This window comes from Gottfriedia sp. NPDC057991, from assembly GCF_042886615.1.
GTDB lineage: Bacteria > Bacillota > Bacilli > Bacillales > Bacillaceae_G > Gottfriedia.
Window position 1 is genome coordinate 1,877 of the sequence record NZ_JBHVQN010000007.1, and the last position, 57,671, is coordinate 59,547.

Genomic DNA, 57,671 nt, shown 5'->3' on the forward strand with positions numbered 1-57,671 from the left:
GCCTGTTGCTCCTGCTGGACCTGTTGCTCCGTCTGCTCCTGCTGCTCCCGCTGGGCCTGTTGCTCCTGCTGGACCTGTTGCTCCGTCTGCTCCTGCTGGGCCTGTTGCTCCCGCTGGGCCTGTTGGGCCTAAAACAATTACAGTTGGTGCTGTTGGTCCCATCGGTCCCATAGGCCCCATTGGTCCCATTGGCCCCATTGGTCCCATCGGTCCCATATGACCTCGCTTACCTCTCTCTCCGTCGTCTCCGTCTTTACCTCTTTTTCCTCTATCCCCTTTTGGTCCAGTTGCGCCTGTTGCTCCTGTTGGACCAGTTGAGCCCATTGGGCCAATCGGGCCAATCGGGCCAATAATAGACTCTGTTTGCATAGATTGTTGAGAAGAATCGGAATTTGTTGGATCTATATTTTGTGTAGTATCCGGTTGATTTGGTTCTTCTGATGGTTCTGTGTTTTGTGTAGTATCTGGTTGATTTGGTTCTTCTGATGGTTGTTGTGATATTGGTGGAATTGGTGGTAGTGGCAAAAAAATACACCTCTCATAAAATTTTAATTGTACATTTTATTGTATAAAAAAAGGACAAATTGGTTCATTATTATCAAAAAAATGAGTCAAAAAACATGTACAAATTAATCATTATTTCAATATAATAATTTTCCTTTCAAAAAATAAAGTGCTTTTTTACAAGCCAGAATAAATGAATTTATATTGAAACAATTTTTTATTTATATAATATTTTTCAAAAATAATTTATATTCGCCCAAACGCCTCAATGGCTTGTCTCATAAAATAACAAGAGTACTAGAAGGTGGTGAAATTATTGAGTAAAGAAAATAAATGCAAGAAATGTGATCACGACCATGATGATTGTAAATGTAAATGCAGGAAATGCAAACATAAAAATTGCAAATGCAGAAAATGTGATCACCATCACGATGATTGCAGATGCCGTGATAAATGCAAGAAATGTAATCACGACCATGATGATTGCAGATGTGATGATGATAGATGTAATGATTGTGGAAAAAGAAATTGCGGATGCAACGTAAAGCAAAATGTAAACGTTTGTGTAAATGTAGAAAATAATGGTGCTACAGGAACCGGACCGGCGGGAGCTACCGGCGCTACTGGTGCTACTGGTACTACTGGTACTACTGGTGCTACTGGTACTACTGGTCCAACTGGCGCTACTGGTGCTACTGGTGCTACTGGCGCTACTGGCGCTACCGGTGCTACTGGTGAACGTGGTGCTACTGGTGCTACTGGCGCTACTGGCGCTACTGGTGAACGTGGTGCTACTGGTGCTACTGGTGCTACTGGCGCTACTGGTGCTACTGGTGCTACTGGTGCTACTGGTGCTACTGGTGCTACTGGCGCTACTGGTGCTACTGGTGCTACTGGTGCTACTGGTGCTACTGGTGCTACTGGTGAAAGAGGTGCTACTGGCGCTACTGGTGCTACTGGTGCTACTGGCGCTACCGGTGCTACTGGTGCTACTGGTGAACGTGGTGCTACTGGTGCTACTGGTGCTACTGGTGCTACTGGTGAACGTGGTGTTACTGGTGCTACTGGCGCTACTGGTGAACGTGGTGCTACTGGTGCTACCGGTGCTACTGGCGCTACTGGCGCTACTGGCGCTACTGGTGCTACTGGTGCTACTGGTGCTACTGGTGCTACTGGTGCTACTGGTGAACGTGGTGCTACTGGTGCTACTGGTGCTACTGGTACTACTGGTGCTACTGGGCCGACAGGCGTATGTGAATGTACTCCTATGTATGCAAGTTTTTACAATACTAATTCTCAAGGTAATATACCAACAAATACACCAGTATCTTTTAATAATGTGGGACTTAATTCTGGAGATTTCGCCCTTATTGGAGGAGATACAATTACAGTAATGAGCACCGGAGATTATTTAATTAACTACAGTGTGATTTTTAGAAATATGGGTGGTACAGGCTCACAACCAATTGAAGGAGCTTATGCAATATTCAGTGGCTTAACTCCAATATTTACCATGGTACAAGGCAGCGAATTTGGAACTGGAGTAGATCTCCCTAATAGTCCAATGACAAATTTACAAATTAATGGCGAGGTAATGATACATTTCACAGCTGGTCAACAATTCCAGCTTAGAAATATTGGTGCTACCCCAGACCATTTAGCAAACAGTGTTGATGGTGCAAGTGTAAATAGTGCTGCACTAAACATCGTTAGACTAGATATTTAGTGATTCAATAAGAGTATTATTATTGATATTAACTTATTTATCTGATTAAAAACTCTTCGATAGTAGACAGTAAAAAGCTATACCAGTCTACTTTGAAGGGTTTTTTATTTATTTATTTATTTATTTATTTATTTTTTTGAAAAGATAACCTTACTGCTTCACCTGCACCTAAATTTTGAACAGTTGTATAAAAATAGGCAAATCCTGGTATACCTGCACCAGTAAACCCAGTAGCTCCTGCGGCACAAAAAAAACCAAGTCCTCAAAAAAAGAACTTGGTTTTTATCATTTTCAATTATTATACTACATTAATTATTTACCCACGTAACTGAGCATTATGTGTTTCCTCTACTGCTTTTAATACTTTTGAATGAGCTTTAGTTACTTCTTCATCCGTCAAAGTACGTTCTGGATCGAAATATGTTAATGAGAAGGCAACTGATTTTTTACCAGCTTCCATCTTATCACCTTCGTATAAATCAAAGATTGTAGCATCCTTTAGAAGTCTTCCACCAGTTGAACGAATTGTAGATAAAATATCACCAGCAAATACTTTCGAATCAACTACTAATGCCATATCTCGGTTCATTGATGGGAAACGAGGAATTGCATTGTATAAAATATCATCAAATTCAGTATTTAATAGCTTTTCAAGAGTTAATTGGAATACATACGTTTCTTTCAGATCCCACTCTTTTTGAGTAACGGGATGAACTTGACCGATAAAACCAATTTCTTCTCCGTTTAATAAAATACTTGCAGTACGTCCTGGGTGTAATTCTTCTTTCTTAGCAGCAAGATAAGTTATTTTATTTGATAAACCTAATTCATTAAATAAACCGTCTAAAATACCTTTTACAACATAGAAATCCACAGCTTTTTTCTCGCCTTGCCATGCATGTTGCAACCATAAACCAGTTAATGCTCCTGCTAAATATTCTTCTTCATGTGGAAGATCGTTCTTTTCCTTTGTTAAGAATACAGAGCCTGTTTCAAATAATTGAACGTTTTCTTCTTTACGTGCAACATTATATGCAATAGCATCTAATAAATGTGGTACTAAACTGAAACGTAGCTCACTGCGTTCTTCACTCATAGGTAATGCTAAACGTACAGGTTCTGCATCTACTGTTTCTAGTGCAAAGCGTTTTACTTTATTATTGCTTGTTAAAGAGTACGTAACAGCTTCGTAAAGACCTGCATGCTGTAAATACTGACGAATTTTTCTACGTTTTGCTTGATATGGTGTTAATTGTCCACGACTAGCAACACCCGTTGGTAATGTAGCAGGAATATGATCATAACCATATAGTCTTCCTACTTCTTCAACTAAATCTTCTTCTATTGAAAGATCACCACGACGACTTGGAACAGTAACTGTAAATACTTCATCATTCCCGGTAGCTTCTAATCTTAAGCGACGGAAAATATCTTTTACTGTCTCAGCATCAATTGATGTACCAAGAACACCATTAATCTTACTTACAGAAACTGAAACTTTTTTAGCATCTTCAACTAAATTGTCGGCAATTACAGTGCCTTCTACAATTGTTCCACCAGCTAGTTCAGCCATTAACTGAGCAGCACGTTCAGAAGCAGGGAATGTACGAGATGCATCAATACCTTTTTCAAAACGAGCACTTGAATCGCTACGTAAGCCTAGGTCTTTTGAAGTTTGGCGAACACTTTGACCTCTGAAAACAGCTGATTCAATTAAAACATCCACAGTTTCCGTATCAACCTCAGTACTTTGACCGCCCATTACACCTGCAACTGCTACTGCTTCTTTCTCAGTTGCGATCACTAAATTATGTGGCTGTAATGTGCGCTCTTCACCATCAAGCGTAACGATTTTTTCGTTTTCTTTCGCATGACGAACGATTATTTGATTACTATTTAATTTATTAAAATCAAACGCGTGTAAAGGTTGACCATACTCAATTAAAATATAGTTCGTAATATCAACTACATTATTAATTGGACGAATACCAGCACTCATTAAACGAGCTTGCATCCATAATGGAGAAGGACCAATTTTTACGCCTTTAACTAATTTAGCACTATAATATGGTGCATCTTCTTTTGATTCAATTGAAACTGAAACATAATCAGCAGTTGTAGCTGATTGAGCGCTAATCGATGGAAGTTTCACGTCACGATCTAAAATCGCAGCTACCTCATAAGCAACACCAATCATATTTAAGCAATCAGCACGATTTGGTGTTAATCCAAGTTCTAATACTGCATCATCACGATATAGTACGTCTAATGCATCTGCCCCTACTTCCGCATCACTTGGTAAAACGAAAATTCCATTTGAGAATTCTTTTGCAACTACTTTGCCTTCAATTCCTAATTCTTGAAGAGAGCAAATCATTCCTTCAGAAACTTCACCACGTAATTTTGCTTTTTTAATTTTAAAATTCCCCGGTAAAACAGCGCCTACCTTTGCCACGATCACTTTTTGACCTTTAGCAATATTTGGTGCGCCACAAATAATTTGTACTGGTTGCTCTTCACCAACATCAACAGTACATTTTGATAATTTATCTGCCTCTGGATGTTGTTCACGTTCCATTACATAACCAACAACAACATTTTTAATTCCTTCTGAAAGATGATTAACACCTTCAACTTCAATACCTGCTTTTGTTATTAATTTTGCAAGTTCGTCTGGTGTAACACCACTTAAATCAACGTATTCTTGTAACCATTTTGTTGATACAAACATGTTTTGTCCCCTCCTACCTTACATTTGTTGGAATTGCTTTAAGAATCTTATATCGTTCGTATAGAAATGACGAATATCATCAATACCATATTTTAATAATGCAATACGTTCTGGACCCATACCGAAAGCAAATCCTTGAACTTCTTTTGGATTATATCCAGCCATCTCAAGTACGTTAGGATGTACCATTCCTGCACCTAAAATTTCAATCCATCCAGTGTGCTTACACATGTTACAGCCTTTTCCTCCACATTTCATACAAGAAATATCCATTTCTACTGAAGGCTCAGTGAATGGGAAGAAGCTTGGGCGTAAACGAATTTCACGATCTTCACCAAACATTTTTTTCGCAAAAAGTTGTAAAGTTCCTTTTAAATCACTCATTGAAATGTTTTCACCAATTACAAGACCTTCGATTTGCATAAATTGATGAGAATGTGTAGCATCATCGTCATCACGGCGATAAACTTTACCTGGACAAATTATTTTAATTGGTCCTTTTTCCACGTTTGCTTCCATTGTTCTAGCTTGAACAGGTGAAGTATGAGTTCTCATTAATGTTTCTTCAGAAATATAGAATGAATCCTGCATATCACGAGCTGGATGACCTTTTGGTAAATTTAATGCTTCGAAATTATAATAGTCCTTTTCTACTTCTGGACCTTCTGCAATTTCATATCCCATTCCAATAAATAAATCTTCAATTTCTTGAATAACCGCTCTTAACGGATGAGCTCCACCTGCATGCACTGGTCTTCCCGGAAGTGTTACGTCAATTGATTCACTTTCTAATTTTTCATTAATTGCATTATGTTCTAATACAACTTGTTTTGCTTCAAGTTTTTCTTGGATTGCCGCACGTACTTCATTCGCAACAGCTCCCATTTTTGGACGCTCTTCAGGAGATAAATCCTTCATTGCTTTCATTGCTTCAGTAATCGGACCTTTTTTCCCTAGATAGGCAATTCTTATTTCATTTAATGCTTTTAAATCTTTTGCTTCTTCTATTTGCTTAATCGCTTCTGCTTGTAAAGAAACTAAACGCTCTTGCATGAATAATCCTCCTATTCAATTTCAAATTCATAAATTTAAACATAAAAAAACCTCGCTCCCAAAAAAGGGACGAGGATTGATCGCGGTACCACCCTAATTAACAGTTGTTATTTTACGCAAAATTAACTGCTCACTTCATTCATATAACGATCTACTTAGATAGACCGAGTCGCCTTTACATTAAAAAATGGTCCCGGCGCTAGCTCAAGAGGTGAATTCAATTTGGTCTACTATAAAAGTGCTTACAGTCTACGGCACCTTTTCCCTAAAATAGAGATTCCAATTTACTACTCTCTGTCAAAGCTTTTTATGTATTAAATTTTCTTAATTAATTATATTGATTTTTTTCAATTAATGCAACTGCTCAACATAATTATTTACTAAATGATTTGAATCATTTTTACTGACCTAGAAAGCTAAAATGGCTTCTATCATTTTCTATGCCTCACAGGCTATACATCAGAATACCTGCTGCAATTCCAACATTTAATGATTCAGCTTTACCATAAATCGGTATATATAAATTTTCATCAGTTAATGAAAGTAATGTTGAATTCACACCTTTACCTTCATTTCCTACAATAATGGCAAAACGATTTGAAGTTTTTACTTCATTAAATGGTTTTGCATTTTGAAGAGAAGTTCCATAAACAGTTATTCCCTTTTCTTTTAAATTTGAAACTGCTTCGGCTAAATCTCCTCGTAAAATTGGTAAATGGAATATTGATCCTTGCGTAGATCGAATTGTTTTAGCATTATATAGGTCACTCGTACCTGAACCTAAAATAACTCCATCAAAACCAGCAGCATCCGCTGTTCGAATCATTGTTCCAACATTACCTGGATCTTGAACCTCATCAATTAATAATAATTTTGACACTTTCCCAAAATCGATTCTTACATAAGAAAATTCGATAATTGCAAAAATGCCTTGCGTCGTTTCTGTTTCACTTAATTCCTTACTAACCTCTTTAGATATATAAGTAATCTCCAATGACCCTATTGAAAAATTAGAAGGCAGATCGATTTCTTCACTGATTAATAAATGAAGGATCGGTGCATCATGCTTAATTGCCTCCTCCACTAAATGAAAACCTTCTACAATATATTGTTTAGCTTTATCTCTTCCTTTTTTTGTATGTAGCTTTTTCCAAGCCTTTACAGAATTATTTTGTATGGAATCAATTTGTTTCATAAGTTTCCTTTACCTTTCATCGTATATCATATCGTTTATCATACATAAAATCGTTTCCGTTTACAAATACTACATAAAGCTTAATATGAAAGGAGAATTCAAAATGAATTTTAATATTCGCGGTGCAGTTCTTCACAATATTTCAGGTAATAAAAGTGATCAATTAGAAGCAACAATTGTAGATGCTATTCAAAGTGGTGAGGAAAAAGTATTACCAGGTTTAGGTGTACTTCTCGAAGTTTTTTGGAGTCACGCTACTGAAGATCAAAAGCATGAACTACTTACAGTATTAGAAGATGGAGTAAGTCAGTAATCTAATGTTAAAACATAGAAAAGGACTAACTAAAGTAATTAACTTTTCGTTAGTCCTTTTATTTTGGCTATTTCGTTTTACCTTTCAAATCATCGATCGAATTAATCTTCATATATTCTGGTACGACTAAGCCTAATTTTGTCCCTTTTAAATTCGGTCCAAGATCAACCAATTGTTTTTTGTACTCATTCATGTAATCTTGATGAGTTGTCGGAAGCCAAGCTGCGACCATTGCATCTGCACTTCCATCTGAGATACCAGCAAACATCGGTCCTGCCTCAACTTGTTTTAATGTAACGTCATAGCCTTGGTTTTTAAGTACTTTTCCAATCACATTTGTACTGGCAACTTCAGATTCCCATGAAACATAAACGAGACTAATTTTTTCGCCCTTTCCTTTTGAAGCATCTTTCGTCCAATTATTTACTTGATCTTGATGCTTTTTGATCCATTTTGCCGCTGCATTCTCAGGTTTCGCACCTTCTTGAATATCACTCATAACTTCTTCCATATCAGAAGGTTTCCATGAAAAGTTATCTAAAATCTTGTACGCACCAGGAGCGTCTTCTTTTAATCCTTTTCTAACCACTGTATGAATTTCTTCATCCTTACCAAATGACCCTTTTGGATCTTCTAAATACTTTAATTTATATTTTGAAAACATCCAGTGGGGTGTCCATCCTGTAACGATTATAGGTTCTTTATTTTCATACGCTTTTTTTAATTCAGCAGTCATCGCTGCAGAAGAACCTTCTTTTAAAGTCCAATCCTTTAAATCGTAATCCTTCATCGCTTTTTCAGTTGCTTTCATTAATCCTGCCCCTGGATCGATTCCGGTAATCTCAAAATTAACTTGAGAACCTATTTTATTTGAAGCTGTTTTTTGATCCTTGCCACCTGCAAAAGCAACTGAAATGGCCGAAATACAAAAGATTAATACAGTAAATCCATAAACATATTTTTTTGCAATTTTTTTCCCATAAGCAGGTTGACGAAGATTTTGAGAAATTCGATCCAGAATAATAGCAACGATAACAATTGATATTCCTGCCTCGAAACCCTCACCTACTTTAATCTGAGTTACAGCACGATAAACTTCTGCACCTAAACCTGGCGCGCCTACTAGTGATGAAATAACTACCATCGATAATGCAAGCATAATACTCTGATTTATACCAGCTAAAATTGTAGGTGCTGCTAATGGTAGCTGCACTTTAAAGAGTCTTTGCCATGTTGTTGATCCAAAAGCATTTGATGCCTCTATTAAATCATTTGGAACCTCACGTATACCTAAATTCGTTAATCGTATTGTTGGTGGTATAGCAAAAATGACAGAAGCTAAAATACCAGGAACTACGCCAATTCCGAAAAAGAGAATTGCTGGTATTAAATAGACAAATGCTGGCATTGTTTGCATAAAGTCGAGTATTGGTGTAATCACTTGTTTCACTCGATCATTTTGCGACGTCCAAATCCCTAAAGGAATTCCAATTACAACCGTAATAACGATTGATGATAAGATCAATGCTAACGAATCAACTGTAGCATCCCAAAGTCCTAGATTATCTATTAATAACAAGCCAAGTAACGTAAACAAACCAACTGTCCACCTACTTGTATAAAAAGCAAGTAATGAAATTAATATTATTAGAATAATTGATGGGCCAAGTCCTAAAACTTTAACAAGGTTATTTAAAAGGGTTTCTGTGATGTTGGTTATTGCGCCAAATAGAGGATGGAAAGTTTTAATGATCAAATCGACAATTTTATCAATCCAATCTGCTAACGGAATTTTTGGAATACCCATATATTTAACCTCCCTTTATATTTAAATCGTCTGTTTTACCCGCTAAAGCACCGATAACTGCTCCACGGATAATAACGCCTTTTAATCGATTATTTTCATCTACAACAGCTAATGGAAGAGCAGAAGTTGCAAGTGCTCCAATTACATCCGTTAATAAAGTATCTTCACTAACAGACACAATGTCCTTTTGCATAACTTCCTCTACCGATTTATTTTTAATAAGAGCATTTGAAGCGTCATCAGCATTAATGGCTCCAAGTAGCTTTTGTCTACGATCGACTACAAATATACTAGAATACCCTTGATCTCTCATTATTTGTAAAGCTACACGTGGTCCACGGTCAGGCGTAATTCTTTCAGCACGCTTCTGAACATGAGCTGCAGTTAATACTTTTGATAAGTCTACATCTTCTACAAATCGTTCAACATACTCATTGGCTGGATTTACCATAATCTCTTCTGGCGTACCAATTTGCATGATGTTACCATCCTTCATTAGAGCAATTCTGTCTCCAATTCGCAAAGCCTCATCGAGGTCATGCGTAATAAAGATAATTGTCTTTTTCATCGTCTCTTGCAGTTCTAATAATTCGTCCTGCATATCTTTACGAATTAATGGATCGAGCGCGCTAAACGCTTCATCCATTAATAAAATATCCGTGTCACTTGTTAGTGCCCTTGCAAGACCAACACGTTGTTGCATACCACCACTTAATTGTGATGGGAATTGATGCTCATATCCTTTTAAGCCAACTATTTCTAATGACTTCATAGCTTTTTCTGTTCTTTCTTCTTGTGAAATATTTTGTATTTCTAAACCATATTCTGTATTTTCAAGAATTGTCTTGTGCGGGAACAGAGCAAAATTTTGAAAAACCATACTAATTTTTTTACGACGAACATCTCTTAACTGTTGAGGATTCATTTTTACAATATCTTCATCGTCTATCAAGATTTGTCCTGTAGTTGGTTCAATTAATCGATTGAGCATTCTAATCAAGGTCGATTTACCACTACCTGACAGTCCCATTACAACAAAAATTTCACCTGGGAATATTTCAAAGCTTGCATTATTTACCCCGATTGTTGAGTTAGTCTGCTCTAATATTTGCTTTTTTGAATATCCCTTCTCTAGTAACTTTATGGCGTTCTTTGGAGACTTACCGAAAACCTTTGTTACGTTTTTCACTTTAACTTTCGCTTTCATTAACTCACCTCAAAACTTTATATTTATTTTGCTTTTCCATATTTTAAATAAGGTTTCCCTTATAAAAAAAAATCAGCCAAGTACTAATTAAGTCTTGGCTCCTTAAGAAACTCCATTTACAAAATTGGAGTCTAAATTTTATTAATTAGCTTTAAAAATTCCCTAAGAAACCATTTTTCCAATTCTATTCCCGAGTAACCTTATTTGAAAAGCGTGCATTCATGATAACAATAAGATATGACAAAACTATTTCAAACTAGTTATAGGAATAATACAATTTGTTTCAGTTTGATAACGTTAAAGACGGAAAAAGTGGAAAAATCAGGTTGGGCAGGTAGGTAGAAGAAGCAAAAAACCATCTATAAATCAGGGTTTTTTCACGCTGTTGAAATCAATCATGTCAATTATTTACCAAATTTTCGTAAAAGGAGATTAGTGAGGTTGATTTCCACTACAGGGTGCTCGCTTTCCATCAGGCGAGACCTGAGCCTCCTTGGGAAGCCTGTGGGGTCTTTAGCCTTCCCGCTTATCCTATAGGAGTCGATCACTATCCGCTCCAATCAACTTATTCATCAAATAATGGTTACACTAAAAAACTAAATTAATATCCTTTACTAGAAGTAACATAAAAGCTTAATAAATTTGTAGGACATTTATGACCGAACATCAACTGGTTCATGAGGTACTATAACGGCTAAATCCTGGTATTTTGTTACTCATAAGGGGTTACATAAAAATGCAAAGATGTAGGCAATTCAATTTAAAACTACAAAAAAATCCCTCAATAAATGAGGGATTGATTTTTCTTAGTTATATGTTAAACGCTCTACTGTATCGCGGTCTAATCGTTTGATTACTTCTACGATTAATTTAACTGTGTTTTCATAGTCATCACGATGAAGGATACCAGAATGAGAATGAATATATCTCGTTGGAATTGTAATTGCTAATGCTGGAACACCTCTCATTGTAATATGCATTGAACCAGCGTCAGTTCCTCCGCCAGGCATTGATTCATATTGATATGGAATTCCAATTTCATCTGCTACATTTACTACAAATTCACGTAAATCTTTATGAGACACCATTGATGCATCATATAAAACGATTTGAGGGCCTTTGCCTAATTTGCCTTGTGCTTCTCTTTCAGATACACCTGGCATGTCACCTGCAACACCGACATCTAATGCAAAACCGATATCTGGTTCAATTTTATATGTAGATGTTTTCGCACCACGAAGTCCTACTTCTTCTTGTACTGTTCCAACTCCAAATACAATATTTGGATGTGCCTGACCTTGTAATTGTTCTAAAACGTCAATTGCAATAGCACAACCGATACGATTATCCCATGCTTTTGCTAATAATAATTTTTCGTTTTTCATCGTCTGGAATTCAAAATATGGAACAACTTGGTCTCCAGGACGAATGCCAAATTCTAATGCCTCTTCTTTACTTGAAGCACCGATATCAATAAACATATCTTTAATGTCTACAACTTTTCTTCTAGCTTCTGCACTCATTATATGAGGCGGCTTCGAACCAATAATACCTGTAATATTACCTTCTTTTGTTGAAATGGTAACACGCTGAGCAAGCATTACTTGTGACCACCAGCCACCAATTGTTTGAAAACGTAAAAATCCTTTGTCATCAATTTGAGTAACCATAAATCCAACTTCATCAAGATGTCCAGCAACTTCAATTCTTGGACCATTTGGGTCTCCGGTTTTAACTGCTATTAAGCTTCCTAAATTATCAGTTACAACCTCATCAGCAAGTGGGGTAATATATTTTCTCATTACTTCACGTGGTTCATGTTCAAATCCAGCTACGCCGTTTGCATCAGTTAGTTCTTTTAACATTTGTAACTTTGCATCTAAAGTAGACAAACTCATCCATCCTTTTTTTAATTAAGATTATGTACATATAACATTATACAATTTGGGATTCCCTTTGACAAAATTTTTAGATATTTCCTCAACCCTCGAATTAAAACATATAAATTTTATATTAATTTTCTCCAAATTATTTGTGGGGTATAATAATGAAGCTTACAAATTACTATTAGATTTTTAAATTAACCATCTGGAGATTAATATGATAACAACTTCCGCTTTATATAAAGAAGCATTTTCATTTATATCACAATGCTATAAGGAACTCGATAAATCCGATCAAATAGAAAAACGATTAAAAAATATCGAAGCCGAGATTCGAAATACCGGTTATTACACTCATACTTATGAGGAATTAGAGCACGGTGCGAAAATGGCATGGCGCAATAGTAACCGCTGTATCGGTAGACTATTTTGGGATAAGCTTCATGTTTTAGATGCTCGCCATATTAACGATGGTAAAAGTATAGAGCACGAAATATTGCATCATATAAAATATGCTACAAATTCAGGTAAGATTCTCCCTACAATTACAATTTTCAAACCAAATCTAGGAACAAATAATTCTCTTAAAATCCATAATCACCAGCTTATACGATATGCTGGCTATGAAACAGAAAATGGAATAATTGGGGATCCGAAATCGATCGAGTTTACTAAGGAATGTGAGAATCTTGGTTGGAAAGGAAATGGTACTAACTTCGATATTTTGCCCATAGTTTATTCCTTAGACAATCATGAACCAAACTATTTTACGATTCCAAATGAAATCGTACTCGAAGTACCAATCGAACATCCTGAATATGATTTTTCCTCTCTAAATACTAAATGGTATGCTGTCCCGATGATATCAGATATGATTCTAGAGATTGGTGGTATATCTTATAGTGCTGCACCATTTAATGGATGGTATATGGGAACTGAAATCGGTGCTCGAAATTTTGCTGATGAAAATCGTTTTAATCTGTTGCCTAAAGTAGCAAAAATTATCGGCCAAGATACAAAAAGAAACAGTACACTTTGGAAAGATCGTGCACTAGTTGAATTAAATATTGCCGTTTTATATTCATATAAAAAAAATGGTGTTAGTATTGTTGATCATCATTCTGCTGCACAGCAATTTCTTCAATTTGAAAAACAAGAAGAATCAAGTTGCCGTGAGTTAACAGGTAATTGGAAGTGGTTAATTCCTCCTATGTCGCCTGCTACTACTCATGTATTTCATAAGCGATATGCTGATACGATCATTACGCCAAATTTCTTTCCAAGATAATCATTGATATAGCTTAAACCTTATTGAACTGACACATTTGTAGTTAATTCATTAAGGTTTTTTCTATTATTTGATACAATATAAAGTATCAACATAATTTTCTAAAAATTATATAAAGGAGCAATTCAATGATTTTATTTCAAAATGACAATATTACAGTATTTCAAAGTGCATTATTTCAAACAAACTCAACCGTTGTAACAACCGACGATTGTATCATTATTGTGGATCCAACTTGGTTACCTCACGAAATAGATGAGATAAAGGAATTTGTTGAATCAATTAAAAATGAACGTCCAATTTATTTATACTTTACACATGGAGATTTTGATCACATTATAGGTTATTATGCATTTCCTAACGCTAAAACTATTGGTAGCGAAAATTTACATAACCATCCTGAAAAGGATAATAAACTAGCAAAAATCCGTCAATTTTACAATGATAATTACATTAATCATGCCCGGCCAATACAATTTCCAAAAATTGATTTCATTATTAGTGAAGATGGTCAGGAAATTAAAATAGGACAGACAACATTAAGATTTTATCATTCTCCAGGGCATACTAAAGATGGCTTATTCCTCTATATTGAAAATTTAGGAATATGGATTACAGGGGATTATTTATCTGATTTTGAACTTCCGATTGTATTTGATAGTGTAAAAAGTTATTACAATACTTTAGACAAGGCAGAGGAACTGATTAGTAAATTTGAATTCTCATTGTTAGTTCCAGGCCACGGTCAAGTTTCATCAAATAAAGAAGAGATTGCTACTCGAATTGAGCTAGGTAGAAGTTACTTAAAAAGACTTCAAAGAGCTGTACAGAATAATGATGAGGCAGAAATAAATTTATTAGAAAAAGAGTTTTCATTTCCATCTGGTTTCACAAAATATTGTCATGAATCCAACGTACATAACATGAAAAAAGAATTTAGTTTCGTTTAAAAAATCTATTCATATAAAGAAAACTTGCCGATTGGCAAGCCTTAAGGCGAAGACAGAGGTTTAGTTGCACTTATACTTTATTCCTAAGATTGGATTCCACGTCGAATTAACTTCCTCGTTGCCAATTTATACTTTAAAGTGAAAAAAATCCTTAACAAATGTTAAGGATTTTTTAAACGAAATTATTTTAAGTTAGCTTTTGCAGCGTTTGCTAATTCAGCAAATGCTTTTTCGTCAGCAACAGCTAGGTCAGCTAACATTTTACGGTTAACTTCGATACCTGCTAATTTTAATCCGTGCATTAAACGGCTGTAAGAAAGTCCGTTCATACGAGCAGCCGCGTTGATACGAGTGATCCATAATTTACGGAAATCACGTTTCTTTTGACGACGGTCACGGTAAGCATACATTAATGATTTCATAACTTGTTGGTTTGCAACTTTGAATAATGTATGTTTAGAACCGTAATAACCTTTTGCTAATTTAATAACCTTTTTACGACGAGCGCGTGTAACTGTACCGCCTTTAACTCTTGGCATATTGTTTCCCTCCTAGATATCTATCTAATACGTTTATCGTTCTTATTTCATGTTTGTAAGCATAAAGCGGATACGTTTGAAATCGCCTTTGCTTACTAATGAAGCTTTACGTAATTTACGTTTTGCTTTTGTAGATTTGTTAGCGAATAAGTGGCTTGTGTATGCACGACCACGTTTTAATTTACCAGATCCAGTCTTTTTAAAACGTTTTGCTGAACCACGGTGAGTTTTCATTTTAGGCATATCGTGTTTCCTCCTCAAATAAATTACTTTTCGTTTTTAGGTGCTAAGACTAAGAACATACTACGACCGTCCATTTTTGGGTGTGACTCAACAGTTGCAACTTCTGCACAAGCAGTTGAGAAACGATCAAGTACTCGTTGTCCAATTCCCTTATGCGTAATAGCGCGTCCTTTGAAGCGAATAGACGCTTTAACTTTATCGCCTTTTTCTAAGAACTTAATTGCATTACGAAGCTTTGTGTTAAAGTCATGTTCATCAATTGTAGGACTTAAACGAACTTCTTTCATGCTAATAATTTTTTGGTTTTTACGGCTCTCTTTGTCTTTCTTTTGTTGCTCGAATCGGAATTTTCCGTAGTCCATAATACGACATACAGGTGGTTTTGCCGTTGGTGCTACCATCACTAGATCAAGATTAACATTCGAAGCTAACTCAAGAGCCTCTTGTTTTGTCTTGATTCCAAGTTGATCTCCGTTAGGACCAATTAATCGAACTTCACGAGCACGAATTCCATCGTTTACCATCATGTCTTTGCTAATAGTAAAACACCTCCAAGGTATTGTAAGAATGATCTTAATTTGTATCGTTGAAGCAATCATAACCCAACAAAAAAGTGTGGGTATATAAATACACCCACACTGACAGTATCAAAGTAATTAATGATTCTGTTACCTGATAACAACTTGTAGCGTCATCCAGGTGAGAAGCGGGTGCTTCTTCTTCAACAAATAAGTATTCTTTTCTTTCGTTACTATAACATAGCGACATGATGTTGTCAATATTCGTATGCTTTGTTCGCAACGAAATTTATTATATCAAAGAAACTTATTTATGACAATGCTTTTTTAAATTATAAATTTTCATTTCAATTTTTCCTGTGAAAACTCTTGTAATGTATGTATTAGGACTCGTTCTTGAAAGATATTTTGAAGTGTAATAATTAATGAAATATCGACTGATGAAGTGTATAAATGAATTCTTTTAGGTGCAATTGCCGTTAAAGGCAAAATTAATTCATTATCTATATATTCCCTATTTTCCACTTGTTTACCATATTCTTTTAATACATCTTTAGTAAGTGGTAAAAACAGATGATCATAAACGCTAAACTTCCCGTCAAACACTATATGCACATGAGGAATAAGCGCATCCGTTTTAAGTACCTGCTGTCTTAGACTCTCAATAAGATTCTGGTATTCGTTTTCTAACTTGTACTCATCTATTGCAATTTCACAAACATAGGCTAACTGCTTATAATATTCCTTCAAACGAAATGTAATAAATGAATCGAAGCTAAAATTTACTCCATCTTTTAAATACTCAGAAAGTGCATATGATACTAAATTTTTACTTCTACGAATTTTTTTCTGGTTTGGTATGCTTCTTCTAGTTCCTCTTAATAATGATTGTGCAATAGGTATGATTTGACTTTGCTCGTCTTCCTCATAGAAAAAAGATGTATGTAAAATGGATTGAATCCATTTATCTTCTTTTTGAAGTAAAATAAATTGTACTAGTGTCGGAACTAAAATACTTTTTATTAAATCTTCAGTGTTTTGAGGAAATGTGATTAAAATTGTATTGATTTTGTGTCTTCTTAAAATGTATGGTCTCGATTGCTTTTTTAAGCGTTTTTGTAATCGTTCGTAGACATAAGCTGCATTAATGGGTTCATTGAAAAAAATTTCAATCACCCTGTTCCCCCCTTTCTAGCACCACCTAGTCCTATATATATTAAAGAAATAATTAAAAAATGACGCAAAATCACTTAGTAATTTGTGATTTTACGCCATTTTTTGATTTTTTTATGAATGTCTTAAATTTGAACCTGAAATTTTAACTGGTTTGGCTAAAAATTTAACACGATCTACAATACGTGCTGCTTTAACCCTTTCTTCTTCTCCACGTTGAGAATACGTTAAGTGATGCTCTAATTGACTTAAATCAGCATTAGATGTAAAGAAGGTTGGCAATTTTTCTAGCATACGGTATTGAAGAATTGTACCTAATATTTCATCTCTTGCCCAACTAGACATTTGCTCTGCACCAATATCATCTAACATAAGAACTTCCACTTTTTTTACGGCTTCAATTTTTTCCTCTAATGTGCCTTCACTAATAGAGCTTTTTAGTTCACGTAAAAATTCTGGTAAATAAACGAGCATTGAAGTTATTTCTTCCTCTGCTAGTTCATTTGCTATAGCGCCAAGAATAAATGTTTTTCCAACCCCAAATGGACCATGTAAATATAAGCCTTGAGCCATTTTTCCTTTTTCATAGTTCATAATAAACTGTCTAGCTGCAGAAATTGCTTCAAATCGGCCAGGGTCTTCTAATGACAAGTTTGACATAGAAGCTTGAAGAACATCCTTTGGCAAGTACATGCATTTTATCAATGACTCATGTTTTTTGCGTTTATCATTTTTCACACCATTTGGACAACGATCATATTGAACATCGATGCGTTTTCCTTGAATAATCAAATGAGGATGATAACCATGCACCATATTTTTACACTCATTAAAAGATGGGCAATCTTCACAATTTACACTTTGTCCAATATACTCATATAGCTTAACTAGGCTACTATCAATCATTTGATCCGTAATTTCATCTTTATGCTCAGCTAAAAATGAAATAATTTTTGGGTGACTACGGACTTCTTGTCGCATTTTTTGAAATGTGTCCTGGAATTGTTTATTTTTCATTAATGCTCTAAATGCGTTTTGAATAGGTTCCATTAGCGTCCTCCCATTTAACGTTTCTTTTTATTTTTAAACATTTCTAGTTCTTTTTCTAATCGTTTTCGTTCTTCATCTATCGAAGAATCATTTTGGTTATTGATTGTTGCTGGTGCAGTCGGTGATTCATTCGACTCACTCGATTGAAGCCAGTCAGGTACAATCTCAGTTCGAATTGTTTTATTTCGTCTATTACTTGAGCGAGCTTTAGCAGCAGTTGCACTCTGTTTAGTTTCTTCAAACTCTTTACGTGCAAGATCCATAGCCTGTTTAACTGTTGTTACACCTTTTCTCGCCCAATGACTTGCTATCTTAATTACGTAATTTCTAGAAAGCTTTTTATCTAAACGGATCATTACATAGTCAATTAACACATTTGCGACTCCAGGTAGAAGCTTTTGATCAATCATAATCTCTTCGATAATTTTTAAATCAGCTTCACTTGGTTCAGCTCCACCCGATATCTCCTTAAGGTATTGACGAGGAGAAATTGTTTCGAAGCAATGAATTAATTTTTCTTCTTGAGTTGATGGCTGCTCATTAACCATTTGTCTATGCTGAATAGGTTGAACCTTTTCAACAATCATAGGCAGAGCTTCATGATGTTGGAATTGATACCAGTCTCTTGCTTCAATGCGAAGAGTTTCAATATTGATTTTATTATCTTCATTTAATGAGCGCATTACAATCGTTTTCATTTGAATTGGATTTATTCCATATAAAAATGCAAGTTTTAAAATTGTTTCTTTTACCTCTGTAGTAAATGCTCTTTTTGGAACAAACGAATCCGAAAGTCCATCTAAAAATAAAGCATAGTCAAACTCTTCCATTTTGACAGATATTTTAATTGGCTGATTGTCTTGTAAAATTCTATTATCAATTGACGTAGATAGATCGTTACTTTGCTGAATTTCATTTAATTGTTCAACTGTAATAGCTTGGAATACCGAATCAAATGAACGTGAAATCTCACGAAACCCTTCTTTCGAAAATGCTTGTCTACTAAAAAAGGTTTTAGTTCGTTGATATTGTGTTTTTCCAATTGTTTTAAACAGAAAGATATTTAGGATAGGGTCTTCGAAAAAAGAATGAGGATCTAGCGGAGATTGAAGCTCATATAGAAGCTTTTTTGTACCATTTTCAAATCCTTCATAAACTTTAAGTAAGCCGATTCCTTCAAGGATTAATCTTTGTTCATAAATTGATTTTAAATTACTTTTCATGCCAAGCATTAAAGAATGATGTGTTAGCGTATTAGGATTAAGGTCCGTTTGCTCACATTCACTCCAAAGTGTCATATATAAACTTAAAGCTGGACTACCAATTATTGGTTGATACAACATCGTTAATACTTGCCTATGAAAATTATGTAAATACCCAGCTGCCATTACAGTATAAGGATCCGCCGGTAGAACATCCATCCAATGTTGCTTATCAATAGACATTCAAACATTCCTTTCTTGTATCAAAAGAGCGAAGTATTATTCGTCTTTACCTCGCTCTTTGTTAATTAAATCTTTTAATTCATCAATGAATACATTAATATCTTTAAATTGACGATAAACTGACGCAAATCGTACGTATGCAACTTCATCAACTTTAGATAAATGCTCCATCACCATTTCACCTAGAACTTCACTCGGAACTTCTGATGTGCCACTATTTTTTAGTTCTTTTTCAATGCTATGAATAATGTCTTCTAGCTGAGATAAAGAGACAGGGCGTTTTTCACACGCTTTAATCAGTCCCCTTAACATCTTATCTTTACTAAATTCTTCACGAGCTCCCTCTTTTTTTACAACTAAAATAGGATTATCTTCAACTCGTTCAAAAGTTGTAAAACGATGCTGACATTCTTCACATTCACGTCTTCTTCTAATTGAGCGACCTTCATCAACTGGTCTACTATCAAGTACTCTTGTCCCATTAAAGTTACACGTTGGACATCTCATCGTTATAGTTCAACTCCAAACACTTAATTGTTTAAACGTATTATTATAACTCTATACTATAACAAATTCAAAATAAACTAAAGTTTATTTCATAAAAGTCATAAAGCCTATTTTTCGTCTTGAAGATCGAAATATCATTATTTCAATTTAATGCAAATATTTTTTACTATGTAAAGCTAGTTCATTCTCCAAAAAGAGTATTGAAAACTAGAATGTTTAAATCATCTGATTCCGCACCATATTTAACCTCAATGAGGCATTATGCCATACCTTTTAAATCAATTAAAAAACAAAAAAGAGAGATGAAAAATCACCTCTCTCAATTCTCTTTAGTTACCATTTACAACTTTTACATTATCAACTTGAATGGGACCCATTCCTCTTGGTAGCTCAACGTTTTCGCGAGTATCAGCTTCTAAAGCTTCAGCGATAAAGTTTGCAGCTACATTCGGATCAATTCTATCACCGCAAGTGTAAACATCAATACTTGCATAACCATGCTCAGGAAAGCTGTGAATAGTTAAGTGTGATTCTGAAATGATTACGACACCACTAACGCCATGAGGAGCGAACTTGTGAAAAGCAACTTCACGAACTTCTGCACCAGAGCGTAACGCAGCATCAACAAAAGTTTCCTCAATAAATTTCATATCATTTAATTTTTCTGTATTACAACCCCATAATTCTGAAATGACGTGACGACCCATAGTATCCATATTCATTTCCCCCTTAAAATAATTTGTCATGACCTCTATTGCGAAAGTATGATCAACTACCACGGGGGAAAGTTAGTCCAAAGAGGTCCTAACCCTTTAAGTAATTAGTTATACTTTTAGAAGTTCACGAAAGTTAGTATACTTTTTTTAAATTTGAATTGCAAGATAAATTTTATTTTTTTGTTATTTACTAAATTAATTGTGATGAAAATGCGTCAGGCAGATCTGAAAACGCGGGATTGACAAGAAAAGCAGGTTACACAGAAGCCATGCCTTTTAGGGGGATGTTTAACTTTTTCTGGTCTTAAAATTTTTTTCTAACCTTAGTTCAACAATCTTCTTTCATAGATATTAAGTCATACTTCACCCTTTTATGTAGTCATAATTTCACATTATTACTTAATATGTCATACAACTTCAAAAAGACTAACCAGATTAACTGGTTAGCCTTTTGTATTCGTTTACATTTTTTTATAAGTAGAATATTTATTGATTAAACAGTTTCAAGCTTTTTTATTTTAGATGCAACGATTGACACTAAGTCAACTACGCGTCTTGAGTAGCCCCACTCATTATCATACCAAGCTAATACTTTAACTTTTGTACCATCGATTACCATTGTAGAAAGAGCATCGATAATTGCAGAGTGTGTATTTGTATTAAAATCGATTGATACTAATGGCTCGTTACAATATTCGATAATTCCGTGCATTGAACCTTTAGAAGCTGTTTCAAACACTTCATTAATTTCTTCAACAGTTACTTCTCTCTTTAAGTCTACAACTAAGTCAACAAGTGATACGTTTGGAGTAGGAACACGTAAAGCCATACCATGTAACTTGCCATTTAAATGTGGAAGTACTTTAGATAATGCTTTTGCTGCACCTGTAGTTGTTGGAATAATTGATTGACTGCAAGCACGTGCACGACGTAAATCTTTATGTGGATTATCAATATTTTTTTGATCATTTGTAAATGAGTGAACAGTTGTCATTAATCCATTAACAATTCCAAATTGCTCATCTAATACTTTTACAACTGGCGCTAAACAGTTAGTTGTACAAGATGCGTTTGAAATAATGTGATGATTTTCTAGGTCTAATTTATCATCATTCACTCCAATTACTACTGTGATATCTTCATTTTTACCAGGTGCTGTTAAAATTACTTTTTGAGCTCCAGCAGTAATATGCATTTTTGCTTTTTCAGCATCATTAAATTTTCCAGTTGCTTCAATTACTATATCAACATTTAGCTCGTTCCATGGAAGTAACTCAGGATTTCTTTCACTAATTAATTCCACACGCTTACCATCAACGATTAAATGATCTGCATTTGCAATTACTTCACCATCAAACTTGCCATGAACTGTATCATATTTAATTAAGTGCGCTAAAGTTTCAGAAGGATAACTTGCATTAATTGCAACGATATTATAATCTCCATTTTTAATTGCTTGACGGAAAACCATGCGTCCAATTCGACCAAATCCATTTATTGCTACATTTACCATAAGTAAACCCCCAATTAAGTTATACTGTTTATTATATCCCTGCAATTAGTATAACACATAAGTTGGATTTTGGTTAAACTATTTACATTATTTTATTAAATAATTTTATTTAATAGGTCTTTAACTTGTCTTTTTGTATCCTCAAAGTCACCATTGTTATTTATTACATAGTCAGCTCGTGCTGCTTTTTCTTTAACTGGTATTTGAGATGCTATGCGTAAAAGTGCATCCTCTTTCGATAAACCATTACGATTCATCAAACGCTTTAGTTGATTTTCTTCGGACACTGTCACTACAATCACTTTTTCCACCAATTCAATTGAGTTACCCTCATATAAAAGAGGAATATCTAAAATAACAAGTGGTTCACCTTGTTTTATGTATCGATTAGCCTGTTCTTTCATTTCTCGTCTAACTTCCGGATGTACTATTTCGTTAAGTTGTAAGCGCTTTTCTTCATTATTAAAAATAATACTTCCGAGAAATGGTCGATTAATTTCACCAGAATCTAAAAGAATCTCACTTCCGAAAGCTTCAACGATTTTTTTATAAGCAGGTTGTCCAATTCCAACCACTTCTTTTGCAATTACGTCTGCATCAACAATTGGAACATTTAATTCCTTTAAGAAATTGGAAACTGTACTTTTTCCACTTGCAATGCTACCAGTTAGTCCAAAAATTTTACCCATCTTTTATTCTCCTTACACTAAATAAAGAGGACCAAATGGAATAAATCCATTCGGATACACTCTTTCATTATTTTTTACATCTTCATTAATCCAATTAATATTAAAAAAACACCTGGTAAAAAAGTTAACTTTTGAAGCCACAATGTTTTCGATAACACATTTCCTAATTTCATTCCAAATAATAAGAATAAAGCACTTGCAGTAGATGTTACGATTGCCGTCAATAGTGGAGAAAATCCAAGTAATGATGCACCTATACCAGCCCCAAAGGCATCAAGTGAAAGTGCAAACCCAAGTAACATTGCCTCCAATCCATTAATACTACCTGAACGATCTATGTCTGCAGTTGTAGGCTTCTTTAAAATTTTTACGACAACACCTAAAATTTCAAATTCCCAGTCAATCCCTTTATCTTCTATCTCATTTTTTTCTTCTATATTTGATGCTTTATTCGATCGGTAAAATTGAAAAAGTACCCATAATCCTATACCAACAAGTACAAATCCTCCGATTCTTTTTGCTATTATTGGTGAAAAAAAGTCTGTAATTGCATGACCAATCCCCATGGATGTCATTAATATGACCCCTGAACAAGATGCAATTGTGATGATTGATTTTAAAGGAATTTTTACTTTTCGAAGTCCATAAGTAAATCCAACACTGCAGCTATCTAAGCTTAGTGCGCATGCTAGTAGTATTAATGATAGCATATTTACCATAAAAATAGGCCCCTCTCTTTCGTACTCTTGATATAGTATGAAAGAAAGGAACCTTATGTTAATTTTTTTTAGGCTGACAGACCGGGCAAAAAGAAGTACCTCTGCCACCAACTGTTATTTTTTCTATTGGTTGGCCACAATTATGACACGCTAAACCCTTTCTGCCATATACTTTAATGATATCTTGAAAAGTTCCTATTTGCCCTTGTGAATTTACATAAGAACGAATAGTACTTCCACCTAAATCCACAGCCTCTTGTAAAGTTTCTGTAATGGTTTCGGCAAGTAATTTTATTTGTTTAGGCTTTAAAGATGATGCAGGTGTTTCCGGATGAATCTTAGCCCTAAACAAAACCTCATCAACATAAATATTGCCTAAACCGACTACTAATTCCTGATCTAATAAAACGACTTTAATTTTTCGGTTAGTATTTTTAAGCTTTTTTCTTAAATAATCAGCAGTAAACTCATCGGAAAATGGCTCTGGGCCTAATTTAGCAAGTGGAGGTCCCTCTTTCTCCTCACCTTTATTAAATAAATGCATTGTGCCAAATTTACGAACATCTTGATACCGAAGTTCTGTTCCATCTTCAAATAGGAAACGAACATGAGTATGAGGTGCTACAGGTTCTTCCGCTGGGAACACGCGAAATTTCCCTTCCATTCTCAAATGCGAAACAAGTGTAAAATCACTTAATTGAAATAGTAGAAACTTACCTCGACGATTTATATTTTCTACTGTTTGACCTTTTAGTAGAATCTGAAACTCATCTACTTCATTAGGTTTCTTTATTATTTTTCCCCATGAAACGATTACTGTTGAGATTGTTTTCCCAACTATTAAATCCAGTAAAGTTCGTCTGACCGTTTCAACTTCTGGTAATTCAGGCATACAAAGTCATCCTATCTATTTATTTTGCTTCAAACCAAGAATCTCCAAAATTATAATCAACCTTTAAAGGCACTACTAACTCGACTGCATGTTCCATTACTTCTGGTACGATTTTTTCTAAAATTGCTAATTCCTCTTTTGGAGCTTCTAATATTAATTCATCATGTACTTGTAAAATTAATTTGGCCTGAAGCTTTTCTGCTTTAAGACGCTCATCTAGTAAAATCATAGCCTTTTTAATAATATCGGCAGCACTACCTTGGATTGGGGTATTCATCGCTGTTCTTTCAGCAAATCCACGAACATTAAAGTTAGAACTTGAAATTTCAGGAATATAACGACGTCTATTTAAGATTGTACTTACAAATCCATCTAGTTTAGCCTTTTGAACAATATCTGACATATAATCTTTTACTTTTGGAAAACTAGCAAAGTACTTTTCAATGAATATAGCCGCTTCTTTTCTTGTAATACCTAATCCTTGTGATAATCCATAATCACTAATTCCATAAACAATCCCAAAGTTAACAGCTTTTGCTTGTCTTCTCATATTGCTTGTTACCAATTCAGCGCTAACATGGAAAACGTCCATTGCAGTCTTTGTATGAACATCAAAGTCATTTTTAAATGCATCCATTAAATTATCGTCTTGTGCTATATGAGCCAATACCCTTAATTCAATTTGAGAATAGTCAGCAGCAAAGATCAGCCAGTCTTTTTTAGATGCGACGAAAGCTTTTCTAATTTTTCTACCTTCTTCTAAACGAATAGGAATGTTTTGTAGATTAGGATCAATTGAACTTAAACGTCCAGTTTGTGCTAATACTTGATTAAATCGTGTATGAACTTTGGAATCTGATTCATTTATTACTTTTAATAAGCCTTCTACATAAGTAGAATTTAATTTTCCAACTTGACGATAGTGTAGAATTAATCGAATGATTTCATGTTCTGCCTCCAATTTTTCAAGGACATCAGCAGAAGTGGAATAACCAGTTTTTGTTTTTTTACCAGATGGTAAATTTAACTTTTCAAATAATATAACACCTAATTGCTTAGGTGAATTAATATTGAATTTTTCACCAGCTAGTTCATAAATATTCTCTTCAAGTTCTTTTAACGTATTAGCTAGTTCTGAACCCATCGTACGAAGAGTCTCTTCTTTAACTGTTACCCCTTCAAATTCCATATCACCTAAAATAAAAGTTAATGGTAATTCTAATTCTGTTAGTAGTTCAAATTGACTATTTTTTCGCAAGTGTTCTTCTAAAGTTTCATTTAATTTACTAATAGCAATTGTTTTACGAACGATATATTCAGATAAAACGTCATCTGATGGCTTAGTTTGCTTTGCACCCTTACCGTAAATCGATTCGGCAGTTTGAATTGAAAAATCTATTTTACCATTTACTAAATCAGCAAATTCTTTATTAGACTGGGCAGGGTCATATATATATGAAGCAAGTAACGGATCGAAATTGACACCATTTAAATTAATTCCTCTCCACTTCAGTGCAACATAAGCACCTTTTGCATCATATACATTTTTATTAATACGCTCATCCTCAAGCCATTTTTTAAATAGATCCGACTCTAACCCTACAGCTGTTGGAATAAAGAAATGACCTTTTTCATTTGAAAGACCAAATCCTTGAATTTCTTCTGTATGATAATTTTCTCCGATCATTTCAACGATTAAGCTTGAATGATTAGCTAAATGTTTCTCCTCAATTGAATCTAATACTTCATAGTTAATCTCTTCTAGATCTTCAATCGATTCTTTGATGTCCAATTTAGCTAACAATGATGTAAATCCAAGAGATTTAAAAAATTCAGCTACTTTATTCGTATCAGCTTCCGGAAGCGTTGTGTCATTTACAGTTAATTGAATTGGTGAGTTTTTATTAATTGTAGCTAATTGCTTACTCATTAAGGCTTGATCTTTATTTTCACTTAAATTTTGAAGAAGCTTTGCTCCACTTACTTCCTCTATATTTTCATAAAGACCTTCTACAGTTTGAAACTGTTTCAAAAGTTTAATTGCAGTCTTTTCCCCAATACCTGGAACACCAGGAATATTATCAGATTTATCACCCATTAACCCTTTCATATCAATAATTTGATCAGGTGTAATCTCATACTTTTCATGAATCGCTGCAGGGGTAAATTCTTCAACTTCAGTAATGCCCTTTTTAGTCATACTTACTGTAATGCGATCGTCAACTAATTGTAATAAATCTCGATCACCTGAGATGACTTTTACTTCATATTCATCTTTAGAAGCTTGACCAGCAAGTGTACCAATAATGTCATCCGCTTCATAATTCTCTAATTCATAACGTGCAATTCCGTATGTATCTAATAGTTGGCGAACAAGTGGAAACTGTTCACTTAACTCTGGTGGAGTCTTTTGTCTTCCACCTTTATATTCTTTAAATGTACTATGTCTAAATGTTGTTTTCCCTGCATCAAATGCAACAAGCATATGAGTCGGTTTTTCATCTTCAAGAATTTTCATTAACATCATTGTAAATCCATAAATTGCATTCGTATGGACACCTTTATCATTACTCAAAAGTGGCAATGCAAAAAAAGCTCTATAGGCAATACTATTCCCATCAATTAAAACCAATTTCTTCTTCAAAATAGATCCCCTTCCTATTACAAATCTCACTATCTTTTTATGTATAATTTTTATTTCTTACTTTTTCTTTTCATAAAATTAATCGATTCCACATTTCCTTGCTCTTAACATTCTAACATGAACTATCTATAAAAGAAAAAGAGGTCGTCTTTGATTCAGGCATATTAAAAGTTTTTACTCACTCAAATTGAAAGTTGAATAATTATGACTTTTAAGAATGAATCGTAAGACTACCTCTGTAATTAATTTAAGTCGATTTCTCGCTCAAAAATTAGTTCAACACATGAAGCTTCTATTGCTTGCTGATTGTTTACAACCTGATGAAGGCGCCAGCCACTTTTAGCATAGTTCCCAACTACATCATAATAATGACGATTTGATGATTTAGTGTTAACTTTTACAAATTCGTATTCGTACATCTTTATCCACCCTCCGATGTATGATTCAACACTCATAATTTCCCCAAAAATTATAAAAGTAATATGATCAAATAAAGAAAACTCGTCGACTGACAAGCCTTTTAGGCAGTGGCGTAGTTGCACTTATACTTTAATCCTAAAATTGGCAATCACTTCGAGTACGACTCCTCGCTGCCAATTTATACTTTCTTAAAGTGCAATAAAAAGGTATCCACTAGTATGGACACCTTAAAGAGAAAATAAAACAGTTTTAAATATAAAAAATCCCGGAAGTATAACTACTCCCGGTTTAAGACAACTCCTTGGATGAAGGGGTTTTCATCATAACTATAACAAATTTTTATTAATTATTAATAAATACAATGTAAAATCAATGTAAATGTCACATCGAAATATTTTTATTTAATGTTACAATGAATGATGTCCCATGGCCTAGTTTACTTTCAACTTCGATTTTGCCTTTATGTGCTTCGACAAGATGCTTTACGATCGCTAGTCCTAGACCTGTCCCTCCAGAGTTCCTACTTCTTGCTTTATCTACTCGGTAAAAACGTTCGAAAATACGAGATATTTCTTCTTTTCCAATTCCAACCCCTGTGTCATTTACCCTTAATACAATATGGTCATTTGTCTCGGAGGCAGTAATAAATACTTTTCCACCAGCTGGAGTGTAGTGAATTGCGTTATCAACTAAATTAATAATTACTTGTTTTAATCTTAACGCATCAGCATAAACAACTAACGGACTATTCAAGTATAATTTGAAGTCTATATTTTTCTCTTCTGCTTTTTGATTAAGCATTTGCTGTACATCTTCAATAACTTGTTTTGCGGATACTTCTGCAAGATCTAATTTAAAATTCTGTTGCTCAATTTTTGAAAGGTCTAACAAATCTTGAATAAGTGTCTGCATACGATCACTTTCCGTTAAAATAATCGATAAGAAGTTTTTACATAACTCATCATTTTCCATTGCTCCATCTAGAAGTGTTTCAGTAAAACCTTTAATAGATGTAATTGGCGTTTTAAGCTCGTGAGATACATTTGCAAAAAAATCTTTTCGAACTTGCTCTAATTTCTTTAATTCACTTATGTCATGGAAAACAAGAACGATTCCTTTCCACTCGTGATTGATTCCAATAATTGGTGCACCATATATTTCAAAATGTTTTCTTTCAATTGATAATGGCAGAATGATTTGCTTTCTAACTTTTATTTCTTTTAGAAAAATTTCTTCCACAATTTCAATGACTTCTTTATGTTTAAATGCGTCATAATAAAGCTCACCCAATATACCTCTCGAGTCAACTTTGAATGTTTCTCGATATGTTTTATTAATTAGGTTTACATGACCTCTACTATTAATTAAAACAACCCCGCTACCAATATTATGGATCAGTGTGTTTAAACGATCTTGCTGCATTTCTTGTTGACTAGTCATTTCTTGCAGATTTTTTGCAAGTACATTCATCGCTTGACTTAACATTGTTGTCGATTCATTACTTTCAGTTAATGTTCTAGCTTTATAATTCCCTTTGGATAATTCAATTGCAACTTGTGTAATATCTTCAATCGGTTTTGAAAATTGATGCGAGTATCGTATCAGTAAAACTATGATGGCAAATAAAACAAAACCTAATAATGAAAATAATAACATCGAAATACTTCGGTAAACTTCTTTGATTGATTTAGTTGAATAATCAACAATTAAAAATTGCTTATTGCCATGTTTATCTGTTATTTTCTTGCCATAATATTTAGCTGGAGAATCTTTTTCTATAAATTTAGCTGCATTCTCTACTTTATCAAGTCGTTCTAGATATGCTTTTAAATTCTTTGAAGATATATTCAATTCCACATTCTCATTGCTAGATTTAGCGATAAGATTATAATGATCATCAAATAATATAATATCGATATTTAAGTCCTTTGATATCTTTTTTAACGTTTGATTAGATATATTCTTTGTTAATGGTGTATTTGACTCCATTATTGAAGCAATTAAGTTAGTCTCTTTTTCAATTCTTTGATCATAGTTTGTCAGATAAAAGGATTTAAAAATTTGCCCTAGAACGATTCCTAATATAACAAGAATAACGATTATTATTGCAGAAAATCCATAGAGCAATTTTCGATTTAAATTACTCATTTAATCTTGGTTCCTCTAATTTATATCCTAATCCACGAATTGTTTTTATATAAACTGGTTTTTTTGAATCTAGTTCAATTTTTTCTCTTAAATGGCTAATATGAACATCGACAATTCGAGTGTCTCCAGCAAAATCATAATTCCAAACAGCACTTAATAATTGATCTCGAGTTAATACTCTACCTTTATTTTTCGTTAAATATAATAATAACTCAAATTCTTTAGGTGTTAACTCCAGTTTTTCACCTTGGAAATATGCTTCATAATACTCAGGTAAGATTTTTAATTCAGCTATTATTAAAGTGTCAGCATCGTCGTTTGATTGTACTGGAGTCTCAGTAATTTTAGATCTTCTTAAAATCGCTTTAACTCTTGCTACGACTTCCCTTGGGCTAAAAGGTTTTGTCATGTAATCATCAGCACCTAGTTCAAGTCCTAATACTTTATCAAATTCATCATCTTTTGCTGTAACCATTAAAATAGGCGTAGTATTTCTTTGAAGTCTTAATTCTTTACATACTTCCATACCATCTTTTTTAGGTAGCATTAGATCTAAAACAATTAATTCTGGCTTTTCCTCTACAGCCTTTTGTAAACCTTCTTCCCCATCAGTAGCTGTAACAACTTGAAAGCCAGCTTGTTCTAAGTTAAATTTGATTAAAGTTAAGATATGCTCTTCATCGTCTACTACAAGAATTTTATTGTTCATTTCATATCCTCCAGGTTATTGTTAAACCCTCATCCATTTATTTCCTATTTATTTATCTTTATCTACTTTTTAATCATACTAAAAATTCGATCAGACGTAAAACGTAAAAAGCAGTTTGGAGAGGAATGGAAAGTTCTTACAAAAGTAAAACAACAAAAAAAGAATGTCAGTTGACATTCTTTAAGTTAAAAATTTTCATATAGAAGAGCATTCGATTGGTTTACCGTTGGTGGAATTACTGTCAGTTTTCCACTTGCAATTTCAGTTTGTGTTTTATTTAAAACGCTTACATTAATGCATACTTCATTTAGATCTAAGTTAATTTCGACTACTTCAAAATGAATTGAAATTGTTTCATTATGATATATATGTTGGTCGAATTGAAGTTCTTTTTTAACAATATGACTTCCTGGTCCAGGTAAGTGTTTTGTAACTGCTGCAGAGACTAATCCGCTAATAATAAAACTTGGAACAATCGGTTTATTATATTTAGTTTGCGAAGCATAATTGTATTGAGTATATAATGGGTTTGTATCGCCTGTTAAAGCCAGGTATAAGTAAATATGTTTTTCATCAATATGTTCTGTTACAATTAACTTTTCACCAATTGAAATGTCTTCAAGTTTTCGTCCGATTTTTGCTTTTTTAGTTAACATATTAAACCCCCTGTTTATCTTAATATTTTAAAAATTCGATAAACAACAGCAAATTTCCTTCTTAATCGGCAAAATTTTTATAAAAAAACTTATAAAAAATTTTAATAGTCATCTATTCATATTTTTCCCCTTATGGAAGATAAAATTCTATCTTTCTCCTTAATAAGTAATTTAAATACTCCGAATGCGTATTGACTTTTAAATTCGTTTACCATGTATAAAAAATCATGTGGTTTGTGTCATAAGAAACTCGTACATACTTATATCGTGAAATGTCATTTCGGAAGCATAAGTTTTTGGTATAATTTAGTAGATAAGATGTTTGAATTAAAGTTTGGCTAATTGAAAAGGAGAGATGGAAATGTCCTATACGGTTGATTTTAAAAATGTGTCTACGATTGGTTTAGAGTCTTCCCCTGTTGTTGATGCACTTGCTGGTTTACGCGCTAATGAGGCTCGTTATTTTATGAACAAGTACAAACATGAATTTACAGTTGTACCAGCTAGTGAAAGTCAGGAGACGCTTGATTATGTGAACCGAATTTTGAAAGAAGAACGTGATATCGAATTCGCTGCTAAACCTTTAGAAACTTCTCGTTTTCAAGTGGAAAATATTAAATTTACCTACCTCTTTTATGAAGATGGTCTTTCGGTCAATGTTATGTATACGGTTGATGATCCTAAAAAGCGTGCTGTTGGTTTTAAACTTTCTGACGGAATGGAAATACCAATGGAGTTAGTAGAGAAATTTAAGTTTGCTAGGCAGAAGTCTAAACTAGCTGGAACGATTCGTGGCTCGTATTTTGTTATTAAAGGTGAATATTAAAATAGATTAAAAATCAAAAGACCCACAAGGTAAATTCTAATTACCTTGTGGGTCTTCTTTTTAAGCCAAAACGTTCATAACGTTTTTGACAGCTGCAACTGAGCGATCTAATGCTGTTTTTTCATCAGCAGTCAAATCTAATTCGATAATTTGTTCAATACCGTTTCCGCCAATAATCGTAGGAACTCCTAAGTAAATACCGCTGTAACCATATTCGCCTTCTAAATAAGCAATTGTAGGTAACACGCGACGTTGATCCTTAAGTATAGCTTCAACCATTTCTACTAGAGATGCAGCAGGTGCATAATAAGCACTTCCGTTACCTAGTAGATTAACGATTTCTCCGCCACCTTTACGAGTACGTTCAACAATAGCATCTAAACGATCTTTTGGAATTAATTTTTCTAATGGAATACCACCAGCATATGAATAACGCACTAATGGTACCATATCGTCTCCGTGACCACCTAAAACAAATCCAGTAATATCTTTAACAGATAAATTTAATTCTTGAGCTACGAACGTTCTGAAACGAGCTGTGTCAAGAACTCCAGATTGTCCTATAACGCGGTGTTTAGGAAAACCAGCTTCTTTGTATACTGTATAAGTCATTGCATCAACCGGGTTGGTTAAAACAACGATTGTACAGTTAGGAGAGTATTTTACGATTTCACGAGTAACTGCTTTCATGATGTTTGAGTTAGTTGATACTAGATCATCACGGCTCATACCCGGTTTACGAGCGATACCTGCTGTGATTACTACTACATCTGAATCAGCTGTGTCAGCATAATCACTAGTACCAATAATATTAGCATCAAATCCTTGAACTGGACTTGCTTCAAGCATATCTAAGGCTTTGCCCTTAGTAGGGTTCTCTAGTTGTGGAATATCAACTATTACTACATCCCCTAATTCTTTTTGTGCAAGCAAGAAAGCTGTTGTAGCACCAGTAAATCCAGCACCTACTACGGAAATTTTACGTCTACGAATTGACATACAAATACCTCCCTTTTTGTTTACAAACACAATTTAATTATACAAGAACTGATTCCATATTTGAAATTAATTCGCTTGCAAATTCAGAACATTTCACTTCTGTAGCTCCATCCATAAGACGAGCAAAGTCATAAGTAACAACTTTTGAAGCGATTGTTTTTTCCATTGATTTAAGAATCATAGAAGCTGCTTCATTCCAACCCATATGCTCAAGCATTAATACTCCAGAAAGAACAACTGAAGATGGGTTTACTTTATCTAATCCAGCGTATTTAGGTGCTGTACCATGTGTAGCTTCAAAAATAGCATGTCCAGTTTCATAATTGATATTTGCTCCAGGAGCGATACCGATACCACCAACTTGAGCAGCAAGTGCATCAGAAATATAGTCACCATTTAAGTTCATTGTAGCCACTACATCGAACTCACGTGGTCTAGTTAAGATTTGTTGTAAGAAGATATCAGCAATGCTGTCTTTTACTAGGATTTTACCAGCTTTTTCTGCTTCATCCATTGCTTTGTTAGCAGCATCTTTACCGCTTGTTTCTACAATGCGATCGTATTCTGCCCATGTAAATACTTTATCGCCGAATTCTTGCTCAGCAACTTCATAACCCCAGTTCTTAAATGCACCTTCAGTAAATTTCATGATGTTACCTTTATGAACTAAAGTTAAAGATTTACGGTTTTCTTGAATTGCATAATTAATTGCTGCACGTACAAGACGTTTTGTACCTTCTTCAGAAATTGGTTTAATACCGATACCAGATGTTTCTGGGAAACGGATTTTATTAACACCCATTTCTTTTTGTAAGAATTCGATAACTTTTTGAACTGCTTCAGAACCTTTTTCATATTCGATACCAGCATAGATATCTTCAGTGTTTTCACGGAAAATTACCATATCTGTATCTTCTGGACGTTTAACAGGTGAAGGTACACCTTCAAAGTAACGTACAGGACGTAAGCACACAAATAAATCTAATTCTTGACGTAGAGCAACGTTTAAAGAACGAATTCCACCACCAACTGGAGTTGTTAAAGGTCCTTTAATTGCGATCATGTACTCTTCTATTAAGTTTAAAGTTTCTTGTGGTAACCATTCACCAGTAACATTAAATGCTTTTTCACCAGCAAGAACTTCTTTCCATTCAATTTTACGATTACCATTATATGCTTTTTCTACAGCTGCATCTAAAACACGTGAAGATGCTGCCCAAATATCTGGGCCTGTACCGTCGCCTTCAATAAAAGGAATAATTGGATTGTTTGGCACGTTTAATTGGCCGTCTACTAATGTAATTTTTTCAGCTTGCATTACATGCTCCCCCTTGTATAAATAAATTAAATTCATTAAAATACATGCTTTTGAGAGGAAGATTCCTCTTCCTCTCTTTACTATACCACTATTATTCGAATATTAAATACTATTTTAAGTATTCAATTTCTTCTTTATGCACGCTCTTCAATTGGAATGTAAGAGTTTTTCTCTGGTCCTGTATAATCTGCACGCGGACGAATAATACGATTATTTTCATATTGTTCTAAAATGTGTGCAGTCCAACCAGACATACGGCTAATAGCAAAGATTGGAGTAAATAAATCATGTTCAATTCCTAAGCTGTGATAAACAGATGCAGAGTAGAAATCAACATTTGGTGGAATATTCTTTTGAGTTGTAACAAGTTCTTCAATTTTTTCAGACATTGTGTACCATTTTAACTCTCCAGTAATTGCACCTAATTGACGAGACATTTCTTTTAAATGTTTCGCACGTGGGTCCCCACCACGGTATACGCGATGTCCGAATCCCATAATTTTAGCTTTAGCATCCATTTTCTCTTGAATGTAAGGTTCAACATTTTCAATCTCACCGATTTCAGCTAACATTTTCATAACGCTTTCATTTGCGCCACCGTGTAATGGACCTTTTAAAGCTCCAATCGCAGCTGTAATACCTGAATAAATATCAGATAATGTCGCTACGCAAACGCGTGCAGTAAATGTTGAAGCATTTAATTCATGGTCAGCATGTAGTACTAAAGCCTTATTAATTGCTTCTTCTGCAATTTCATTAGGTTTATCACCAGTTAGCATGTATAAGAAGTTTGCTGAGAATGATAAATCTTTATTAGGAGCGACTGGTTCAAACCCCTGGCGAATTCGAGAAAACGCTGCCACAAATGTTGAAATTTTAGCTTGAAGTTGGATTGCTTTAAGATAATTTGAATCTGAGTCCATTGCTTCAGCATTTTTGTCATACATTGCAAGCATTGAAATAACTGTACGTAATACAGTCATAGGATGTACATTTTTTAAGTTAGTTGATTTTAAGTAAGTAATAACTTCTTCTGGTAACTCAGCATTATCTGCTAATTGAGAAGTAAGTTCTTTAAGTTGAACCTTATTTGGTAATTTGCGATGCCATAATAAATATACTACTTCTTCAAAATTTGCATATTCTGCTAATTCATCAATACCGATACCCACATACGTTAATGTATCATCAATAATAGAACTTATAGAAGTCGTAGCTGCTACAACACCCTCTAAACCACTTTTAACTGTCATATTCCCCTCTCTCCTTTACGCAAAAATTTCCCTAGTATTAATACATACATATACTGGTATAACTCTTTTAAATTACCGAGTATACATAGAAAGGAACCCTACTATCATTTATTATAAACAATAATCTGACTTTTGTGAATGAAAACAATTTACTAAAATATAATTATTATGCAATTACTTAATTAATTCTACAATCCAAATGAATAGATATGCGATTCCAGCTCCAATTAAAGGCCCTACTGCAACCCCTTTAAATACTGCTACAGAAAGTACAGTACCTAGTACTAATGCCGCTGTAATTTGTGGACTAGTAGCTAATAATTGTACTCCACCTTTTGCCAAAAGAGCCACGGCGATCCCTGAAAGTAGTGCGATCCAGGCAACAGGGGTTTTTAATGCATCAATCAAATTTTTAAAACCGATTTCACCTGTCGCGATTGGTACTAAGACAGCAATCGTAATAACCGTTACCCCTAAATTTATACCTTTTGATTGCATATAAGGAAATACTCGATCTCCTAGAGGAGTATATTTTAGTACTAACAATACTATAATTGAAATAATTAAAGAGTTATTTTTAGCAATTGCACCAATTAATAATAAAACTAAAAGAAATATTGTCGATTCACTCATTTGTTAGTATCCCCTTAATGTATAATTTATTAATAAATACTACCAAACTTTACTATTATAAAAAAATAATTCTTGATAAAATAAGACAAGAGGACTCATTTCACTTTGGAAGGAGGTAAAAGTTTGAATAGAACTTTAGTTTTTCAGATCATTCGGTTTTTATTTGTAATCGCATGTACTATATTAGGTCTTTACGTGGCACTATTCATCTCAAAACTTACATACCCTTTCATCATTGCTTTAATCATTGCATACTTTTTAAATCCACTAGTAAATTTATTAAACGAAAAAGCCAGAATACCAAGAGGAATAGCAGCATTTTTATCAATTATTTTACTACTAGCTGTTCTAGCAGGATTATTTACATTATTAATTACGGAAATCATTTCAGGTTCAACCTATTTAATTCAAGTTGTTCCAGAAAGCTTTGAACGATTAATTTATTTCGTTGAAAATATTGTTACTGATAAGGTGATTCCTTTATATGACTTAATTATGAGTAAATATAGTCAACTCGGCGCTGGGCAACAACTAACGATTCGCACAAATATACAATCGATTGGCGATTCTGCAATTAATCTAGGAAAAGAAGCATTAAACGGAATTATTGTAGGAATTAAATTAGTAATCGCTTTATTACCAAATACGGCTACCTTAATATTCGTTTCTTTATTAGCAACATTTTTTATTAGTAAAGATTGGTACAAAATAAAAAATTTATTCGCAAAATATACTCCAGATCGAATTCAACAATACAGCAAAACAATTTTTATTGATTTACGAAAAGCTTTATTCGGTTTTATTAAAGCACATATCACTCTTATTTCTATGACGACAGTGCTAGTCTTAATCGGATTATTAATATTAAGAATTCCTTTCGCAATCACTATAGCTATTCTAATCGGCTTCATCGATTTACTTCCTTACTTAGGAACTGGCTTAATTTTCGTACCATGGATCTTATATACATTTCTGTCTAGCGATTATAAATTAACGATTGGTCTCGCAATTTTATATGGTGTTGTAATTGTACAACGTCAACTTGCAGAGCCAAAAGTTCTATCTTCAAATATTGGACTACAACCACTTCCTACTTTAATCTCGTTATTTGTTGGTTTTAAATTTTTTGGTCTACTAGGATTGATTGCCGGTCCAGTAACATTAGTAATTTTATCAACTTTGTATCGAGCAAGAGTCTTCCATGAACTTTGGTATTATATTAGAGGTTCACATTAAACTGAATATCAAATTTTTATTTCTTTGCAAATTAAAACGAGAAAGCTAACTGCTTTCTCGTTTTTTGTCTCTTATAAAACATCTTTTGCATTTCCAATGTTTATTTCTTTATAAATCCCGTCCAAACAACATTACCTTTTAGCCTTTTCATAACAAAATAAATAAGTTGTTGAACAAACTTGATTCTAATTGGTTTAATTAGCAACACGATTGCTAATAAGTCGGTAACTGGTCCCGGAATAAAAAATAGGAGGCCAATTAGAAAGAATGATAATCCCTCTATCATGATTAAATCTGGCATTTTGCCTGCCCGAAGCTGTTCTCCGGCTTGTTGTTTAACTGTAACCCAAACGGTTCTCATGATATATATACCAATCAAAAACGTACCAATTAGCCAAAGAAACACTGATAATGAACCAATTACTTTACCAAGTAATGTTAAACAGATTAAATCAATTACTGGGATTAACAATAGCCAACCAACAAGTTTTTTCATGATAGTTTCACCTCATGCTTAGAATTAAAAATATCTCTTATTTCATCTTATTCATATCAAAAAATAAAGAGAAGGAAACTTTGTCCTTCTCTTTATTATATCTTAAAATATGCTTTTATGTCCTGTACTAACTATTCCTCTAGAAGCATCTACTGTAACAGCTTGACCGTTTACTAAGATGTTCGTTGCATTTTCAACTCCAACAATTACTGGAATTCCTAAGCTAACACCTACTACTGCAGCATGGCTAGTTAATCCACCTTCTTCAGTAATAATAGCTGCTGCTCTTTCAATTGCTGGCATCATGTCTCTATCTGTACTATTTGTTACTAAAATACTTCCTGGAGTAACTTTCGAAACAGCTTCTTCACCTGTTTTTGCGATGACAACTTTTCCTGCAGCAGTTTTGCGACCAATACCTTGCCCTTGAGCGATCACGTCACCTACTACATGAATTTTCATCATATTTGTCATACCTGTTTCACCAACTGGTAATCCAGCAGTAATGATGACAGTATCACCATTTGAAACAAATTTAGCGTCTTGAGCCGCTTCCATAGCATGTTGTAACATTTCATCAGTTGAGTTTGCTCTCTCTCTATATTGAGTTTGAACTCCCCAAACTAAAGTTAGGCGACGACAAATACGAATATCAGATGTAATAGCTAAAATTGGTGCTTTTGGACGATATTTTGAAATCATTTTCGCAGTATGTCCACTCTCAGTAGGAGCAATAATTGCAGCTACTTTTAAGTTTAAAGCCGTTGCTGCAACCGATTGACCAATAGCATCTGTAATTGTACCTTTATTTTCTCTTTGGCGCTTTTTAAATAACTCTTCGTATTGTAAGCTTTTTTCAATTCGAAGCGCAATTGAGTTCATCATTGAAACAGATTCGACTGGATATGAACCTGCAGCAGTTTCTCCTGATAACATAATTGCATCAGTTCCATCAAGAATAGCATTTGCAACATCACTTGCCTCTGCTCGTGTAGGTCGAGGATTACGTTGCATTGAATCTAACATTTGAGTAGCTGTAATTACAGGCTTACCTAAATTATTACATTTTTTAATTAATAATTTTTGAACGATTGGTACCTCTTCTGGTGGAATTTCTACGCCCATATCACCACGTGCAACCATTAAACCATCTGAAACCTCAAGAATTTCATCGATATTATCGATCCCTTCTTGGTTTTCGATTTTTGGTATAATTTGAATATACTCAGCGCCATGTTTACCTAAAAGTTCACGAATTTCTAATACGTCAGAAGCTTTACGAACGAAAGATGCAGCAATAAAATCAACATTTTGCTCAATACCAAATTCGATATCACTTATATCTTTTTCTGTAATACCAGGTAAATTCACACGTACATTTGGTACGTTTACACCTTTTTTATTTTTTACTAAACCGCTGTTTAACACTTTAGTACGAATATCATTTCCTTCAATACCGATTACTTCTAATCCTATTAATCCATCATCAATAAGAATTTTAGAACCAACATGTACGTCGTCAATTAATCCTTCGTAAGATACTGCAAATTTTTCTGCTGTACCCACTACTGGTTCAGTAGTAATAATCACTTCATTTCCAGTTTTTAATTCTGCTTGGCCACCTTCAAAATCTAAAGTACGAATTTCAGGACCTTTTGTATCTAAAAGAATCGCTACAGTTCTACCAGTTTTTTTTGAAGCCTCGCGGATACTTATAATTCTTGCTGCATGCTCTTCATGAGAACCATGCGAGAAATTTAAACGTGCTACGTTCATTCCTGCATTAATTAACTCTACTAATTTTTCTACCGATTCACTAGCAGGACCAATCGTACAAACTATTTTTGTTTTACGCATTTTTTACCCTCCAAATTTATCTAAAACTCTAAACTATTACGAAATTTATGAAATCGATTGCTCAATTAAATCTACCTAATTAAATTGAAAGTTCTTGAGATAATTGATACATATCTCGATCAAGTTCATGCTTTTGAGATAGTGCTTCGATAATATCATGGTCAACTAACTTATTATTTTGTATTCCAACACAACGTCCACCTTTGCCATCCATAAGTAGTTCAACCGCTCTCGCTCCTAGACGACTTGCTAAAACTCGATCAGCAGCACTTGGTGAACCACCACGTTGAACATGTCCTAAAACTGTTACACGCGTGTCAAAGTGAGTTCGTTCTTGTATTACTTTACCAATCTCAATTGCACTTCCAACGCCTTCTGCAACTACAATGATACTATGTTTTTTACCACGCTCACTACCACGATTTAATTTACTAATAATATCATCCATATCATAGTCACATTCAGGTATTAAAATTGTTTCTGCTCCATCAGCTAAACCTGCCCATAATGCTATATCACCTGCATTACGCCCCATAACTTCAATTACATATGTACGTTCATGTGATGTCGCTGTATCACGAATTTTATCAATGGCATCAATAACAGTATTTAATGCTGTATCGAATCCAATTGTAAAATCTGTACCTGGAATATCATTATCAATTGTACCTGGAACACCAACACAAGGATAACCATGTTCAGTCAGCTTCTTTGCACCCTGATATGATCCATCTCCACCAATAACAACTAATCCTTCAATTCCAAACTTTTTAAGTTGTTCGATCCCTTTCATTTGTCCTTCTAATGTTTTAAATTCTGGACAACGTGCACTAAGTAGTTTTGTCCCACCACGATGAATAATATCACCAACAGAACCTAACTCTAGCTTCTCAATATTTCCATTAATAAGACCAGAATAACCTTGGTATACACCATAAACTTCTAGGCCATGAAAAATCGCTTTCCTTACAACTGCACGTACAGCTGCGTTCATTCCTGGAGAGTCTCCTCCACTAGTTAATACGCCAATTCTTTTCATTATGTATTCACCTCAATGATTTTACCTTATGCATTTATTCATTTTAATAAAGTACCATGTAATGCCTATTTAAACAATAGAAATAATGTGAACTTTTTCATAAACTTTTTTTAATGAATGAAGCACTTTTAAAAAGTATGACGACAGGCTTTATGCATATTGCTATTTTTCACTAATTTTTAAAAAAAAATACAAAAAGAGCATGCTAACATATTGTTTCACACACTCTAGAAGTTAAACTAAATATTATTGGCTAAAAGAAATTTTTCCTAACTTTGCGTGTTTTTCATATCGTTGCTGAACTAGCTCTTCTTTATCCATAGATATCAGTGACTTTAATGTTTCGTATAAGTACTTATCGATATATTTAGCCTGTTGTTCAACATCATTTTGTGCTCCACCTTTTACTTCAGGTATAATTTGGTCAACTACACCTAATTCTAATAAGTCCGGAGCTGTAATTTTCATTGTTTCAGCTGCTCTACGTGCTTGTGAAGAATCTTTCCATAATAATGCTGCTGCACCTTCTGGTGAAATAACAGAGTAAGTTGAGTTTTCTAACATTAGTAACTTATTACCAATTCCTAATGCTAACGCTCCACCACTACCACCTTCGCCAATTACAATACAAATAGTAGGTACTTTTAAGCCTGCCATTTCAAAAATATTACGGGCAATTGCTTCGCTTTGTCCACGCTCTTCAGCTGCCTTACCAGGATATGCACCTTTTGTATCGATAAACGCAATAATCGGTCTGTTAAATTTCTCTGCTTGCTTCATTAAACGAAGTGCTTTTCGGTACCCTTCAGGATGTGGCATACCGAAATTACGTCTAATATTCTCTTTTGTATCTTTACCACGTTGATGTCCAACGACAGTAACCGGTAATCCACGATAAGATGCGATACCTGATACGATTGCAGCATCGTCTCCGAATAATCGATCACCATGACACTCAAAGAAATCTGTAAATAATCTATTAACATAATCTAAAGTAGTTGGTCGTTCTGGATGTCTAGCAACTTGTACACGATCCCAAACTCCCATGTTACCGTATATTTCATTTTCTAAGGTTTTTAAACGTTCTTCTAAACGTCTGATTTCTTCAGAAAAATCAACATCATGTTGACTTGTATAAACCTTTAGTTCGTCTATTTTCGTCTTTAGTTCATGAATCGGTTTTTCGAATTCTAACATAACCACTATTGCAAGACACCCCCTTGATGTAAGTTAAGGATTGCAAATAATTTTGAACGTAATTCTAATCGTGAAATGACTGCATCAAGCTGACCATGATTCAATAGGAATTCAGCAGTTTGGAAGTCTTCAGGTAATTCTTCACGGATCGTTTGCTCGATAATACGTCTACCAGCAAAACCGATTAAAGCACCAGGCTCAGCAAAGTTAAAATCACCTAAAGACGCAAAACTAGCAGATACTCCACCTGTAGTTGGATTTGTCATTATTGAAATTGCTAAATAACCTAGTTCACTATGCTTTTTAAGCGCAGCACTAGTTTTTGCCATTTGCATTAAACTTAAAATACCTTCCTGCATACGAGCTCCGCCAGATGCAGTAAAAATAATAAATGGTGAACCGTCAGATGAAGCACGCTCAACTGCACGAGTTATTTTCTCTCCGACAACAGATCCCATGCTTCCCATTCGGAATCTAGCATCCATAACTGCAATTACAACAGGAATTCCGTCGATTCTTCCTTTTCCTGTAACAATAGCCTCATTAAGCTCTGTTTTTTTACGATCACCTTCAAGCTTCTCTATGTAATCTGGGAAGTGTAAAGGATTTGCAGAAATCATATTTTGATCAAACTCTTCAAAAGTATCTTCATCAATTAAGCTTTCGATTCTTTCGAATGCTGTCATTTGATGGTGATATCCACAACTATTACAAACTTTTAAGTTTTTTATTAATTCTTTTGTAATACTAATTTTTTTACATTTAGGACATTTTGTCATAACACCGTCAGGTAAATCTTGTCTTATTACTTCTGAAGGTATAGATGCATATTTTTTCTTTTTGGAAAATAAGTCTTTTATTTGCAACCTAATTCCTCCTAACTTTTTTAGTACTAAATACTAATAGGATACTATAAATGTTATACACTTTTTGTTAACATTTGTCGATAAAATTCAGCTAAATTTCGTCATTTCAACGATTTAAACAACTTGAAATTTGTAGAAAATCTTTAAAAATTAATTTATGCATTTTTATGAAATCCCTTTAATTTCCAACAATCTCTGCGCTTTTTACCACATCTAAGTATTATATCAGATAAAAAAGGATAGTACTACATTACTTAATTTTAGTATTGTAATACTATCCCCATTAATATTGATATCTGGTAATAAAACTATTTAATTAAAGCTAGTTTTTTTGTTTTTTCTTCGATTTCTTTCGGGTCAACATTCAGCCTCGCAACCCCTGTTTCCATTGCAGCTTTTGCCACACTAGCAGCTACTTTTGGAGCTACTCGAGGATCAAATGGTGCTGGAATAATAAAATCTGGTGATAAATCTGCTTCACTTACTAAGCTTGCAATTGCATTTACTGCAGCAATTTTCATCTCTTCATTAATATGTGTAGCACGAACATCTAATGCTCCACGGAAAATTCCTGGGAATGCAAGAACGTTATTTACTTGGTTAGGATAATCACTTCGACCAGTACCAATTACTAGAGCTCCAGCTTCTTTTGCATCTTCAGGCATAATTTCTGGATCTGGATTAGCCATTGCAAAAATAATAGGATTTTCGTTCATTGAACGAACCATTTCTTGTGTTACTGCTCCTTTTACAGATACCCCAATAAATACGTCTGCCCCTTCAAGTACATCTTTAAGGCTACCTTGTAATTTATCTTTATTTGTGTATTTTGCAACTTCATTTTTTACGCTATTCATACCATTTGGACGACCTTCGTAAATCGCGCCTTTAGTATCACACATAATAATTTGGCGAACACCAAAACGATATAATAATTTTAATATTGCAATACCTGCAGCCCCTGCACCATTTAGGACTACTTTAATATCAGCCATATCTTTATTCACTATTTTTAAAGCATTTACTAAACCTGCAAGTGTAACGATAGCCGTTCCATGTTGATCATCATGGAATATTGGAATATTCGTTTCACGCTTTAATCGCTCTTCTATTATAAAGCAGTTTGGAGCTGCAATATCCTCTAAATTTATTCCACCAAATGTAGGTTCTAACAATTTTACTGTTTGAATGATTAGCTCTACATCTTGCGTATTTAAGCAGATAGGAAATGCATCAACACCAGCAAAGCTTTTAAATAGCGCAGCTTTACCTTCCATTACAGGTAATGCAGCCTCTGGTCCAATATTACCTAGTCCAAGAACGGCAGATCCATCCGAAACTACACCAACCATATTACCTTTCATTGTGTATTCATATACTCTGCTTTTTTCTTCGTAAATTTCTTTACACGGCTCGGCAACACCTGGTGAGTATGCTAAACTTAGTTCTTTAGCATTTGTAACTGGCACCTTAGAAACTGTTTCTAATTTACCTTGATGTACTCTATGCATATGTAATGCTTCTTCACTTAATAATGACAAACTATTCACTCTCCCTAATGTTGACGAGTTGACTTTTCAACTGTATATTTCTTAGTGATTTTCTCTTTAAAAGGTAAAATTTTCTTTTTGTATGATATCACATGTATGTTAATAATAAATAGTTTAGAGAAGAATGTCTATTTCTTTAATACAACATTTGCATCTCCTACAATATTTCTTAACATCGAAAGACAATTCACAGAAGGATTCACATAATAGTGTTCAGATAATTGAACAGCTTTTTTATCTTCCTCATAGTAAAGCACAACTTTCGCATGCCCTTTAAACTTAGAGATTGTTTGCTGTATTGTGTAGGAAATATTTTTATTAGTATGTCCCGTAATTTTAATAAATAAAGTATACTTCTTTTGATCGTTTAGTTCTTCCATTTCTTCGATTGTAAGAACTTCATTTATAATTAATTGTTTTCTTTCATCCCGTTCATCAACTTTTGCTTTAACTACGACTACTTCTTTTTCTTTTAGTTTATGACGGTATTTTTCAAAAGTAGATGGAAATACGACAGCATCGATCGAAGTACTTAAATCTTCAACTTGTAAAAATGCCATATGCTGTTGTTTTTTTGTTTTTGTAACCCTTAAATCCTTAATATAGACAAACAATAGATGCTCTGTATCTTTCTTCATCATAATTGATGAAATATTCTCGGCATCACTTTCATTAAGCAACTTCTCGTATTGACTAATTGGATGACCCGATAAATAAGTACCTAAAGCCTGTTTTTCGAGTTCAAGCTTAATTGAAATTTTCATTGGCTCCACTTTAATAATTTCTGGTTTAGGCACAAAATCTTCATCAAGAAATAAATCATATTGATCTTCATTTTCAGGTCTTACTATATCCACGTAATCAAAAATCATATCAATATTTGCTAATAGTGTTGCACGGTCGAGCTCAAACTCATCAAAGCATCCTGAAAAAATTAAATTTTCTATACTTTTACGGTTTAATGCTTTTGGTGAAATTTTAATACACACTTCAAAAAAGTCTTTATATGGCCGCTTTTGTAGAATTTCTCTTACAGTTGCCATTCCTATATTTTTAATAGCTAATAAACTATATCGAATTCCATTTCCTTCAACTACAAATGCATATTGACTTTTATTTATTGAAGGCGGATAGATTGGGATCCCTTTCAATTTTGCTTCACCAATATAATTCGATACTTTTTCTTCACTTCCTATAAAACTCGATAAAAGTGCTGCATAAAATTCAAGAGGAAAATTTGCCTTTAAGTATGCTAGTTGATACGCAATCATACTATACGCAACAGCATGACTCCTATTAAATCCATAGTTAGCAAATTGGACAATTAAATCGTATACTTCATTTGCAACTTGCTCATCATAACCTTTAGCTATTGCACCTTCTACAAAATGAATTCTTTCTTCGTCTAAAACTTCCTTCTTCTTTTTACTTACAGCTCTTCGAAGTAAATCTGCTTCACTTAAAGTAAACCCTGAAAGAGTTGAAGCAATTTGCATGATTTGCTCTTGATATATAATTACACCATATGTTGGTTTTAATATTTTTTCTAAAACTGGATGAGGATACGTAACCTTCTCCAATCCATGCTTATATTGAATAAATCTAGGGATTTGCTCCATTGGACCTGGACGATATAATGCGTTTACAGCCACTATATCTTCAAACTGATTAGGCTGTAATTGCTGTAGCACTCGTCTCATCCCTGATGATTCTAGCTGAAATACACCTGAAGTATCTCCTTTACTAAGAATTTCAAATGTTTTTAGATCTTGTAATGGAATTTCTTCCAAATTAATTACTTCGCCTTTTGCTTCATAAATTAATCGACAGACCTCTTCCAATAAACTTAAGTTACGTAGGCCAAGGAAGTCCATCTTTACTAACCCAAGCTCTTCAAGAATTTCTGCAGGATATTGTGTTAAAAACACTCCATGATTCCCCTCTTGTAACGGAACAACATTTGTTAACGGAAGTTCAGAAATAATAACACCTGCTGCATGGATGCTTGTATGACGAGGTAATCCTTCAACTTGGCAAGCTACCTCAAATATCCGTTTATGAATACCAGAATGTTCAACATGACTTTTAAATGCTTTTGATTGCTCATAGACATCTTTTAATGAATTTCCTAGTGATGATGGAATTAGCTTCGAGTACCGATCTATTTCAGTTGGTGCAAGCCCCATTACCCTGGCAATATCCCGAATAGCTGCTTTTGCTCCTAATGTTCCGAATGTAATAATTTGTGCAACATGCACATCACCATATTTTGAAGCTACATAATCAATCATTTCATCGCGTCGATGATCTGGAAAGTCAATATCAATATCTGGCATAGTAATTCTTTCTTCATTTAAAAACCGTTCAAATAGTAAATTATAATGTATTGGGTCTACATTCGTAATTTTTAATACATAAGCTACTAATGATCCCGCAGCGGAACCACGTCCTGGTCCAACAAATATTCCTTGTTCATGTGCATATTTAATGAAGTCCCAAACAATAAGGAAGTAATCATTAAATCCCATCTTACTGATTGTATTTAACTCAAATTCTAATCTTTGTTTAAGTTCATCATTTATTTCCCCGTACCGCTCAATTATGCCATTTTCGCAAACCATTTTTAAATATTCCAATGTTGAATATTCATCAGGTACTGGATACTTAGGCAATAACGGCTGATGAAAAGGAATCGTTACATTACATATTTCTGAAATATGTATAGTGTTTTGAAATGCTTCTTCTTCATCAGAAAATAGCTTCAATAACTCGGCTTTTGATTTATAATAATATTCGTTCGAATGTAATCTTGGTCTTGATTCGTCCGATAACTTAGTACCATTTTTAACAGAAAATAATGCATCTTGAATAAGTGCATCCTCTTTTTCAATATATCGAATGTCATTTGTAACAACTAAGCCGATGTTTGTTTCTTTTTGTACTTGTTTAATTAATGGATATAGCGAACGATCTTCTGGTAAACTGTGATCTTGAATACTGACAAAAAAGTGTTCGAAGATTGATTGATACTCTTTTAAATGAACAATAGCTCTTTCGATTTCTCCATTTAATAGTAAGTTTTCAATTTCTCCTTCGATTCCTGGCGTAATTGCAATCACGCCACTACTATATGCCGATAACCACTTTTTAGGAATTCCTTCTGGTGATTTTGTCCCTATAATACTTGTAAGTTTTAAAAGGTTTTGATAACCAGTCAAATCTTTCGCTAGTAAAATCATCGGATAAGATTTCTGTTCATCCATTAAGATTGAGAGTTTCACCCCAACAATTGGCTTAATCCCTGCTTTTTTACACGCATGATAAAAAGGAATTACCCCGTACATGACATTTTCATCTGCAATAGCAAGCGCAGGATGTCCTTCTCTAACAGCAGCATTAATTAATTCATCTATTTTACATGCGCTTTGCAATAAACTATAAGAACTTTGAACTTGCAAATGAACAAAACTCATCTACATTCCTCCTTACCATCTTTTCAATATAATCTATTCTATCACAAAATACGAACTTACATTCTATTTTCGTTCGGAGAAATTTAAAACAAATCATTTATTTTCAACTTACTTTAATACTCCATCATACACATAACACTTTGTCCATATATATTAATTATTGAGGGAGTGAGGACAATTGGAGCTTAAGTTGCCATTTATACCAGCATTAATTTCAATGTATTTTATTTCACTTGGAATCATAATAGGCGGATCGATCATTGGTTCAATCGGTTACTACGTAATTGGGCAACCACCACTAAGCAGCATGTATGATTTATCAATGAAATTAAGAATTTGGGCAATTGTTGGGGCGATTGGCGGAACATTTGATACATTTTATAGTTTTGAAAAAGGATTATTTGAAGGAGAAACAATCGAATTCATTAAACAAATTTTCATGATTATAGCCGCCATGGGAGGAACACATACAGGTACAATCATTATCCAATGGTTTACAGGAGAACATGTTTAATGAAAGCTCCACCAGAACAACTTTCCCACGCTTGGGCAAAATTTTTTGTAGGCATTTTTTTTGGATTTATCATTAGTTGGCTTGTTTTTATTTATTTTTATGGAGTGACAGAAGAAGAGCAAGTAAAACAAATATCTGAATTAAAAATGCTCAATAAAGCGTATTTAAGAGATAAAAATATATTTTTTGAAAATATGGAGCGAATGAACAAAGAAAACAAAAGAAAATTAACAGTTCAAGAAATCAAAGTGACTATATTAAATTACAAACAATACAATTTAAATGAATTTACTAATCTTCAACTTGTTAATGATGTAAAGGATGACCTAAGTAATTTACTTACTCAAGATATAAAAAGCGTTTCTCAAAATCGAGAGTTATTAAGACGTGCAATCGAAAACAAAGTTTATATTAAAGATGATCGGCGATTTAAACTTGAAATAGATACAATCTACTTTGATACCGTATTGGAAATTACACTAAAAATAAAAAGCACAAAATAAATGAGAGGCTAGAATTTACGATTAGCCTCTCAAATTTATTTTTTAAACCTTATTTTGCTTCCCTACAAACCTTTTTTAATTCTTCCACTACTTTTTCTGCATCTTCCCATAAGAAGATTTTCGCTCCAGATGCAAGCGGATGTCCACCGCCGTTAAACATAGCAGCTACTCCATTTATAACTGGTCCTTTTGAACGAAGACGAACTCGAATTAAATCCTCTTCTTCTAAAAAGATAACCCAAGCTTTTACCCCTTTTATATGTCCAAGTGAACTTACAGCTAATGAAGCTTGTTCAGAGTTTACATTGTATTCATCCATTAGAGCCTTTGTCATGTTTATATGACCGACTCCCTCTTCCGTTAGTTTAAAATTTTGAAGAACATATCCATTTAAATGAGCCATCTCAATTGATGTTTCGTACATATTGTCATATATTTCATTAATAGAAAAATCCTTTTTTATCAAATTACTAGCTGCATGAAAAGTTCTCTCTGTTGTACTTGGAAATAGGAATCTTCCTGTATCACCAATAATACCAGCATAAATTAGTCTTGCAGCTTTGTCAGTTACGACTAATTGTTCATTACTACTTTCTGCAAGTTCAAAAATTAACTCACTTGTTGAACTAGCAGTAGTATCAACATGCATAATGTCACCGTATGGATCTACGTTCGGATGATGGTCAATTTTAATCAGTTTCTTTCCAGTTGAATATCTAGCGTCATCTACTCGTTCAGTATTTGCAGTGTCACAAACAATGACAAGTGCATCCTTATATACTTCATCTTCAATTTCATCCATTTGATATAAATACTCTAGAGATTGTGGCAAATGGCCTACTACATATACTTTTTTTGCAGGATAACTTGCTTTAATCATCTCTGCTAAACCGCACTGTGAACCGATTGCATCTGGATCTGGTCGAACATGACGATGAATTATTATCGTATCAAATGAATGTATATCTTTTAAAATTTGTTCTTTCAACATTAAACTCTCCTTTATATGAAAACTTTTGAAATATAGTTTCTATGACTGTAAAATAGAATTATGTATTAGTCATTGAAAGGTGGAAGCTAAGTGAATAGCATTGCAACAATCGTAATTATATCTTTTCTATTCTTCTTATTTTACGTTACCAAATTTTTCTTTACAAGCGAACTATTAACAAAAAAAATTGCAGGATCACGTGCAAGATTAACTTTTGGATTATTCTTATTGCTTTACGGTATAAATCAAATTGTAGCAAAGCTTGAATTAATAACAATTTGTGTCGGAATTATTTTCATTCTATTTGGTGTGGCAAATCTATCTCGTGGATACTTACAGAATAAGCATTATAAAGCAATTGAAAATAAACAAACTGTTTAATCTTATAGTAATCTAGAAAGTGAGAAAACTTACATGATGACAGAAGAACTATTTTCATCAAAATTTGATGAACTAGTAGAATTATCACATTCTAGTATTAAACTTCAAAAACTACTTACTTTTGCAGAAGAATTAGAGAATCAAGAGGAATGGGGATATCTATATTATGTAAATATGGAATTAGCAGAAACTGCTTTTTCTATTGGTGAAATAGACTTATTTATTGATACCTTTTTGTGGTGTGTAGATTTATATGATCAAAACGAAGAACGTATCGAGCAAGAGCAAATCCTATGGCTGTACAAATGGTTATTAGAAATAATACCTCAGTCCCTCAGATTCTCTTTAGAAGAAATTCACCATTATTTCGAGGATTTTAAGAATCGTTTAGTGATTGCTAACTATTCTTTAAGACCTTATTTTCAAGCTCTATTTATAATGAACTTATATTTAGATCAAATTGATTACGCAAAACAAAACTATCAACTATTTAAAAAATCTCCAAGGGATCATTTAAGTAATTGTGAAAAATGTGAAATGTATAGTGAAATGATTTATTTACTAAAAACTGATCATCTTCATGAAGCTTTAAATTTACAAAATAAAATAATGAATAGCTCAGTTGATTGTGACGAAGCGATTCACAAATCCTATTCAAAATTACTTCTTCCTTTACTAGAAGAAGGCAAAATAGATGAAGCATTATTCATTCAACAAAAAGCTTATTTTGTAACATATAATCGCACAAAATACATTCCTGAACTAAGTGAGCAAATGATTTTTTTAACTTTTTGTGATCCTGACAGAGCAATTGAATTGTTTTATAAACATGTTGATTTATGTGACAATCTTTCGAATCTATCACATAAATTCGAGTTTTGGGTAGCAGCATTATTTATGGCGAAACAATTGAAAATAAATGAAGATGAATTTATTTATGATTTAGAGAAATTAGAGAAAATTGTATATGACTTAGCAAAAGATTTTGATACTAGAAACGAAAATAATGAATTTGTTAATCGAATTAATAAACTACTTCAAATTAAAAATACGGGATGATTTTTTCATAAACTTCAAAGGCAGGGAATGGTTTCCTGCTTTTTTTATATGTCATTAAAAATGGAAGCCCTAATAAGGCTTCCATTTTTCATCGATCTAATAACTGCATCATCATTAATGCTTTACCTACTAATATTCCTTGCTGAAATACTTCAACATCAACTTTTCCAAACTTACGACCTAATTCTAATACTTTTGGTTTAATTTCAATTACATCATCAATTTGAACTGGCTGTACGAAGTAAATTGTAATATTTTCTACAATTAAGTCCCCTTTTTTCATATCACGAACTGCTCGTTTACCTGCCTCAGTTACAATCGTCGTAAATACGCCATGTGAAAGAGTCCCAATTACATTCGTCATTTGCGGAGTTACATTACATCTAACTGTAAAGTCATCATTTTTTTGATCTTTATTATTATGAAATTGACTCGTAACTATATCATCAATTGTTTCTCCCACTTGAGGTTGACGTTGCAATTGCTGTAGTGCTTCAAGTACATCTTGACGACTTATAATACCGATTAAGTTATTCGATGTATTTACAACTGGTAGCAACTCTATGCCTTCCCAAACCATCATTCTAGCAGCTGCCGCAACCGACATCTTTTCATTTACACTTATTGGTTGTCTAGTCATAACTTTATCAATTCTTTGAGTACGTTGTTCATGTATGATATCCTTTGAAGTTACAATTCCAATTAGCTTACCTCGATCATCAATTACTGGATATCTTCCATGACCTGTGTCTCTATTATGTTCATACCACTTTTCAACTACATCAAAAGGAGATAGTGTAGCTGTTTTTTCAGTTGGAATGAGTATATCCTCAACTAATACTATATCTTTCTTAATTAACTGATCATAAATTGCTCTATTAATTAACGTCGCAACAGTAAACGTATCATAACTAGAAGAAATAATCGGCATTTTCATTTCATCCGCAAGACGTTTTACACTTTCATCTGTATCAAATCCACCTGTTACTAAAACCGCTGATCCTTCTTTTAATGCTAATTCATGCGCTTTCACTCGGTTTCCGACGATTAATAAATTATTTGCACTAATATATCTCATCATCGCATCAAGCTGCATTGCACCAATAACAAACTTATTAAGTGTTTTATGTAATCCTTCTTTACCACCTAAAACTTGTCCATCAACAATATTAACAACTTCGGCAAAAGTTAATTTTTCAATATTTTCTTTTCTTTTCGTTTCAATTCGAATCGTGCCAACACGTTCAATGGTACTAACGAATCCTTTGTTTTCCGCATCTTTAATTGCTCTATATGCAGTACCTTCACTTACACTTAAATCTTTTGCAATTTGTCTTACTGATATTTTATGACCGACCGGTAGTTGTTCAATATGTTCTAGTATTTGATCGTGCTTTGTAGTCAATTACCTCACCAAGCTTTCAATGGTTGTATTAATATTTTTATTAACTATTATATAACAATTCATACCATGAAAAAAAGCACGTTTCAACGTGCTTCTAAAACTGTACTAATATTTTTTCCGATTGCCTATACTACAATAGTGAAATTGTTGTATTTGGCTCATGAATGAAACCATTTTTCTTTGGTAATTTTGCAAGGAACTCATTTGGGTCTACTTGGATTGGTGGAAATGTATTATAATGCATCGGAATTACTTGTTGTGCATTAATCCATTCAGAAGCAATTACTGCATCGTCGATTCCCATTGTAAAATGATTACCAATTGGTAAATATGCTATATCGATATTTTCATACTCACCTAAAGTTTTCATACCTCTGTATAATGCAGTATCACCAGCATGATAAATTGTTTTACCAGCTATTTTTAATAAAACGCCTGATGGTGGTCCTACGTTAATTATTTGTTTATTTTCTTCATCAACAATACTTGAACCATGGATTGCTTCTACTAATTTTAATTTACCAAATGAAAACTCTTTTTCTCCCCCGATATGCATAGGGACAACTTTGACACCTTGCCACGAGATCCAAGTTGCTAATTCCACAGGAGCAATAACAGTTGCATCATTTCGTTTTGCTAGTTCAACTGTGTCACCTAAATGATCGCCATGACCATGTGTTACATAAATATAATTCACTTTAATATTTTCTACTTTTACATTAGTATGTGGATTGCCGTTAATAAATGGGTCAATAATAATTGAATCTTGACCTTGTTCTACTAAAATAACACTGTGCCCAAAATATGTAATTTTCAAATGAAGTCGCTCCTTTATTATAAAATTAGTCTCTACCACATTTTAACAGATTATTTTCTATTACAAAAATAAGAAATAAGTTAACTATTTTACGAAATTCGATAAAAAATGATAAAATAAGAGTGTTATAAACTGTAAAGACTTTTTTTGTTTATTGCAGTAATTTGTTTTTTAAGAAAGGATGTTACAAATGGAACACCGTATACAAAATCTATCAACTTGGTTAAAAGAGCAAGATATTCAACTAGGATTTATTACATCTACTGAGAACGTATTTTATTTAACTAATTTCCATTGTAATCCACATGAGCGTCTTTTAGCTTGTCTTGTATTTCCAAATGAAGAGCCTATCCTTGTCTGTCCACAAATGGAAGTTGGACATGTGCAAAATGCTGGCTGGAAATATGAGGTAATCGGCTTTAATGACAGTCAAGATCCTTGGGCAATGATACAAGAATCATTAGCAAAACGTAATATTACAGTAAATCGTATGGCGATCGAAAAAGAGCATCTTCTTGTTGGCCGCTATGAAAGATTAGTACAACTTTTCCCTGGAGTACAATTCCTTGCAGCTGAAGAAAAATTACATGACTTACGTTTAATTAAAGATAGTGAAGAAATTCGTCGTATGCAAGTTGCTGCTGAAGCGGCTGACACGGCTTGCCAAATTATTGTTGATCGTATTGCTGAAGGCAAAACAGAAATGGATTTAATTGCTGAAATGGAATACGAAATGAAGAAAAAAGGAATTTCTAAAACTTCATTCAGCACTTTAATTTTAACTGGTGCAAACTCAGCGTTACCTCATGGAAATCCAGGTACAAACCCAATTAAAAAAGGTGATTTCGTACTTATGGACTTAGGTTTTATCGTTGATGGATATTGCTCAGATATTACTCGTACAGTAATGTTTGGTCAACCAAATGAACAACAACGAGAAATTTATGAAACCGTTTTAAAAGGTCAACTTGCTGCAATCGAAGTGAGTAAACCAGGTGAGATTTTAGGAAATGTTGATCGCGCTGCTCGTCAAATCATCACAGATGCTGGATATGGAGAATATTTCGTTCACCGTATTGGTCACGGTTTAGGTATTGGTATCCACGATTACCCATCAGTAAATGATTCAAATACTGGTATTATTAAAACTGGTATGTCTTATACAATTGAACCAGGAATCTATGTGCCAAATGTTGGTGGAGTTCGTATTGAAGATGATATCGTTATTACAGAAACTGGTGCAATGACATTAACGAAGTTCCCTAAAGAATTAATCATCCTATAATATGAGTCAAGATGAATTAATAAATATCCGACAAGTACTTCCATCAGATATCCCTATTATGCATAAATGGGAATGTGATGATGAGATTGGTAAGCTTGTAGGAATAGAAAAACCACGTTCTTTAGACGAAATGGTACAAGGCTATGAAAAATATTTTGACGGACTTAAACCTAATCTCCGTTTGTTCACAATCGAATACAATGGTATTTGTGTTGGAAGAATTGAATTAGGAAATCTTGATCAAGAGAATAATCATGCCGCTTTTGGAATCGTAATTGGAGATCAATCAATGCAAAATAAAGGAATTGGATCATTTGCATTAAACTATCTACTAAATTATGCTTTTAATGAATTAAAACTCATAAAAATATATGGTGAAGTATACGAATTTAATATCGCTTCACAAAATTTCCTTACAAAATTAGGCTTTCATTTAGATGGTATATTGCGCAAACATGAGTTTTTTAAAGGCGCTCATCGTGATATGTATCAATATAGCATTTTGAAAGAAGAATATAATATGTTTCAGTTTTAATAAAAAACCCTTTCTTCATTAAATGAAGAAGGGTTTTTTATTAAAACTTTTGAAGGATTGTATGTTGTAACGGAACACCACCCATTGATACATTCCGTTCAATTAGATGATATTGTTTACCATTTATTATAAAAAGTCTATTTCCTCTGTAATCAACTGTTTTACCTTGGCTTTCTAGTTCAGCCTTCACAGCCTTCGCATATTCTTTTAGATCTAAATAACGCTCATCTAAATCTAATGTAATATTTTGATTACGATAACCCATTAGCCAGTTAAACCCAAAAACACCTGCAATCAGAAAAATAAGTATAAAAATAAATTCCAATACTCTCACTCCTTTTTACATAAAATGGAAATTATAATATCATTTTACTATAAATATAAATTGAATGTTATTGGAATTGAGAATAAAACAAAATCCCTTTACCGTCATCGATAAAGGGATTTTATTTTTTATTAGTTTGTAGAAACAGATGTACCTTGTAATAAAGTAGTTGCTTCTTTGTATTCTAAGCCGTGAGCTTCCGCTACTGCTTCGTATGTTACATATCCATCAAGTGTATTAATACCTTTGAATAATGCAGAGTTATCTAAGCAAGCTTTTTGATAACCTTTGTTAGCAATTTGAACTGCATAAGGTACTGTAACATTTGTTAATGCCATTGTAGAAGTACGAGGTACTGCACCAGGCATGTTTGCTACAGCATAGTGTACTACTCCATGCTTCTCATATGTTGGGAAATCATGAGTTGTAATACGATCTGTAGTTTCGAAAATACCACCTTGGTCAATTGCAATATCAACTACAACTGAACCTGGTTCCATTGATTCGATCATTTCTTTTGTTACAAGTTTTGGTGCTTTTGCACCTGGAATTAATACTGCACCGATTACAAGATCAGATTCTTTAACCGCTTCAGCAATATTGTAAGGGTTTGACATTAAAGTCGTAATTTGATGACCAAAAATATCATCTAATTGACGTAAACGATCTGGATTTAAGTCAATCATCGTTACATGAGCACCAAGACCAACAGCTACTTTAGCAGCATTTGTTCCTGCTACACCACCACCAATGATTGTAACATTTCCACGACGTACTCCTGGTACTCCACCTAATAAAATACCTTTTCCGCCTTTATTTTTCTCAAGGAATTGAGCACCGATTTGAGCTGACATACGTCCTGCTACTTCACTCATTGGAGTTAATAACGGTAATGTATTGCCAACTTGTACAGTTTCGTATGCAATTCCTACTACTTTATTATCAATTAAAGCCTTAGTTAATTCAGGCTCTGGAGCTAAATGTAAGTATGTGAATAAAATTAATCCTTCACGGAAATATCCATATTCACTTGGAATTGGTTCTTTAACTTTCATAACCATTTCATTATTCCAAGCCTCTACAGCTGTTTCAACAATTGTTGCGCCAGCATTTACGTATTCTTCATTTGTAAATCCTGAACCTACTCCAGCATTTGTTTCAATGTAAACTGAATGTCCATGTCCAACTAAATTCATTACTCCAGCTGGTGTCATTGCTACACGATTTTCGTTGTTTTTTATTTCTTTTGGTACCCCAATACGCATGTTATTTCCCCCTGAAATATATTTAATTCGTCCCTCTTAGGATGAGCTCTATTTAGTAAAAAATAATACATTTTTATATTAACACAAAACATATGTGCAGAAAATGAAAACGCTTAATTTCATTTAATAAATATTAATTCAGAATCTTTTTTACTATAAATTATGCTTTAAAATTGGAATTGTCCCATGAATTCTCATGATAATGGAATATGTCTGTATTTATTAATGACATCTAAGCCACCAGTGATTTCGAATATATCACCTGTTATAAAATCAGACTCTTCTTTACACAAAAATTGCACCATTCTTGCTATATCCTCTCCAGTACCAGATCTTCCAACTGGTGCAAGACCTTTTCCATCCTTACTTGCTTCAGTTTGACTTGCTTCTTTCATATCACCAAAAATATCTCCTGGACAAATCATATTAGAAGTTATACCGTTTTCAGCTTCCTCATAGGCTATTGTTTTCGTTAATGAAACTAACCCTACTTTTGCTGCGCTGAATGCAGAACGATAAATCCATCCCGAAGCTGAATTGGCACCTTGAAATCCATAATTAATTATACGTCCATATTTCTGCTTTCTCATAATTGGAATAATTTGCTTTA

At 33.7% G+C, this 57,671-nt stretch carries 51 protein-coding genes, 2 pseudogenes and 2 other annotated features (1 of these 55 cut by a window edge); of the genes and pseudogenes, 12 read left to right on the forward strand and 41 right to left on the reverse strand.

The features are described 5' to 3' along the window. Window positions 1-525, reverse strand: a pseudogene (locus ACFVR2_RS20815) (hypothetical protein); the annotation flags it as partial. Window positions 526-1,087: 562 nt separating this feature from the next. On the opposite strand from ACFVR2_RS20815, the pseudogene ACFVR2_RS20820 reads away from it, so the two are divergent. Further along, window positions 1,088-1,768 (forward strand): annotated as a pseudogene (locus ACFVR2_RS20820) (hypothetical protein); the annotation flags it as partial. 778 nt (window positions 1,769-2,546) lie between these two features. Here the strand turns inward: ACFVR2_RS20820 and pheT are convergent. The 3 genes from pheT to ACFVR2_RS20835 form a co-directional block, all read right to left on the reverse strand. Continuing rightward, window positions 2,547-4,961 (reverse strand): phenylalanine--tRNA ligase subunit beta, encoded by a 2,415-nt coding sequence (gene pheT, locus ACFVR2_RS20825; protein WP_387366216.1) that lies wholly within the window; start codon window positions 4,959-4,961, stop codon window positions 2,547-2,549. A gap of 18 nt (window positions 4,962-4,979) precedes the next feature. Further along, window positions 4,980-6,014: a phenylalanine--tRNA ligase subunit alpha gene (pheS, locus tag ACFVR2_RS20830; protein ID WP_387366219.1), complete on the reverse strand. Its 1,035-nt coding sequence runs from the start codon at window positions 6,012-6,014 to the stop codon at window positions 4,980-4,982. Window positions 6,015-6,076: 62 nt separating this feature from the next. Then, window positions 6,077-6,324: a binding site (T-box leader), on the reverse strand. 135 nt (window positions 6,325-6,459) lie between these two features. After that, window positions 6,460-7,209 (reverse strand): TrmH family RNA methyltransferase, encoded by a 750-nt coding sequence (locus ACFVR2_RS20835; RefSeq protein WP_387366221.1) that lies wholly within the window; start codon window positions 7,207-7,209, stop codon window positions 6,460-6,462. Window positions 7,210-7,312: 103 nt separating this feature from the next. Here ACFVR2_RS20835 and sspI point away from each other — a divergent pair, with 103 nt between their 5' ends. Beyond that, a complete protein-coding gene (sspI, locus tag ACFVR2_RS20840; RefSeq protein WP_387366224.1) occupies window positions 7,313-7,522 on the forward strand; it encodes a small acid-soluble spore protein SspI in 210 nt (69 codons plus the stop codon). A 67-nt stretch (window positions 7,523-7,589) separates the two neighbouring features. On the opposite strand, the gene ACFVR2_RS20845 is transcribed toward sspI, so the two are convergent. The 3 genes from ACFVR2_RS20845 to ACFVR2_RS20855 form a co-directional block, all read right to left on the reverse strand. Beyond that, complete coding sequence (locus tag ACFVR2_RS20845; RefSeq protein ID WP_387366227.1) at window positions 7,590-9,329, reverse strand: glycine betaine ABC transporter substrate-binding protein; 1,740 nt, start codon at window positions 9,327-9,329, stop codon at window positions 7,590-7,592. Between the two features lie 4 nt (window positions 9,330-9,333). Further along, complete coding sequence (gene proV / locus ACFVR2_RS20850; protein WP_387366230.1) at window positions 9,334-10,536, reverse strand: glycine betaine/L-proline ABC transporter ATP-binding protein ProV; 1,203 nt, start codon at window positions 10,534-10,536, stop codon at window positions 9,334-9,336. Window positions 10,537-11,342: 806 nt separating this feature from the next. Beyond that, window positions 11,343-12,428, reverse strand: coding sequence for a M42 family metallopeptidase (locus ACFVR2_RS20855; RefSeq protein ID WP_387366233.1), 1,086 nt, complete (start codon window positions 12,426-12,428; stop codon window positions 11,343-11,345). Between the two features lie 208 nt (window positions 12,429-12,636). On the opposite strand from ACFVR2_RS20855, the gene ACFVR2_RS20860 reads away from it, so the two are divergent. Then, window positions 12,637-13,707, forward strand: a complete 1,071-nt coding sequence (locus ACFVR2_RS20860) for a nitric oxide synthase oxygenase (RefSeq protein ID WP_387366236.1) — start codon at window positions 12,637-12,639, stop codon at window positions 13,705-13,707. A 128-nt stretch (window positions 13,708-13,835) separates the two neighbouring features. Beyond that, the gene (locus ACFVR2_RS20865; protein ID WP_387366239.1) at window positions 13,836-14,657 is read left to right on the forward strand and encodes an MBL fold metallo-hydrolase; all 822 of its coding nucleotides are present in this window, start codon (window positions 13,836-13,838) and stop codon (window positions 14,655-14,657) included. Between the two features lie 182 nt (window positions 14,658-14,839). On the opposite strand, the gene rplT is transcribed toward ACFVR2_RS20865, so the two are convergent. The 17 genes from rplT to ACFVR2_RS20950 form a co-directional block, all read right to left on the reverse strand. Then, window positions 14,840-15,196 carry a 50S ribosomal protein L20 gene (gene rplT, locus ACFVR2_RS20870; RefSeq protein ID WP_025568430.1) on the reverse strand — a complete coding sequence of 119 codons (357 nt, stop codon included), beginning with the start codon at window positions 15,194-15,196 and terminating at the stop codon, window positions 14,840-14,842. 42 nt (window positions 15,197-15,238) lie between these two features. Then, a complete protein-coding gene (gene rpmI, locus ACFVR2_RS20875; protein ID WP_025568429.1) occupies window positions 15,239-15,439 on the reverse strand; it encodes a 50S ribosomal protein L35 in 201 nt (66 codons plus the stop codon). A gap of 23 nt (window positions 15,440-15,462) precedes the next feature. Then, on the reverse strand, window positions 15,463-15,966 hold the full coding sequence (infC, locus tag ACFVR2_RS20880) for a translation initiation factor IF-3 (RefSeq protein WP_387366242.1): 504 nt from the start codon (window positions 15,964-15,966) through the stop codon (window positions 15,463-15,465). Window positions 15,967-16,040: 74 nt separating this feature from the next. After that, window positions 16,041-16,167 (reverse strand) — a sequence feature (ribosomal protein L20 leader region). Window positions 16,168-16,299: 132 nt separating this feature from the next. Then, on the reverse strand, window positions 16,300-17,133 hold the full coding sequence (gene ytxC / locus ACFVR2_RS20885) for a sporulation protein YtxC (RefSeq protein ID WP_387366245.1): 834 nt from the start codon (window positions 17,131-17,133) through the stop codon (window positions 16,300-16,302). Between the two features lie 111 nt (window positions 17,134-17,244). After that, window positions 17,245-18,180, reverse strand: coding sequence for a primosomal protein DnaI (dnaI, locus tag ACFVR2_RS20890; protein WP_387366248.1), 936 nt, complete (start codon window positions 18,178-18,180; stop codon window positions 17,245-17,247). Window positions 18,181-18,194: 14 nt separating this feature from the next. After that, window positions 18,195-19,625, reverse strand: a complete 1,431-nt coding sequence (locus ACFVR2_RS20895) for a replication initiation and membrane attachment family protein (protein WP_387366251.1) — start codon at window positions 19,623-19,625, stop codon at window positions 18,195-18,197. A gap of 36 nt (window positions 19,626-19,661) precedes the next feature. Beyond that, complete coding sequence (nrdR, locus tag ACFVR2_RS20900) at window positions 19,662-20,132, reverse strand: transcriptional regulator NrdR (protein ID WP_025568424.1); 471 nt, start codon at window positions 20,130-20,132, stop codon at window positions 19,662-19,664. A gap of 329 nt (window positions 20,133-20,461) precedes the next feature. Beyond that, window positions 20,462-20,848 carry an adenosylmethionine decarboxylase gene (gene speD / locus ACFVR2_RS20905; RefSeq protein WP_088013420.1) on the reverse strand — a complete coding sequence of 129 codons (387 nt, stop codon included), beginning with the start codon at window positions 20,846-20,848 and terminating at the stop codon, window positions 20,462-20,464. Window positions 20,849-21,341: 493 nt separating this feature from the next. Then, window positions 21,342-22,361, reverse strand: a complete 1,020-nt coding sequence (locus tag ACFVR2_RS20910) for a glyceraldehyde-3-phosphate dehydrogenase (RefSeq protein ID WP_387366254.1) — start codon at window positions 22,359-22,361, stop codon at window positions 21,342-21,344. A 95-nt stretch (window positions 22,362-22,456) separates the two neighbouring features. Continuing rightward, entirely contained in the window at window positions 22,457-23,050 is a 594-nt protein-coding gene (gene coaE / locus ACFVR2_RS20915; RefSeq protein WP_387366257.1) for a dephospho-CoA kinase, read from the reverse strand. Window positions 23,051-23,124: 74 nt separating this feature from the next. Further along, window positions 23,125-23,769 carry a sporulation membrane protein YtaF gene (ytaF, locus tag ACFVR2_RS20920; RefSeq protein ID WP_387366260.1) on the reverse strand — a complete coding sequence of 215 codons (645 nt, stop codon included), beginning with the start codon at window positions 23,767-23,769 and terminating at the stop codon, window positions 23,125-23,127. Between the two features lie 58 nt (window positions 23,770-23,827). Beyond that, window positions 23,828-24,661, reverse strand: a complete 834-nt coding sequence (mutM, locus tag ACFVR2_RS20925; RefSeq protein WP_387366262.1) for a DNA-formamidopyrimidine glycosylase — start codon at window positions 24,659-24,661, stop codon at window positions 23,828-23,830. Between the two features lie 19 nt (window positions 24,662-24,680). Then, a complete protein-coding gene (gene polA / locus ACFVR2_RS20930; RefSeq protein ID WP_387366852.1) occupies window positions 24,681-27,308 on the reverse strand; it encodes a DNA polymerase I in 2,628 nt (875 codons plus the stop codon). Between the two features lie 239 nt (window positions 27,309-27,547). Then, window positions 27,548-27,724, reverse strand: a complete 177-nt coding sequence (locus ACFVR2_RS20935; protein ID WP_387366264.1) for a DUF4177 domain-containing protein — start codon at window positions 27,722-27,724, stop codon at window positions 27,548-27,550. Window positions 27,725-28,106: 382 nt separating this feature from the next. Then, window positions 28,107-29,873: a two-component system histidine kinase PnpS gene (pnpS, locus tag ACFVR2_RS20940; RefSeq protein WP_387366267.1), complete on the reverse strand. Its 1,767-nt coding sequence runs from the start codon at window positions 29,871-29,873 to the stop codon at window positions 28,107-28,109. Next, a complete protein-coding gene (locus ACFVR2_RS20945) occupies window positions 29,866-30,582 on the reverse strand; it encodes a winged helix-turn-helix domain-containing protein (protein WP_335486958.1) in 717 nt (238 codons plus the stop codon). The genes pnpS and ACFVR2_RS20945 overlap by 8 nt, the downstream gene beginning before the upstream one ends. A 185-nt stretch (window positions 30,583-30,767) precedes the next feature. Then, a complete protein-coding gene (locus ACFVR2_RS20950; RefSeq protein WP_387366271.1) occupies window positions 30,768-31,238 on the reverse strand; it encodes a MaoC/PaaZ C-terminal domain-containing protein in 471 nt (156 codons plus the stop codon). A gap of 361 nt (window positions 31,239-31,599) precedes the next feature. Between ACFVR2_RS20950 and ACFVR2_RS20955 the strand changes: the two genes are divergently transcribed. Further along, on the forward strand, window positions 31,600-32,064 hold the full coding sequence (locus tag ACFVR2_RS20955; protein ID WP_387366274.1) for a phage tail protein: 465 nt from the start codon (window positions 31,600-31,602) through the stop codon (window positions 32,062-32,064). Window positions 32,065-32,124: 60 nt separating this feature from the next. Here ACFVR2_RS20955 and mdh read toward each other — a convergent pair whose 3' ends face one another. From mdh to ACFVR2_RS20975, 4 genes are all read right to left on the reverse strand, one after another. Beyond that, window positions 32,125-33,063: a malate dehydrogenase gene (gene mdh / locus ACFVR2_RS20960; protein ID WP_172447269.1), complete on the reverse strand. Its 939-nt coding sequence runs from the start codon at window positions 33,061-33,063 to the stop codon at window positions 32,125-32,127. 37 nt (window positions 33,064-33,100) lie between these two features. Next, a complete protein-coding gene (gene icd, locus ACFVR2_RS20965) occupies window positions 33,101-34,381 on the reverse strand; it encodes an NADP-dependent isocitrate dehydrogenase (protein WP_387366278.1) in 1,281 nt (426 codons plus the stop codon). A gap of 134 nt (window positions 34,382-34,515) precedes the next feature. Beyond that, window positions 34,516-35,634: a citrate synthase gene (gene citZ / locus ACFVR2_RS20970; RefSeq protein WP_387366281.1), complete on the reverse strand. Its 1,119-nt coding sequence runs from the start codon at window positions 35,632-35,634 to the stop codon at window positions 34,516-34,518. A 174-nt stretch (window positions 35,635-35,808) separates the two neighbouring features. Then, on the reverse strand, window positions 35,809-36,267 hold the full coding sequence (locus ACFVR2_RS20975; protein WP_056472239.1) for a DUF441 domain-containing protein: 459 nt from the start codon (window positions 36,265-36,267) through the stop codon (window positions 35,809-35,811). 123 nt (window positions 36,268-36,390) lie between these two features. Here ACFVR2_RS20975 and ytvI point away from each other — a divergent pair, with 123 nt between their 5' ends. After that, window positions 36,391-37,503 carry a sporulation integral membrane protein YtvI gene (gene ytvI, locus ACFVR2_RS20980; protein WP_387366285.1) on the forward strand — a complete coding sequence of 371 codons (1,113 nt, stop codon included), beginning with the start codon at window positions 36,391-36,393 and terminating at the stop codon, window positions 37,501-37,503. A 100-nt stretch (window positions 37,504-37,603) separates the two neighbouring features. Here the strand turns inward: ytvI and ACFVR2_RS20985 are convergent, their stop codons facing one another. The 7 genes from ACFVR2_RS20985 to dnaE all read right to left on the reverse strand — a co-directional run bounded on the left by ACFVR2_RS20985 (window position 37,604) and on the right by dnaE (window position 47,981). Further along, entirely contained in the window at window positions 37,604-37,999 is a 396-nt protein-coding gene (locus tag ACFVR2_RS20985; RefSeq protein ID WP_387366288.1) for an FxsA family protein, read from the reverse strand. Between the two features lie 102 nt (window positions 38,000-38,101). Next, window positions 38,102-39,856: a pyruvate kinase gene (pyk, locus tag ACFVR2_RS20990; RefSeq protein WP_387366291.1), complete on the reverse strand. Its 1,755-nt coding sequence runs from the start codon at window positions 39,854-39,856 to the stop codon at window positions 38,102-38,104. A gap of 79 nt (window positions 39,857-39,935) precedes the next feature. Beyond that, window positions 39,936-40,895, reverse strand: a complete 960-nt coding sequence (pfkA, locus tag ACFVR2_RS20995; RefSeq protein ID WP_387366294.1) for a 6-phosphofructokinase — start codon at window positions 40,893-40,895, stop codon at window positions 39,936-39,938. Window positions 40,896-41,141: 246 nt separating this feature from the next. Next, on the reverse strand, window positions 41,142-42,092 hold the full coding sequence (gene accA, locus ACFVR2_RS21000; RefSeq protein ID WP_387366855.1) for an acetyl-CoA carboxylase carboxyl transferase subunit alpha: 951 nt from the start codon (window positions 42,090-42,092) through the stop codon (window positions 41,142-41,144). A gap of 5 nt (window positions 42,093-42,097) precedes the next feature. After that, window positions 42,098-42,952, reverse strand: coding sequence for an acetyl-CoA carboxylase, carboxyltransferase subunit beta (gene accD, locus ACFVR2_RS21005; RefSeq protein WP_387366858.1), 855 nt, complete (start codon window positions 42,950-42,952; stop codon window positions 42,098-42,100). Window positions 42,953-43,266: 314 nt separating this feature from the next. Continuing rightward, window positions 43,267-44,499 carry an NADP-dependent malic enzyme gene (ystJ, locus tag ACFVR2_RS21010; RefSeq protein WP_387366297.1) on the reverse strand — a complete coding sequence of 411 codons (1,233 nt, stop codon included), beginning with the start codon at window positions 44,497-44,499 and terminating at the stop codon, window positions 43,267-43,269. A gap of 137 nt (window positions 44,500-44,636) precedes the next feature. After that, window positions 44,637-47,981, reverse strand: a complete 3,345-nt coding sequence (gene dnaE / locus ACFVR2_RS21015; RefSeq protein ID WP_387366300.1) for a DNA polymerase III subunit alpha — start codon at window positions 47,979-47,981, stop codon at window positions 44,637-44,639. Between the two features lie 178 nt (window positions 47,982-48,159). On the opposite strand from dnaE, the gene ytrH reads away from it, so the two are divergent. After that, entirely contained in the window at window positions 48,160-48,495 is a 336-nt protein-coding gene (gene ytrH / locus ACFVR2_RS21020; protein WP_056472224.1) for a sporulation membrane protein YtrH, read from the forward strand. Continuing rightward, window positions 48,495-48,998, forward strand: coding sequence for a sporulation membrane protein YtrI (gene ytrI / locus ACFVR2_RS21025; RefSeq protein WP_387366303.1), 504 nt, complete (start codon window positions 48,495-48,497; stop codon window positions 48,996-48,998). Before ytrH ends, ytrI begins: the two co-directional genes overlap by 1 nt. 49 nt (window positions 48,999-49,047) lie before the next feature. Here the strand turns inward: ytrI and ACFVR2_RS21030 are convergent, their stop codons facing one another. After that, window positions 49,048-49,986 (reverse strand): DHH family phosphoesterase, encoded by a 939-nt coding sequence (locus ACFVR2_RS21030; RefSeq protein ID WP_387366862.1) that lies wholly within the window; start codon window positions 49,984-49,986, stop codon window positions 49,048-49,050. A 93-nt stretch (window positions 49,987-50,079) separates the two neighbouring features. Here ACFVR2_RS21030 and ACFVR2_RS21035 point away from each other — a divergent pair, with 93 nt between their 5' ends. Beyond that, the gene (locus tag ACFVR2_RS21035) at window positions 50,080-50,370 is read left to right on the forward strand and encodes a YtpI family protein (protein ID WP_387366306.1); all 291 of its coding nucleotides are present in this window, start codon (window positions 50,080-50,082) and stop codon (window positions 50,368-50,370) included. 33 nt (window positions 50,371-50,403) lie between these two features. Continuing rightward, entirely contained in the window at window positions 50,404-51,429 is a 1,026-nt protein-coding gene (locus ACFVR2_RS21040) for a hypothetical protein (protein WP_387366309.1), read from the forward strand. Window positions 51,430-51,517: 88 nt separating this feature from the next. On the opposite strand, the gene ACFVR2_RS21045 is transcribed toward ACFVR2_RS21040, so the two are convergent. Next, window positions 51,518-52,834, reverse strand: coding sequence for a DRTGG domain-containing protein (locus ACFVR2_RS21045; RefSeq protein WP_387366312.1), 1,317 nt, complete (start codon window positions 52,832-52,834; stop codon window positions 51,518-51,520). A gap of 130 nt (window positions 52,835-52,964) precedes the next feature. Further along, window positions 52,965-53,651: a metal-dependent hydrolase gene (locus ACFVR2_RS21050; protein WP_056472210.1), complete on the reverse strand. Its 687-nt coding sequence runs from the start codon at window positions 53,649-53,651 to the stop codon at window positions 52,965-52,967. Between the two features lie 190 nt (window positions 53,652-53,841). Between ACFVR2_RS21050 and ACFVR2_RS21055 the strand changes: the two genes are divergently transcribed. Next, the gene (locus tag ACFVR2_RS21055) at window positions 53,842-54,936 is read left to right on the forward strand and encodes a M24 family metallopeptidase (protein ID WP_387366316.1); all 1,095 of its coding nucleotides are present in this window, start codon (window positions 53,842-53,844) and stop codon (window positions 54,934-54,936) included. Window position 54,937: 1 nt separating this feature from the next. Next, window positions 54,938-55,471: a GNAT family N-acetyltransferase gene (locus ACFVR2_RS21060; RefSeq protein ID WP_387366319.1), complete on the forward strand. Its 534-nt coding sequence runs from the start codon at window positions 54,938-54,940 to the stop codon at window positions 55,469-55,471. 40 nt (window positions 55,472-55,511) lie between these two features. Here ACFVR2_RS21060 and ACFVR2_RS21065 read toward each other — a convergent pair whose 3' ends face one another. The 3 genes from ACFVR2_RS21065 to ACFVR2_RS21075 form a co-directional block, all read right to left on the reverse strand. Then, on the reverse strand, window positions 55,512-55,796 hold the full coding sequence (locus ACFVR2_RS21065; protein WP_387366322.1) for a hypothetical protein: 285 nt from the start codon (window positions 55,794-55,796) through the stop codon (window positions 55,512-55,514). A gap of 131 nt (window positions 55,797-55,927) precedes the next feature. Continuing rightward, window positions 55,928-57,061 (reverse strand): alanine dehydrogenase, encoded by a 1,134-nt coding sequence (gene ald / locus ACFVR2_RS21070; protein ID WP_387366325.1) that lies wholly within the window; start codon window positions 57,059-57,061, stop codon window positions 55,928-55,930. A gap of 194 nt (window positions 57,062-57,255) precedes the next feature. Next, window positions 57,256-57,671, reverse strand: the 3' portion of a protein-coding gene (locus tag ACFVR2_RS21075; protein ID WP_387366328.1) for an SDR family oxidoreductase. 358 nt of this gene lie beyond the right edge of the window; only the last 416 of its 774 coding nucleotides appear in the window; the start codon falls outside the window, past its right edge — the gene reads right to left on this strand; it ends in the stop codon at window positions 57,256-57,258.

Bases quoted from the DNA above. Each gene is read 5' to 3' on its own strand.
- rpmI (WP_025568429.1), bottom strand. From the start codon at position 15,439: ATGCCTAAAATGAAAACTCACCGTGGTTCAGCAAAACGTTTTAAAAAG.
- ACFVR2_RS20845 (WP_387366227.1), bottom strand. From the start codon at position 9,329: ATGGGTATTCCAAAAATTCCGTTAGCAGATTGGATTGATAAAATTGTC.
- ACFVR2_RS20910 (WP_387366254.1), bottom strand. From the start codon at position 22,361: ATGGTAAATGTAGCAATAAATGGATTTGGTCGAATTGGACGCATGGTT.
- pyk (WP_387366291.1), bottom strand. From the start codon at position 39,856: ATGCGTAAAACAAAAATAGTTTGTACGATTGGTCCTGCTAGTGAATCG.
- citZ (WP_387366281.1), bottom strand. From the start codon at position 35,634: ATGACAGTTAAAAGTGGTTTAGAGGGTGTTGTAGCAGCTACGACTTCT.
- ACFVR2_RS20975 (WP_056472239.1), bottom strand. From the start codon at position 36,267: ATGAGTGAATCGACAATATTTCTTTTAGTTTTATTATTAATTGGTGCA.
- speD (WP_088013420.1), bottom strand. From the start codon at position 20,848: ATGGATACTATGGGTCGTCACGTCATTTCAGAATTATGGGGTTGTAAT.
- ACFVR2_RS20950 (WP_387366271.1), bottom strand. From the start codon at position 31,238: ATGTTAACTAAAAAAGCAAAAATCGGACGAAAACTTGAAGACATTTCA.
- ACFVR2_RS20935 (WP_387366264.1), bottom strand. From the start codon at position 27,724: ATGTACGAATACGAATTTGTAAAAGTTAACACTAAATCATCAAATCGT.
- icd (WP_387366278.1), bottom strand. From the start codon at position 34,381: ATGCAAGCTGAAAAAATTACATTAGTAGACGGCCAATTAAACGTGCCA.
- accA (WP_387366855.1), bottom strand. From the start codon at position 42,092: ATGTTAGAATTCGAAAAACCGATTCATGAACTAAAGACGAAAATAGAC.
- nrdR (WP_025568424.1), bottom strand. From the start codon at position 20,132: ATGAGATGTCCAACGTGTAACTTTAATGGGACAAGAGTACTTGATAGT.
- proV (WP_387366230.1), bottom strand. From the start codon at position 10,536: ATGAAAGCGAAAGTTAAAGTGAAAAACGTAACAAAGGTTTTCGGTAAG.
- ACFVR2_RS21040 (WP_387366309.1), top strand. From the start codon at position 50,404: ATGATGACAGAAGAACTATTTTCATCAAAATTTGATGAACTAGTAGAA.
- ACFVR2_RS20955 (WP_387366274.1), top strand. From the start codon at position 31,600: ATGTCCTATACGGTTGATTTTAAAAATGTGTCTACGATTGGTTTAGAG.
- rplT (WP_025568430.1), bottom strand. From the start codon at position 15,196: ATGCCAAGAGTTAAAGGCGGTACAGTTACACGCGCTCGTCGTAAAAAG.
- dnaI (WP_387366248.1), bottom strand. From the start codon at position 18,180: ATGGAACCTATTCAAAACGCATTTAGAGCATTAATGAAAAATAAACAA.
- pnpS (WP_387366267.1), bottom strand. From the start codon at position 29,873: ATGAGTAATTTAAATCGAAAATTGCTCTATGGATTTTCTGCAATAATA.
- mdh (WP_172447269.1), bottom strand. From the start codon at position 33,063: ATGTCAATTCGTAGACGTAAAATTTCCGTAGTAGGTGCTGGATTTACT.
- ACFVR2_RS21055 (WP_387366316.1), top strand. From the start codon at position 53,842: ATGGAACACCGTATACAAAATCTATCAACTTGGTTAAAAGAGCAAGAT.
- ytaF (WP_387366260.1), bottom strand. From the start codon at position 23,769: ATGGTAAATATGCTATCATTAATACTACTAGCATGCGCACTAAGCTTA.
- sspI (WP_387366224.1), top strand. From the start codon at position 7,313: ATGAATTTTAATATTCGCGGTGCAGTTCTTCACAATATTTCAGGTAAT.
- ACFVR2_RS20985 (WP_387366288.1), bottom strand. From the start codon at position 37,999: ATGAAAAAACTTGTTGGTTGGCTATTGTTAATCCCAGTAATTGATTTA.
- dnaE (WP_387366300.1), bottom strand. From the start codon at position 47,981: ATGAGTTTTGTTCATTTGCAAGTTCAAAGTTCTTATAGTTTATTGCAA.
- pheT (WP_387366216.1), bottom strand. From the start codon at position 4,961: ATGTTTGTATCAACAAAATGGTTACAAGAATACGTTGATTTAAGTGGT.
- ACFVR2_RS20945 (WP_335486958.1), bottom strand. From the start codon at position 30,582: ATGAACAATAAAATTCTTGTAGTAGACGATGAAGAGCATATCTTAACT.
- ACFVR2_RS20895 (WP_387366251.1), bottom strand. From the start codon at position 19,625: ATGTCTATTGATAAGCAACATTGGATGGATGTTCTACCGGCGGATCCT.
- mutM (WP_387366262.1), bottom strand. From the start codon at position 24,661: ATGCCTGAATTACCAGAAGTTGAAACGGTCAGACGAACTTTACTGGAT.
- ACFVR2_RS20860 (WP_387366236.1), top strand. From the start codon at position 12,637: ATGATAACAACTTCCGCTTTATATAAAGAAGCATTTTCATTTATATCA.
- coaE (WP_387366257.1), bottom strand. From the start codon at position 23,050: ATGGGTAAAATTTTTGGACTAACTGGTAGCATTGCAAGTGGAAAAAGT.
- ytrI (WP_387366303.1), top strand. From the start codon at position 48,495: ATGAAAGCTCCACCAGAACAACTTTCCCACGCTTGGGCAAAATTTTTT.
- pfkA (WP_387366294.1), bottom strand. From the start codon at position 40,895: ATGAAAAGAATTGGCGTATTAACTAGTGGAGGAGACTCTCCAGGAATG.
- infC (WP_387366242.1), bottom strand. From the start codon at position 15,966: ATGATGGTAAACGATGGAATTCGTGCTCGTGAAGTTCGATTAATTGGT.
- ald (WP_387366325.1), bottom strand. From the start codon at position 57,061: ATGCGTATTGGGGTACCAAAAGAAATAAAAAACAACGAAAATCGTGTA.
- ACFVR2_RS21060 (WP_387366319.1), top strand. From the start codon at position 54,938: ATGAGTCAAGATGAATTAATAAATATCCGACAAGTACTTCCATCAGAT.
- ACFVR2_RS20865 (WP_387366239.1), top strand. From the start codon at position 13,836: ATGATTTTATTTCAAAATGACAATATTACAGTATTTCAAAGTGCATTA.
- ACFVR2_RS20835 (WP_387366221.1), bottom strand. From the start codon at position 7,209: ATGAAACAAATTGATTCCATACAAAATAATTCTGTAAAGGCTTGGAAA.
- pheS (WP_387366219.1), bottom strand. From the start codon at position 6,014: ATGCAAGAGCGTTTAGTTTCTTTACAAGCAGAAGCGATTAAGCAAATA.